We start from the raw sequence: 56,649 nt of genomic DNA, 5'->3' as shown, positions 1-56,649 counted from the left end.
TCACTGTTGAGCACAATGAGCGGCCGGCCGACCAGCCAGCTCAGCCATGACGCTGTGCCGGCATAGAGGATGGCGGCCCAGACCATGTAGCCCGGTATGGCCAGCGACGTGCCGCCGATGTGGAAGACGAAGCCGGAAGACAGCTCCCACAACACGCCGACGAAAGACACCAGCAGGATGCATGATTGCAGCAGACCGACGCCCAGATCCGTCGACAGATCCGAGAGATGGGCGGCATCCTGCTGCATGCGCTGGTCGGGATTGACGCCGATGGCGCCCGCGTTGGCGAGGCGAAAAGCCCGCGCGGGCCGCATCCACTGGTCGATCAGGTCCAGCGTGAGCGCCTTGCGCAGCGTCAGCCGGATCATCTGGTTTAGCCACGTCTGGCCGATGTTGAGCACCAGGAGTCCGCCGGCGATCACCGCGAACACAAGAAGCTGATGCAGGAAAGCCGCCATGTCGCGACGCGCCAGCGCGTCGTAGAATGGCTGGTTCCATCGGTTGAGCAGAACCTGGCCGATCGACGTCGCGATGATGACGGCCATGATGGCCGCGGACATCCACAGCAATGTGTTGCGAACTGGCGATCCCGCCAGGCCTCGCCTAATCGTCGCCACCTGGTCGCGCAGGCTGCTGGCTTCGACGGCTACGCCGGCGGGCTGACCGCTGCCGTGAGTGTCCGGTTGACCAGCCATGCCCGAAGTCCTTGCGTTCATTGCTGATGAAACCGGAGGGTCCTTGCCGTCATCACGAGGCAATCGCCGGCACGGCCGTTGGGAGAGCATCCGCCCCGGCCTGGCGACCGAGCCGCGCAGCGCCATGTGGCGACAGCACCGGCACGAAGACGCGGCGCGAAGCGCGCTGGGCAGCAGGAACGCCCTGGTAGAGTCGCTTCTGCGCTTCGACGACGATGACCCCCGAGAAGATCGGCCATAGACGCCTGCCCGCGCGTTCGAGCACATTGTGGATCCGCATCATGAACCGCCGACGCGAGGGCGGGAAAAACAGCGCATCGGACCAGGATGCCGGCGTAAAATTCGCCTCGCGCAGCAATTCGGTCAACTGGCCGCGCGAGAAAGGCCGACCATTGCCGAACGGCGTATGCTCGAAACGTGCCCAGACCCCGCGCCGGTTGGGCACCACGATAACGATGCGTCCAGCCGGCGACAGCACCCGCCAAATCTCGTTCAGCGTTTCACGCGGGTTTTCGACATGTTCGAGCGAATGGACAAGCAGCATGCGGTCGATACAGGAATCGACCAGCGGCAGTTCCTCATCGAAAACCAGTGCCGTCGCCGTCGGGCCATTCGCAGGCCAGACAACCGCGCCCTGCGTGGCCGGCATGAAGGCGAAAACGCGCTCGGCGTCCGTGCCGAACCGCTCCAGCCAGGGCAAGGTGTAGCCTAGCCCGACCAGCCGTTCGTTGGGCACTGTCGCCCATATCGAGGACAACGCCATGCTGATCGAACGCTCGGCAAACCGGCCGAGCGCTGTCGAATAGAAGGTGCGAAGATCGACGATGTCGGAATGCATGCCAAGGATGTAGCCGCGATATTGACCGGTTTCAACAAAGGCATCCGTGGGGCCGTCCACCCCTCAATGCGGTCGACATCGCATGGCGCGACATCTGCAATCTCCTGGGATGACATCGGCGCGCGAGCGCACTATGTCTGCCACGACAGTGGAGAGACGCGATGCCGGTCGAAATCGAACAATTCATGTGCCGAAGCGACAATTTCGGCATTTTCGCCCGTGACCCCGCAAGCGGCCAGACCGCGATCATCGACGCCCCCGAGGAAGCGTCCATCCTAGCCGCTATAAAACGCACCGGGTGGACGCCGACAATGATCCTGACCACGCATCACCATGTGGACCATGTCGAGGCCAATCTGACGCTCAAAGAACGTTTCAAACTGCGCATCATCGGCCCGGAAGCGGAAATGGCAAGGATCCCGGGCATCGACGAGACCGTCGCGGAAGGTTCGGTTGTTTATCTCGGGGGTGAGCGCATCGAGGTGATAGCCACGCCCGGCCACACTGCCGGCCATGTCTCCTATCACTTGCCGGCATCCAAGGTCGCGTTCACCGCCGACACGCTGTTCGCGCTCGGCTGCGGGCGGCTGTTCGAATGCAAGCCGCCGGTGATGTATGACTCGTTGAAGAAACTCGCGGCGCTTCCGGCCGACACGGTCGTCTATTGTGGTCACGAGTACACGCTCGCCAACGCCCGTTTCGCGCTAAGCGTCGACCCAACCAACTCGGCGCTCAAAGAGCGTGCCGCCAGGATCGAGGCGTTGCGGGCGGACAACAAGCCGACACTGCCGACCACGATCGGCGAGGAGCTGTCGACCAATCCCTTCCTGCGGTGGCATGACCCGGCGATCCGCAGGCATCTTGGGCTGGAGAAAGCCTTGGACGCCGAGGTTTTCGCCGAAATTCGCAAGCGCAAGGACAATTTCTGATGCGGCTGATCTCGTAGGCCTCATGACAAGTTCCGCAGAAATCATAGCAACGCTCGGACTGAAGCCGCATCCGGAAGGCGGCTGGTACGCGGAGACGTTTCGCGATGAGGCAGGCGGGGTGCGCGGCCATTCGACGGCGATCTATTTCCTCCTGGAAGATCATCAGGTTTCGGCATGGCATCGGGTCAAGGATGCCGCCGAGGTCTGGCATTTCCACGCCGGTGCTCCACTGGCTTTGTCGATGTGGGAAGAAGGGGCGGCGGTGATCGAGCAGGTCCTGGGCATCGAGTTCGCCGCCGGCGAACGGCCGCAGATCGTCGTACCCGCCGGGTGGTGGCAATCGGCGCGCAGCCTGGGCGAATGGACGCTCGTCGGCTGCACGGTTGCGCCGGGGTTTGATTTCGCTGCCTTCGAACTGGCCGAACCGGGCTGGCAGCCTAACTTGGCAACAACCCAAGAGTGATCAGCAGCTGGGCGGCGTAGTACAGCACCCACACGGCAAAGCGCATCCAGCTACGGTGCGGCGAGATCGGCGGTAGGAGAAATTTCTCCGTCGCGAGAAGTCCGTCGGACGCCATGAACAACAGCGCACCCGCAATAACCCAGACATTCTCCGTCGTCAGCGCCGATAAGCCCATCGCCAGGATTGCCACGACGTAGACGGTGATCGGGGCGCGCAGGCCGGGACCGATGCGACGCCACAACGCCGCCAGCATGACGACGGCGAAAACCAGCATCACCAACCCGATGGCCCCATGCCAGGGTTCGGCGACAAACACCTGGATCCCGCCGCCGCCACGCAGGAACAGCGCGACGTAGACGAAATGGGCCACAAGAAAACTGGCCAGCCCCGCGACAAACGCCTTCTCGGCGTCCCGCGACAGGAAAGCATCGCCAACGGCACTGAGCGCAAGCGCGGCGACCAGCAGCGTGGGGCCGCCCTGCATCGCCGCCAGCACGGCAAGCATCGCCACGGCGAGCGTTTTGGCCGCCGTGCGGGCGAGTGTAGGCGAAGCGCCCAGCGTGAAGGCATAGATCACCGCCGCCACCAGCGAAAAGATCAGCGTCGCATTGGCGTTGGCATCAATGCCGCCCGGAAACGGCAACGTCATGCCCCGGCTCTGTGTTCGGATGCCCCGGCTCCGTCTCCGGATGCCCCGGCTCCCGCCGATCCCGGCTTGCGCAGGAACAGCGATTTCGCCGCCAGGGCGGCTCCCCCGGTGATCAGCACGCACGCGGCGAGGATGCGCAGCGACGGCTCGGCGACGCCCGCCGCGATCAGCACAAGCGTCGACAAGAGCGGCGCGGCGTAGCTGGCGGCGCCAAGCACCTGTATGTTGCCCCGCTTGACGCCGATATCCCACGCGTAGAAGGCAGAACCGACGGGCATGAGGCCAAGGCCCAGAACGGCCAGCCATTGGCCTGCGCCGACAGGCAGCACGGTTTCCTCTAGCGCCATATGGCAGGCGAGCGACAGACCTGCGGTCGCCGCGCAGAACCAGGTGACGATGCTGGTCGGCACCGACGGGAACCGCCGCGACAAAAGCGAATAGGCCGACCAAAGCACGGCGCAGGCGGCCGCCATTGCGTAGCCGAAGGCGTAGCGCGCGTCGAACGCCAGTGCGCCGCCCCTGGTGACGATCAGCACGGTGCCGGCAAGCCCCAGCAGCGCGCCAACGACATGGTTCCAGGCTAGTTTCTCACCCGGCATCAACGCCGAACCGAGAACGATCAGCAGCGGCCACAGATAAGCGATCAGGCTCGCGTCCACGGCGGGAGCGTTTCGCAACGCGGTGAAGTAGAAGAAATGGTAGCCGAACAGGCCGGCAATGCCGATAAGCCAGACCTGCGGTGGAATTTTCTCGCGGTCGTCGCGAGTCTGCATGAACAACCGTGCGACCAGACCCACCCCCGTGCCGATCGAGAAGGTGATCGCCGACAAGAGGAATGGCGGCACCTGGCCCGACGCATCGGTGAGCAGCGCCAGCATTGCCCACATGGCAACCGCCGAGAAGCCGATCAGTGTTGCGCGCCCCATTGCCTCTCCACCGGCGCACCTGTTCTGCCTGTAGAGGTGCGCCTATTGCACTGCTTCGAAACGTCCGGCGCTGATGGTCAAAGTGCCGATCTGCGTTCCGACCGTGGCATGGATCGGGGCATATACGCCGGTTTGGCCGAGCGGCGCAAACGTCACCATAATGCGGCTTTTATTCTTGAGATAGTTAAGCGCCTTGCGGCCTTTGCGATAACCCGCCACTGGCTCGAAACCCATACGGCAGGTCACGGTGTCGCCCTTGTAGCCCGGCACAGCGATCGTACCCTTGGAATCGTATGTCAACGTCAGGTTGCCACGCATCTCGCCGTCATAGAACTTCACCGTGCGACCGCAAACCTGGTCGAGACTGTCGGCATGGATGACGGTAGCGGCCATCGGATCGAGCACCGATACAAGGTCGCCGGCGCCGATCGGCACCCAGGACTTGGGGTCGCGCTTCTCCGGTGGCGGGAGGACCTTGGTCGACGTCACGGTGCCGTTGGCAAAGCGGATGTCGATGGCGGAGACCTTCTTGCCGGACGTGTAATCGGCTCGAAACGCTTGGGGCACCATCTTCTTGCCGGAGATCGCGCCCTTGGACGAAATCGTGCCGCGCGTGTCGTCGAACAGCTTGGCGAGGCCCGCCGCTGTGACCGTACCGTTGATCGTGTAGGCGCCGTTTTCATACCGACTCGAGAACGTCGACCTCGCTATGGAGAGACCGAGGAAGGATACCGTGTATTCGCCTTTGAACGACTGCGGCGAGGCAGCCGAAGCGGCGGACGGCAAAGCGATCGCCAGTGCGACGGCAAGGGCTTGAGACAAACGAGGCATGGCGCGGATCGGATCCTTGGTTCGACCGGAGGTGGGGCAACTCCGGACCGGCGTGTCCCTATGGGACCGCTTATACGGCGAATTCCGACCTTAATATGAAACGCCAGGCGTTTCTGTGGCCAAGCCGGAGCTTGACGCCCCGGCGAAATGCAACTATGGAACGCCAACTTTTCCATAAGGCCGCCTGACCAGAACCGCGCGCCACCCGGCGTGGGCACAACGGTTGGCAAGCCCCGAGAACTGAAGGTTAGAACCATGTCCCGCACCTGCGAACTCACTGCCAAGGCAGTCATGTCCGGCAACAATGTGAGCCACGCCAACAACAAGACCAAGCGTCGCTTCCTGCCGAACCTCGTCAACGTCACATTGATTTCCGAAGCGCTGAACCAGAATGTGCGCTTGCGCATTTCAGCCAACGCGCTCCGCTCGGTCGAGCACCGCGGCGGCCTCGACGCGTTCCTGGCCAAGGCCGACGTCAAGGAACTGTCGCAGCGCGCACGCCTGCTGAAGAAGCAGATCGCCAAGAAGCTCGCCGAGCAGGTCGCGGCCTGACAATCGTTTAAGGCGGGGGACGACCGCCTGGCCAACCTCTCGTTGGCCTTTGGGCATCGGATCGAAGCTGCTAAGGCTGGAAGGTCCGATGCCCAACAATAAGCAGGCGTGATCCGGGTCCGGAACGACGCTCGGCTGGTTCCATTACCCAGGATAAAAAAATGAAATCCTTCTCGCGCTACTTGCCCTTCGTGGCCGCCATGGCGCTTGTCGTCGTGGCGTCGAACATTCTCGTACAGTTCCCACTGCAGGGGCAAATCGGCGGGCTTTCATTGGCCGATCTGCTGACCTGGGGTGCGTTCACTTACCCCTTCTCGTTCCTGGTCACCGACCTCGCCAACCGCCGCCATGGGCCGACTGTGGCGCGCAGGATCGTCTTTGTGGGCTTCATGACGGCGGTGATCTGCTCGGTCCTTGTCCCACCCTTCCTGTTCCGCCACGGCCTGATCGAGTTCGAGACCGCGGCCGACCGGCTCGTGCGCATCGCGGCTGCGTCCGGCGCGGCGTTCCTCTGCGCACAATTGCTCGACGTTATGGTTTTCAATCGCCTGCGCCGACAGAGCTGGTGGCGGGCGCCGATCGTCGGCACGCTGGTCGGCTCGGTGTTCGACACCGTCGTCTTTTTCACCGTCGCATTCTCCGCTGCCTTTGCCTTTGCCGGGCCGAGCGATAGTTTCGCGCTTGAGACGGCGCCCCTGATGGGCATTTTCCATATCGATGCGATGCGCTGGGTATCCTGGGCGCTGGGAGATCTCTCGGTCAAGCTGATCATTGCAGTCGTGGCGTTGATCCCCTATCGGCTGCTTGCGGCGCGCTGGAGTCAGCCGGCAGTTGCGGCCTGACCATGATCCCGTGGGTCGAGCTCGATTCCGCAACGACCCCGGACGGCGCGCGGCAGCTTCGCCTCAAGCAGCGCGGGTCCGAATTCTCGATCATGCTCGGTACCAATGAGCTGATGAACAGCCGCCTCAGCGGTTCAGAGGAAGCCCTCGCGAGACTGACCTGCGAAAGGATTGCGAGCAAGCGGCAGGCGCGGATCCTCATCGGCGGGCTGGGCATGGGATTCACGCTGCGCGCTGCCCTCGCCGAATTGGGCGATCAGGCCGGCATCGTTGTGGCCGAATTGGTCCCGGCCGTCGTCGCCTGGGCGCGCGGGCCTATGGGCGACCTGTTCAGCGGTTGTCTCGACGATCCGCGCGTCACCATAAAGGAGACCGACGTCGGCGACTTGATCCGGTCGCGGCCCGCGGCATGGGACGCCATCCTGCTCGATGTCGACAACGGTCCCGAAGGCATAGTCCACAGATCCAACGATCAACTGTACAGCGCGCGGGGGCTGGCGGAAGCGCGCGGCGCGCTGAAACCCGGCGGCGTGCTGTCGGTTTGGTCGCAAGGGCCCGACAGTGGATTCGCGCGGCGGCTGAAGCAGGCGGGTTTTGCCGTCGAGGAAATCAACACACGCGCCAACGGCAAGCGCGGCGCGCGCCATGTCATCTGGATCGCCACCAGAAATTGATCAGATCAATCCTGGTGCAGGATGAATTCCAGATAGAGGTTGCGCTGCAGGATCGAATGATTGTCGTCTGAGAGCAGCGACACCATCAGCGCGCCATCGTCGCGGGTCCAGGCGTCGAGCGCTTCCATATTGTCGATCTGGTAGCCCATATCCGCCTCCAGCAGCACCGGCCCGTCAGCCACGGCGCCCTTCTCGACACTCTCTCCATAGATGCGCCGCAGCCGCATCTTGACGCCACCGATCATCGAGAAACTGCGCTCCAGCAGAAGCAGGTCGCCATCCGGCAGAAAAGCGCCGTCGGTAATGTCGAAATCGCCATTGCGCTTGACGGTGAAGGTGCCCTTGTGCGGCCCCTGGATGATGGCCGCATAGATGTTTCCGGCCTTGTCCAGGCTCTTCTCCGACACCACGACCAGGCCGCCCTGGTGCTGACCATTGGCATTGGCATGAGCGACGGTTTCGAAGCCGCGATTCTGCCGCAACTCCCGCGCCGGGACCAGGAAATCCAGTTGCCGATACGACGCCTTCATATCGGCCGGATCGATCCTGTACTGGGCGACACGGTGGTTTCGCTCGAAACCAACGGTAGCGATGCCATCCTTGACCGCCAGACCTTCGGCGTCGGCTTGTGATTTCTTGTCGATCGGCAGGCCGGCCTTGTCGACCATCTGCTGCATCCGGAAGTTCCGAATGCCCGCCGGCCTGCCGGCTGCATCGCGTGCCAGCGTGCCGAAGAACCAGTATCCCGTGTCCGCAACGCCGATGAAATCGCTGCCCGCCTTCAGAAACCGGAAGGCCGAGAGCGCGCCGAAATCGCGCGACGGCGACGTCGTTTCCAGCCCGCCGACGAATTCGAGCGGACCGAACTGCTTGTCTGAATGCCCGATATGGAATTCGGTGATCGGACGTGCCGAAACCTCGATCGGCTCTACCGGAGTCGATCCAGCGGATACGGCTGGCGCCCAAGCCACGACCGCCAGCAGCGCGATGACGGCGACGGCCGTTCGCCGAAAGCCGCCGCGTGGAAAGCTCATCCGGCCCGACGCATGCCGCCGCGTCGCGTATCCTTGGCGCTTTCCTCGGCGAACAGCGACGCCAGCTGCTCGGTCATTGCGCCGGCCAGTTCCTCGGCATCGACGATGGTGACGGCCCGGCGATAGTAGCGCGTAACGTCATGCCCGATGCCGATGGCCAGCAGCTCGACCGGCGAACGCGTCTCGATCAGCTCGATGACAGCGCGCAGATGGCGTTCCAGATAATTGCCCGGATTGACCGAAAGCGTCGAATCGTCGACCGGCGCCCCGTCCGAGATCATCATCAGGATCTTGCGCTGCTCGGGCCGGGCAATCAGCCGATTATGCGCCCATAGCAGCGCTTCGCCGTCGATGTTTTCCTTGAGCAGACCTTCACGCATCATCAGGCCGAGATTGCGCCTGGCCCGCCGCCACGGATGGTCGGCAGACTTGTAGATGATGTGGCGCAAATCGTTGAGCCGGCCCGGGTTCGGCGGCTTGCCGTCCTTCAGCCACTTTTCGCGCGCTTGGCCGCCCTTCCAGGCCCGCGTTGTGAAGCCGAGGATCTCGACCGAGACGCCGCAGCGCTCCAGCGTGCGCGCCAGTATGTCGGCGCAGGTGGCGGCAACGGTGATCGGCCGGCCCCGCATAGAGCCCGAATTGTCGAGCACCAGCGTCACCACCGTGTCGCGGAATTTGGTGTCGCGCTCCTGCTTGAAGGACAGCGGCTGCATCGGGTCTATGACGACGCGCACCAGCCGCGCCGGATCGAGGTAGCCTTCCTCGAGATCGAAATCCCAGGAGCGGTTCTGCTGCGCCATAAGCCGGCGCTGCAGGCGATTGGCCAGCCGGCCGACGACGCCCGACAGATTGGCGAGCTGCTTGTCGAGGAAGGCGCGCAGCCGGTCGAGTTCTTCTTCCTCGCACAATTCCTCGGCGCCGACCGTCTCGTCGAAAGCGGTGGTGAAGACCTTATAGTCGATTTCCTTCGGCAGGTTGGTGAAGGGATTGTCGCTGCGCCGCGCCTCGCCGGGCGTCTCGGCATCCGAATCATCATCGTCGGACAGGTCGTCGGCGGTTGCGTCGGAAGCTTCCGTCTCGGCCGATTGCTCGTCGTCGGCCGAAGCCTCGGCATCGTCGGACTGCGACTGCTCGGAGCCGGAATCTTCTTCGCCGCCCTCCTCGCTCTGCTCCTCGCCTTGCGGCTGGTTCTCGTCATTGTCCTCGGAATCTTCCGTCTCCTGGTCGTCGCCGAGTTCCTCGGCCATTTCCATGGAGGCGAGCATTTCACGCACGATGCGGGCGAAGGCCTGCTGGTCGTCAAGCTTGGCCGATAGCCCTTCGAGGTCGCCCTTGGCCTTTTCCTCGACCCAGGGCCGCCAGAGTTCCACCAGCCGCTCGCCGCTCTTGGGCACCGGTCGGCCGGTCAGTTGCTCGCGCACCATCAGCGCCAGCGCTTCCTCAATCGGCGCGTCCGCCTTGTCCTTGACGTCGACCAGATTGGCCTTGGCGTATTTATCCTCCAGCATCGAGCCGATATTGTCGGCGACGCCCTGCATGGCGCGGCTGCCGATCGCCTCGACGCGGGCCTGCTCGACCGCGTCATAGATGGCGCGGGCCGCCTTGCCTTCCGGCGCCAGCTTGGCGTGGATGCGGGCGTCGTGGCAGGCGCGTTTGAGCGCCATGGAATCGCCGAGGCCACGGGTGATCGCAATATCGGTCTTGGATGCCTTCTTGGGCAGTTCAGGCAGCCGCGCGCGACTGCCAGCCAACGCCGGCCTATCCTTGGCGAAACCGACTTCGAGTTCCTTGTCGCCGGCAATGGCGCGCATGCAGACGGTGACGGCCCGCTTGAAGCCGTCGGCTTCAGACCCCGTCTTCGACTTGTTGCGCGTGTTGTCGCCCGGACCCGCCATCGAGGCTCTGCTTACCCCAGCACCACGTTGGCGGCACTCTCCGGCAGATCCTCGCCAAAGGCGCGCTGGTAGAACTCGGCAACCACCGAGCGTTCCAGCTCGTCGCATTTGTTGAGAAAGGTCAGCCTGAATGCCATGCCGATATTGCCGAAGATCTCGGCATTCTCGGCCCAGGTGATGACGGTGCGCGGGCTCATCACGGTCGACAGGTCGCCGTTGATGAAGGCCGAGCGCGTCATGTCGGCGACGCGCACCATCTTGTTGACGATGTCCTTGCCCTTGCCGTCGCGATAATGCTTGGCCTTGGCCAGCACGATGGCGACTTCATTGTCATGCGGTAGGTAGTTCAGCGTGGTAACGATCGACCAGCGGTCCATCTGCGCCTGGTTGATCTGCTGCGTGCCGTGATAGAGCCCGGTGGTGTCGCCGAGACCAACCGTGTTGGCGGTCGAGAACAGCCGGAAGGCCGGATGCGGGCGAATGACCCGGCTCTGGTCGAGCAGCGTCAGCCGGCCGGACGATTCCAGCACGCGCTGAATGACGAACATCACGTCCGGACGGCCGGCGTCATACTCGTCGAAGCAAAGCGCGACATTGTGCTGGTAGGCCCAGGGCAGGATGCCGTCGCGGAATTCGGTGATCTGCATCCCGTCCTTGACCACGATCGCGTCCTTGCCCACAAGGTCGATGCGGCTGACATGGCTATCGAGGTTGACGCGCACGCAAGGCCAGTTGAGGCGGGCGGCGACCTGTTCGATATGCGTCGACTTGCCGGTGCCGTGATAGCCCGACACCATGACGCGGCGGTTGTAGGCAAAGCCGGCGAGGATCGCCAGCGTTGTCGCCCTGTCGAACAGATAGTCCGGATCGATGTCGGGAACATGCTCCGATGTCACCGAATAGGCCGGCACCACCATCTTGGATTCGAAGCCGAATTTATCTTTCACCGACACGGTCGTGTCGGGTAGATTGGCGATGTCGCGATCGACCTTGTTCATATCTCTCAACGTCTCCACGGGCGAAACGTCCCGTTTCGCCGGCAATCGATTTTGTCCGGGGGCGGTCTTAGAGCCTTTTCCAACCTTATGAAAGTTGGAAAAACGCCCCGACCGTAAGGTCGCTCAGCACAGGCCCGCCTGTTTGAGCACGCGATAAGCCTGCAGCACATCGCGGAACCGGTCTTCCGAACCTCTGTCGCCACCATTCGCATCCGGATGATGGAGCTTCACCAGTTCCTTATAGCGCGCCTTGATCTCCTTGCCAGTCGCCTTCGTGTCGAGGCCAAGCGTTTCCAGCGCCTTGGCCTCAAGCGGCTTGGCCTTGCGCTCGCGCGTCTCGCGCGGATCCTTCGGCCCCTTGAACAGGTCGAACGGATCGCGCATGCGATTGTAGTAGCCGGCGCGGCCCGACCGCATCTGCGCCATATCGGGCGACGCCATGCCGGGCGAGGAGCGTGTCGAGGCGCCGTTGACGCCCATCTTCCAGGTCGGCCGGTGACCGGTCATGGCTTCCTTCTGGAAGCGGGCCACCTCGGTATCGGGCACGCCCGAGAAATAGTTGAAGCCCTTGTTGTACTCGCGCACATGGTCGAAGCAGAAGCGGAAATACTCGCCCTCCTTCATGCGCCCGACCGGCGCGCGATGGGTGCCGGCCTCCTTGCAGCCATCCCACTGGCAGATCGGCGAATGCGACTTGAGTTCGGCCTCCTTGTCGGGGCGGACGCGAATCTTCTCGAAATATTTGGGGTACGGCTTCATCTGACCCATTTATGGGACGTTCGCAGATGCGAAACAAGAATTGACATTTTCACGAGGATCGCTCTAGCGCTGAATCGCGGCATAAAGCGGCCGAATGGTGGAATTTGTCGGGCGGCGACGGCGCCTTTGACATAGCTTTGGATTTTCAGGCTATCCGTCAACGATATGTGGTGAAGGGAGACGGCGATGTCCATACAGGCCACCATGGAAGACAAGCTCAACAAGGCATTTTCGCCGGACCGGCTGGTCATCATCAACGAGAGCCATCTCCATGCCGGCCATCACCATCATGGGTCCGACCATCACGGCGCCTATGACGGCACCGGCGAGACGCATTTTCGCGTCCGCCTCGTTTCGGCGGCCTTTGCCGGCATGAGCCGCATAGACCGCCACCGCGCCGTCAACGAATTGCTCGCCGATGAACTGAACGCCGGCGTGCATGCGCTGGCCATCGAACCGGCAGCGCCGGGCGAGACCACGCGCTGGTGATGGGCCGATCGCCGCATTGACGAGGCCAGGCTATGCGAGCGGCCTGATCCTGATCCTGGCAATCCGGTTCTTGTCGCGCTTCATGACGATGAAGCGCTTGCCGTGGAAGGTGAAGGCCTGTTTTTCCTCCGGGATCGACTGGGTCTCGTGAATGACGAGGCCGGCGATGGTGGTCGCCTCCTCGTCCGGCAGGTTCCAGTCGAGCGCCCGATTCAAATCGCGGATGGGCACCGTGCCATCGACGACGACGGAGCCATCTGCCTCCTGCTTGACGCCCTGAATGTCCACATCATGCTCGTCGGCGATCTCGCCGACGATCTCCTCGATGATGTCCTCCAGCGTTACCAGCCCTTCGACTTCGCCATACTCGTCGACGACGATGGCGAAGTGCGCCTTGCGCCGCAGGAAGGCGTTGAGCTGTTCCTGCAATGTCGTCGTGTCCGGCACGAACCATGGTCTGGACGCGATCTTCATCACATCGATCCTGGAAAAGTCGTTGCCGACATCGTTGAGCGCGCGCAGCAGATCCTTGGCGTGCAGCACGCCGACAATATTGTCGAGCGAGCCCTTCCACAGCGGCATGCGGGTGTGCGGGCTCTGCAGGATTTCCCGCACCACCGCTTCCGGCGCATTGTCGGCATTGACCGAGCGCATATTGGTGCGGTGGACCATGATATCGGAGACTTCGAGTTCTTCGAGGTCGAACAGGCCGCCGACGCGGTCGCGGTCCTCCCGCACCATCTGGCCGTCGCGGCGGAAATCGTCGACGGCGCCGCGCAATTCGTCCTGGCTGGAGCGCTGCGCCTCGATACGTGAGATCTCATAGCCGAACAGCGCGAGCAGGCGCGTGCGCACCGCTACGAGAAGCGTGATGAGGATGGCAAGAACGGCGACGACGATCCAGCCGGCATCCATCTCAGCCGGCTTTCCCGTTGGCCGGATGATTGTCCCTGAGGAATGACAGCACTTCGGAAGCCGGCACATCCTTGGCGATGAAGGCCTGGCCGACGCCGCGCGTCAGGATGAAGGTCAGCGCGCCGCGCGACACCTTCTTGTCCTGGGCGATGAAGGCGAGCAGGGCGTCGGCATCGGGCAAGTCGCCTGGGACGTCGGCCATGCGCCACGGCAGGCCGACGGCGCGCAGATGAGCTTCGACGCGCGCCGCGTCGTCGGGACTGGCCAGATTGAGCCGTGACGAAAAACGATGCGCCAGCGCCATGCCGATGGCAACGCCCTCGCCGTGCACGAGACGCGCGCCGTCATAGTGCGTGGCGGCTTCCAAAGCGTGGCCGAAAGTATGGCCAAGGTTGAGCAGTGCGCGGTCCCCGGTCTCGAATTCGTCGCGGGCAACCACTTCGGCCTTGGCGCGGCAGGCTTCGGCGATCGCCTCCGCCCGCTCCGGCCCGCCGGCGAACACCCGCGTCCAGTTCTGCTCCAGCCAGGCGAAGAATTCCGGCCGGTCGATGAGCCCATATTTGGCGAGCTCCGCATAGCCGGCGCGGAACTCGCGCATCGGCAGCGTGTCGAGCACGCCCGTGTCGGCCAGCACCAGTTTGGGCTGGTGGAAGACGCCGACCAGGTTCTTGCCGCGCGCGCTGTTGATGCCGGTCTTGCCGCCGACCGAGGAATCGACCTGGGCCAGCAGCGAGGTCGGGATCTGCACGAAATTCATGCCGCGGCGCACGATGCCTGCGGAAAAGCCAGCAAGATCGCCGATGACGCCGCCACCGAAGGCAATGACGACATCGCCGCGTTCCAGCCTGGCGCCCAGCACGCCATCCACCGCCTCTTCGAGATGGGCGAAGCTCTTGGTCTTCTCGCCGGGCGGCAGCACGATGACTGCCGCCTGGATGCCGTCCCGATCCAGACCGGCCTCCAGCGCATCGAGATGCACGGTGGCGACATTGGCGTCGGTGATGATGGCCGCGCGCGTGCCCGGTAGCCGTCGCGAAATCTCCGCACCGGCGCGGGTCAGCAGCCCCGGACCGATCAGGATGTCGTAGGCTCTGTCGCCCAGCCCGACCTCGACGACGACGGTTGCATCGACACTCACGGTTCGACCTCGCCTGCAGGAGCAACCGCATCGATACCGAAGTGCCGGCAAAGCGCCTCCAGGACCTCGGCGGCGATGATTTCCTTGCGGTCGTCGCGGGTCGGCACCGTAACGTCCGATATCGCATAGACCGGATAGCGCTCGCCCATCAGCCGCTCCAGCACGGCGCGAGGATCGGCACTCTTCAGGAGCGGCCGGTTCTGCTTCTTGGACACGCGCTCCATCAATAGGTCGAGTTCGGCCTTCAGCCACACCGATACGCCATGGGCGGCGATGGCCTCGCGGGTTTGCGCATTCATGAAAGCGCCGCCCCCGGTCGACAGAACTTGCGGACCGTTTTCCAGCACGCGCAAGATGACGCGCTGTTCCAGTGCCCTGAACTCGCCCTCGCCGTAGCGTTCGAACAGTTCCGGAACGGTCATGCGCGAGACGCTCTCGATTTCCTGGTCACTGTCGACGAAGGGCAGCGAAAGCATGGTCGCCACCTTGCGGCCGATGGCCGTCTTGCCGGCGCCCATCAGGCCCACAAAGACTATCGACCGGTTGCCCAGTTGGCCAAGCAGCGCGGCGTGGCTGTCGCCGGGGGGATGTGCCGGGTGCGCGATCATCGGAAGTTTCGGTCCCTCTTTGCCGGCGTATCGACATGAAAACCCCGTTTGCGTCAAGCGCGGCTCGGGTTCGGTCGACATGGATTGGCAAGGTTTGAGATTGCAAGATGGCGGCCGGCTCCTTGAATTGGCCGGATTGCCGGTCGATAAGGGCAAAGGGTTTGAAACGCACAACAAGAAGACGGGCAAAATCTGATGCCGACACTGTTTCGCTTTGTGGTGATAACAGCGATCCTTGCCGGCATTGCCTATGGCACGATGTTCGCACTGGTAATGTTCGTCGAGCCTAGGAAGGCGGAGATCAGCGTGCGCATCCCGCCCGAAAAACTGAACCCCAAGAAGAGCTGAATGCAAGGACAAGCGCAATGAACAGCGCCTCCCGCATCGAAACCTTCCTGGAAATGATGAGCGCCGAGCGCGGCGCGGCCGAGAACACGCTCTCCTCTTACCGCAGAGATCTCGAGGACGCTTCAGGCGCGATCGATGGCGGGCTTGCCGCTGCCGGCGCCGCCGATATCCGCGCCTATCTCGACGACATCGCCGCGCGTGGTTTCGCCCCGACATCGCAGTCGCGCAAACTGTCGGCCATTCGCCAGTTCTTCAAGTTCCTCTACGCCGAGGGTCTGCGCGGCGACGACCCGACCGGGACGCTGGACAGCCCGAAGAAAGGCCGCCCGCTGCCCAAGACGATGAGCGAGGCGGACACCGGGCGGCTCATCGACCGAGCCGCGCTCGAAGCCGCCGATGCCGGCCTTGGCCACGCCGACAGAATGGCGGCGCTGCGCCTCCACGCGCTTGTCGAGGTGCTCTACGCAACGGGCCTGCGCGTCTCCGAACTGGTTGGCCTGCCGGTGACGGTGGCGCAACGCGACGACCGTTTCTTCATGGTTCGCGGCAAGGGTGACAAGGAGCGCATGGTGCCGCTTTCGGCCAAGGCCCGCACGGCAATGCGCGCCTGGCTCGCCGCCCGCTCCAGCCATCCCGCCTTCGCCGAAAGCCCGTTCCTGTTTCCGGCCGCTTCGGACAGCGGCTATCTCTCGCGCCAGGTCTTTGCCCGCGACCTGAAAGGGCTGGCGGCACGCGCCGGCATCGCCGCGGCGAAGATATCGCCGCATGTGCTGCGCCATGCTTTCGCCAGCCATCTACTGCAAAACGGCGCAGACCTCAGGGCGGTCCAGCAACTGCTTGGCCACGCCGACATATCGACGACGCAGATCTATACCCATGTCCTCGAGGAGCGGCTGGTGCGGCTGGTCAACGATCATCATCCGCTTGCCGACTAGGCCTCATATCGCTATGTGAAGACGACCTTTCGCCGCCCGGAGCCTTGGATACAACGCTTCCGCCAGTCATCGCCTTCCGACTTACCGGTCCGCTCATCCATGTATAATTACCTCGATTTCGAAAAGCCCGTGCAGGATCTTGAGGGCAAAATCCTCGAGCTTAAGAAGCTTGCCGAGAACGGCGAGGCGGTCGATGTCGGCGACGAGATCAGCCGCCTTGAGAAGCGTTCCCGCGATGCGCTGCGCGACGCCTACAAGGCGCTGACGCCGTGGCAGAAGGTCCAGGTGGCGCGCCATCCCGATCGGCCGCACTGCGTCGACTACATTAAGGGCCTGTTCAACGACTTCACGCCCCTGGCAGGCGACCGTAATTTCGGCGAGGACCAGGCGATCGTCGGCGGGTTCGCGCGCTTCCGGGGAGAACCCGTCGCGATCATCGGCCAGGAAAAGGGCTCCGACACGGCCAGCCGTCTCAAGCATAATTTCGGCTCGGTGCGGCCAGAAGGCTACCGCAAGGCGGTGCGCCTGATGGAGCTCGCCGACCGCTTCAAGATCCCGCTGCTGACGCTGGTCGACACCGCCGGCGCCTATCCCGGCGTCGGCGCCGAGGAACGCGGCCAGGCGGAAGCCATTGCGCGTTCCACCTCGGCCTGTCTCGGCCTCAAAGTGCCGTCGATCTCGGTCGTCATCGGCGAAGGCGGCTCGGGCGGCGCCATCGCCATCGCCACCGCCAACCGCGTCTACATGCTCGAACATGCGATTTATTCCGTGATTTCGCCGGAAGGCGCGGCCTCGATCCTGTGGCGCGACACGACGCGTTCGAAGGATGCGGCGACCAACATGAAGATCACCGCGCAGGACCTCCTGGAACTGAAGATCATCGACGCAATCATCCCCGAGCCTCTTGGCGGCGCGCATCGCGGCGCCGAAACGGTGATTGCCGCGACGGGCGACCTGATCGCCAGGACGATGAAGGAGTTCGCCGGCGCCAACATCGATTTCCGCGAGCAGCGTCGTGAGAAATATCTGGCGATGGGCCGCAGCCTCTAGCATTGTCGGCTGGGCGATGCGCGGTCAAAGCGATCAATGTGGCGCGAAGAACAATTTCGCCACAAAAATGCCGCTGCATTCGGTTCAATGAAATTGCCGCCTGGGGTCGTGCACGCGGTAAGGAATTTATTAGGGTTAACGGGCTTACGGTCCGTCGATGTTCAGCATGCGGATTAAGGGCCTTTTCGGCCTGAGCCGAGAGAAAAGACACAGCCTGTCGATGTTCGCCAAGATTGCCCGTACCGGAATCATCATTGCCTCGATCGTCGTTGCCGGTTGCAACGATTCGTCGATGAAGGATTTCGCGCCCGAAGCCAACAAGCCGCTGCCTGACAAGATCCTGGCCGACATGCGGGCCAAGGGCATGATCCGGACCTCCTCGGTGATGGCCCGCATCTTCAAGGAAGAAGGCAAGCTCGAGATCTGGAAGGCCAAGACCAATGGCCGCTACGACATGGTGGCGAGCTACGACATCTGCAAATGGTCGGGCAAGCTCGGCCCTAAATACACCGAGGGTGACCGCCAGGCGCCGGAAGGCTTCTATACGGTCCGCCCGTCGCAGATGAACCCGAGGTCGAACTACCACCTGTCCTTCAACATCGGCTTCCCCAACGCCTATGACCGCGCCAATGGCCGCACCGGCCAGAACCTGATGGTGCACGGCGCCTGTTCGTCGTCGGGCTGCTATTCGATGACCGACGCGCAGATCGAGCAGATCTATGCCTTCGGGCGCGACGCTTTCCAGGGCGGCCAGACCGAGTTCCAGGTCCAAGCCTTCCCGTTCCGCATGACCGCTGCCAACATGGCGCGCTACCGCAACGACCCGAATTACGAATTCTGGAAGATGCTTAAGGTCGGTTACGACAATTTCGAAGTCACCAAGGTGCCGCCCAAGGTCGATGTCTGCGAGAAACGCTACGTCTTCAACCAGGTCGCCGCCGAAGGTCAGACTTTCAACCCTACGGGCCCCTGCCCGGCGACGACCCAGCCTGATTCGCTGAAAAGCGCCTTCAATTCCTATCAGAGCACCTATGAGGCGGCGTTCAACAGCGCGCTCAAGGCCAGCGTTCCGGCACCCAAGCCGACCATCGCCGGCATCAAGGAAGCCAGCATCGTTTCGGAATGGTCCAAGCGCCGGGCGCGCGGCGAACGCGTGCCGATCGAGCCGCCGTCGCTCAACACCGACGGCACGGTGACCGAAACCGCCCGCATGGGCCGCATCGATTCGCCCGCCGGCCGCAAGATGGCCGCGCTCGAAGCCGAAAAGGCCGCCAAGCAGAAGGCCGAGCAGCAGAGGCTGGCTGCCATCGAGGCCGCCAAGCAGGCCAAGGAAGCCGCCAAGGCGCAGGCCATCGCCGAAAAGGAAGCAGCCAAGGCCCAGGCCGTGGCAGCCAAGGAAGCAGCCAAGCAGGCCAAGGAAGCGCCGGTCGCAACCGCCACCATCGCAGCGCCCGCGGCACCGGAAGCCGAAACGCAGGCGGCCAGCGCCGATGAAGGCCGGGTCGCCAAGCTCAAGAACAAGCTGCTCGGCATGTTCGGCGGCTGAGGTCCGCCTTGGCCGACGACACCGCGATCTATGACCTCAAGGGGCTGAACTGCCCTCTTCCCGTGCTCAAGGCCAAGAAGCGCCTGGCCGGGATGCGCGCGGGCAGCCGGCTATGGCTCGAAACCACCGATCCGCTCGCGGTCATCGATGTTCCCGCATTCTGCTCGGATAGCGGCCACCATCTGATCGAGACGGCTTCCGTCGTCGGCGGCCATCGTTTTCTCGTCGAGCGTGGTGGATAGCGAAGCTGGAAATCAGCCCCCCGCGATCGCCAGCGGATTGTCTTGCAGCGCCGCGCGGTCGGGCGTGTCGATCGATGGCCGGTTGGTGAGGGCCGCGAACAGCCGCCTTATGTAATCCTCTGGCATGTCCAGCGTGATCAGCACCAGGCGCGTCCCGCGCTGGCCATCCGGCCAGGACGGCAGCCGAACCGGCGGATGCAGGATTTTCTGCACGCCATGGACAACCAGTGGCCGCGACGGATCCTCTTGCAATTCTATAACGCCCTTCATGCGCAGCAGGCGTTCGCCATGCGTCGAGCGCAGCAGGTCGAAGAACATTTCGATCGCCGAGAACGGCACCGGGCCGTCATGCACCAGCGAATAGGAGCGCACGCGCTGATCGTGGCGGTGGCCGTGGTCGTGTACGTGATCATGACTGTCATGATGGTGGTGATCATGCGCCGCTTCCTCGCCGAGCCAGCGACGCACATCGGCGGATTTGGTCGCCGGATTGTAAAGGCCGCAATCGAACAACGCCGCCACGCCCGTTCCCGTGTCGGCGGCATCGAGAAGCTCCGCGCCGGGATTGATCTGCCGCAGGCGCGTCCGCAACGCATCGAGATCGTTGTCGTCGGTGACCAGGTCGGCTTTGCTGAGCACGATGCGGTCGCCGACGCCAACCTGTTTGACGGCCTCGACATGCGCATCGAGCGTGGCACCGCCATTGACCGCATCGACCAGGGTGATGACGCCGTCGAGCCGGAAGGCCTGAACCAGCACCGGGTGCGCCATGATCGACTGCAGCACGGGCGCGGGATCGGCAAGCCCAGTGGTCTCGACAATGACCCTGGCGAGACGGGCGATCCGGCCGGTCTGCACCCGGTCAACCAGATCGGCCAGCGTGTCGACCAGTTCCCCGCGCACCGTGCAGCACAGGCAGCCATCGGAAAGCTGGATGATGCCGTCGGAGGCCTGCTCGACCAGCAGATGGTCGATCGCCACCTCGCCGAATTCGTTGATGATCACCGCCGTGTCGGCCAGCGCCGGATCTTTCAGCAGCCGATTGAGCAGCGTCGTCTTGCCGGCGCCGAGAAAACCGGTCAGCACCGAAACGGGAATCGGAAATCCGCTCATTGTCTAGTTGGCGACTTTGGCGGGCTGGTCGCCTTGCGCCGCGGTCCCGGCAACAACCGGCTCGGTGCCGGCGGGCGGAGCCCGGTCAGGCCGCCAGCTGGGGATCGGTACGTCGGCATACTCCTGGCCGGCCTGATCGAGCATCGCCTTCGGTGTCGGACCGGTGGCGCCGCCTAGGCCGACGGCCACCAAGGTCGGCACATGGTCGAGCTTTTCGCGGTAGGGCGAGATGGGAGCATCGGCGGCGGCGGCCGGCGGCGCTTCAGACTGCTCCTGCGGCGTCTTCTTCTTGCAGACCTCGTCATGCATGTCGTTTGGCGAGACAGTGTCGCCATAAGGCGCCAGCGTGGCGACCGTCACTGTGCCGGCGGCAGGGGTGCTGAACCCTTGGTCGAGGAGCCTGGCGGCAGCCTCGGCACGAGAAACCGCGGACTTTTCCCCCAGCACCACCGCGACCAGGGTGCGCCCGTTGCGGGTCGCCGACCCGATCATGTTGAAGCCGGAGGGGCAGACAAAGCCTGTCTTCATGCCATCGGCGCCTGGATAGCGGCCGATGAGCAGATTGTAGTTGGGGATCGCCTTCTTGCCGACAGCGAGCCCCTCGATCGAGAACCACGGCGCGTATTGCGGAAACTCGCGGCGGATAGCCATCACCAGCACCGCGAGGTCGCGCGCCGTCGTGTACTGCTCCGGCGAATAAAGTCCGTTCGGATTGACGAAATGCGTGCCGTTCATGCCGAGCCGGGCCGCTTCCGCGTTCATCCGCCCGGCGAAGGCGGCCTGCGATCCGCCGATATTCTCGCCGATGGCCATGGCGATATCGTTTGCCGATTTGACCAGCATCATCTTCAGCGCGTTGTCGAGGCGCATCACCGATCCCGGCTTGAAGCCCATCTTGCTCGGTGGTTCGGCAGCGGAATGTTTCGTCACTTTGATCGGCGAATCGAGCTTGACCTCGCCGGCGGCGAGCGCCCGGAAGGTCACATACGCCGTCATCAGCTTGCTCAACGAGGCCGGATACCAGCGCTTGAAGGCATCCTGCTGTTGCAGGATCCTGCCGCTGTCGAGGTCGAAGAGGACCACCGGTTTGGCCAGCGCCGGCCCAGCGAAGGCAGACAGCGCGAGAGCGCCCGCGCCCAAGAGTTTGAGGAAATGCCTGTGCCGCATGATCAAATCCGAAATCGCCTCTTGCCGTAGTCGCCCCTGGCTCCGTAAGATTTCGTTACGCGATCGCCAGCACAATGGGCCCGTCCCTCAATACGGACCGCATCGTGCGGTGCTATTTACCCTATGTGACGCCAACATGGCAAAGTGCCTGACGATCACAATTGAATGGCGGCGGGCCTTCCCCGCCTGCTTCAACAGCGAGATGGAATAATCATGCCAATCCTGAACCGTGCCGCCGAAATGCAGGACGAGGTCGCCGGCTGGCGCCAGCATCTTCACCAGACGCCGGAATTGAACTTCGACGTCTACAAGACCGCGGCTTTCGTCACCGAGAAGCTGAAGGTCTTCGGCTGCGACGACGTGGTGACCGGACTTGGCAAGACAGGCGTGGTCGGCATCATCCATGGCCGTCTGGGGGCAGGTCCGACCATCGGCCTGCGCGCCGACATGGATGCGTTGCCGCTCAACGAGATCACCGGCAAACCCTACGCCTCAACCATTCCGGGCAAGATGCATGCCTGCGGCCATGACGGCCACACGGCGATGCTGCTGGGCGCCGCCAAATACCTCGCCGAGACGCGCAACTTCACCGGCTCGGTGGCGGTGATCTTCCAGCCGGCCGAGGAAGGCGGCGGTGGCGGCAACGAGATGGTCAAGGATGGCATGATGGAGCGCTTCGACATCTCGAAAGTCTTCGGCATGCACAACATGCCGGGCCTGCCTGTCGGCCAGTTCGCCATCCGCCCGGGCCCGATTATGGCAGCGACCGCGGAATTCACCATCACGGTGAAGGGCAAGGGCGGCCACGCCGCGATGCCGCATGGCACGATCGACCCGATCGTCATCGCCAGCCAGCTGGTCGGGGCCTTGCAGACCATCGCTTCGCGCAGCACCGACCCGGTCGAGGCCGTGGTAGTCTCGGTGACCAAGTTTCACGCCGGCGATGCCTACAACATCATCCCGGAATCGGCGGAGATCGCCGGCACGGTGCGCACCTTGCGCAAGGAAATCGCGAAAAAATCCGAAGAGCGTATCCGCACCATCTGCGAGGGCCTGGCGACCGCGTTCGGCGCCAGGATCGAGGTCGACTACGACGCCAACTATCCGGTGACCTTCAACCATGCGGAAGAGACCGTGTTCGCCGGCGACGTTGCGGCCGGAGTGGCGGGCGACGCCCATGTCCACCGCGCCATCCAGCCGGTGATGGGCGGTGAGGATTTTTCCTACATGCTGGAAGCCCGCCCCGGCGCCTTCATCTTCATCGGCAATGGCGACACGGCCGGCCTCCACAACCCGGCCTACGACTTCAACGACGAGGCCATCCCGCATGGCATGAGCTACTGGGTGAAACTGGCCGAAACCGCGCTCGCTGCCTGACAGCGCCAGCAGCCGGCAACCCCAACAGGCCGGGCGAATTGCCTTCGTCCGGCCTCTTGGCGAAACGATCCGAAGCGGCTATGTGTCGGGCCGCGTGGTCCCGTAGCTCAGTAGGATAGAGCGGCAGATTCCTAATCTGTAGGTCACAGGTTCGATTCCTGTCGGGATCACCAGCAAAATCAAAGGTTTGGTGGAGAAGCTTGCGGCTGACATGTCGCGTCATGTTGCAACTGGGTTCTCTTGATTTCTAACGGTTTTCAGGGACACTCCGCAGGTCGACGCGACATATGGCGCGACATGGGGGCTGGGCCAGTGGCAGTAAATGTGAAGTTTGTGCTCTCGTTCGAGGGCAATGACGCTGATGACAACGAAATCGATTTTTACGACGCTGCAGACGCATTGACCGGGTTCCAGCGCTCACTAGCGCTGACCACCCATCTGGTCCTGAACGGCGAGATTATAGTGAAGGCGCCTGCTCTTGAAGGCGCGCGCATTTTCATCAAGTCGCCCGAGCCTGGAAGCTGGAAAGTGTTAACCACGGTTGGTCTTTTAGCTACGGGTGCCTATCAACTCGGCACCGCTCCGAGAGACACGATCTTGGGAAATTTGGTCGTGTCGGCTTACGACTACGTCATTAATGAAAGCCTCGGATTTCATGTCGACTTCGATAGCACGCTGGGCCAGCAGTATGACGAAGTCCAGCGGCAAAGACGGCCAATCGCACCTAAGATCAGTGAATCTCAGCTCGATTCGCTGGTAGAAAAGGTCGAGAATTCTGTTCGAGACATGCATCGCCCAATACACGCGTCGCGAACGGCGACGGAGGCTCACCTAACTTCGAGCTATCGGCGTCAACATGCCGACATTGCGACCTTAGATGCTGAAACCTTCGACTACGTTCGTTTGACCAGACAAGTCGAAAGACCTGAGGAATTTACAGGCCGTGTGAGCATGTACAATGTGAATACATTTAGAGGCCGGATCTTTGTCCACTCCGAACGTAGACCGATCCCATTTGAGTTGGCTGAGACGTGCCGAGATATGGTCAGCATTCAGCGCATCACCTCGAGCCTGCAGGTCAATGCGCGGGATCGAGCTTCGTTGGATGCCGAGATTGTCGTGTCCGGGTTCAGGTTTGAAAGCAGCACAGGTCGACTGAAGCGAATTCTCGTCACACGCGTAGGATCTGCAATCCCACGGTAAGCAGGTTCGCTACCTCACGTTTGCTCGCCGGGAGACACGCTGCCAGCCAGCAAATACCGAATCCTCCGCCTTGGCATCAGTGGCCTTGTTGGCGGCCGCCACTGCCGCCTTGCCCGGATAAAGTTGAGCACGGCGTTGCCGCGCGAGGGGGCAGTCTCACACCTGCCCTTGCCGGCCGCTCGACTCCCGCCGTCCATGGTGCTTTGATCGTCTTGCCTGGGGAGGGGAGCACTCATGTTTCGTATTATCGCCGCTCTGGCGATCGCCACGGGGTCGAGCCCCATGCCGGATGCGTGTGCAGATGAGGACTACAATCGAGTCCAAGCACTCCTCTCCGACTGCTCGTCAGAGCGAAATTCGCGACCACGCCTGTATTGTGTCGCCTATGTTGGGGGTGTCGCGGATCTGATGGCTGTCAACGGCTCTATCGCCAAGGAGACCGGCCTGCCGATTCCGCTCAAGATGGCGTCTACCTGTTTTACCACTCCGCCAACTTACGGCGCGTACGTTCGAGCGTTCGTCAATTGGGCTCAAACTCATCCAGAGCACTGGCAGGTCTCCCGAACCTTTGGAGTGATGCAGGCGCTCAGTACGACATGGCCCTGTAGCTAAGCCATGAAGTCGATCGGAGGTCAGCCTATCGCGGTCGGCCTTCTGGCGTTCATCGCCTCAAGGATTGGGCTGTCGCCTTTCGTCGGCGTCACGGTGCGTGGGGTGCTTTGAGAGAAGAATGGACCAAGCCGTCCATCGTCGAAGGTAGACACCGGCGCAAGTCCCCCACCGCCGTCCATGGAGCGGCGACGTCGCCGAGGAACGATGTCCACGCGCACGAGGCAAGGCACTCTGTCGAGAGCAGAGCCCTTCACTGGCGTGTCAAGCATGCGGCCGCGGAGTGAAACTTTGGTTCGCCCACCGGGGCGGGTATGAAGGTCGGGAATTCTGGGGCTGCCGCTGGGTATCCATCCGGTAGCGACATTGTGCATATCAAGTACGTCGCCGCTGGGATGGCGAGCCAGGGGTGGACGACCTGCTAACCCGTCATATCGGCGGCATGACCTCGGAGGGCGCTATCGAAGCCAGCTTGCTGTAGATCAACGCTACCTAGCTACGCGAGGTCGCCGTCAGGTTGTGAAACTCTTCGAAATGGCCGGAAAAGTTTCTGGCCAGATATCGGACGATTTTCGAATTATCCATCAGCCGGTCGAAATAGTGACTTGCTGCAATAAGCTCGAGGGTCGCCCGGCCATGCTGCTCGGCGGCCTTTAAGACCCCGGCGCTCAACCTCTCGAGCTCGAGCGTCATAGCCTCCCGCATCTCCTGGGTCAGGGTTGCAACCGTCGTCGGCCGGAAGCCCTCGACCAGCATTGCTTTTGGCGTAAGAGCGATCAGCATCTTTGCGAATGTGAGCCCTACCCTGTCCAACACGACCATCAGGCGTACGATCTCCAGCTGTCGCACCGGAAGCACCTTTTGAAGCAACCCGAACATCTTTGGTTTCACCGGAATGTCTCGGAGCAGATCGATGGCATCCGGACAGATTCCGCCGACCAATTGGCGGCTTTCGACATCACCGGATGGCGGGTTTTTGGCAGGGGAATGAGCCTGCGGCCCCCGGGTTGCACTATGCAATCGGTGCGCCAACAACGTCGGTATCGTCAAGAAGCCTTCGGATACGAGGAGCTCGCGGAACTGAATATCGCGCGTGACAAGCCGCAGCGCCGCAACGATCTGGCCAAGGCGCCACTCAGACGCCTTAGCTTCAGATATGAATGCGCGCATGCACGTGCTTTCCGCCTCGAAGGTTGCCAAGAGGTCGGGCGCAAAGACCCTTGGCCTGGAGCCGAGATGGCCCGCCGCGATATTCGTCGCGTGCCTGTTGCCGCCATTCGCCAGCGCCAGGTACGCCTCGTCCTTCGCCAGTCGCTTTAAAGCCAAGCCGCACTCTCCACAGCGGAGCGCTCCGAAAGGCCGATGAGCGGACTGAGGTCGGGAAAGATACAGGCGTTCAGCCGCGCCCCGTTACTGGTGTGCAGTTCCGAATGGCCCGCCATCTCGTTGGAGGGAGCAATCAGATAATCGCGAACGGTGAGGTCATCGGGCCTCATCCTGATCAGAACGAAAATGTCAGGTAGCGGCCGACGTTCGCACTTTGATAGCCACCGTGGATACCCGAAGCCGGATACTCTGCAGCGACCCATCACGATCGACACCGTGAACTCGTCGTTGATGCGCAGGAGGTCGGTATCCGGATCATGGGCCGCCCTTCCGCTGCCCCTTTCAATCACGGCTATGAGATCTTGGGTGATCTGACGCCTCATTATTTCCAGACGCGTGTTTACATGGATGTAGCGACAGTTTGTCGACGGCTCGTACCCGATTAGTTCATAAGCTCGGACCATGCTTCCAAATCGCCAAATGTAGCGTGCAGCCGGCGGGCAGTCCGGTGCGTTGTTGACGATACGTGTAGACAGGGCGCCGTGACGAACCAGAAGCGCGCTGAGGGCGGCCAGCATCTCGTCATTCGTCAGGCGGCGATAGATGACCTTGAGAAGGCTCTGCGCTCGGTCGAACATCTTGCGGTCGACGATCGGCTCCAACACGTTTTCCACCCGCATCCACTGTTCGGGGGGATTTCGCACTTGATGCATTTTGAGCCTGGCCGAATGCCGATTCCAGACACTGTTGCCGATGTAATTTTCGTTGGTCAGCAGCGAGTGCACGGACTCCCGCGTCCATGGGCGTCCCAGGTCGCTTAGAATGCCGCGCTTATTAAGTAGCCGCGCCATCTCCAGCTCCGTCTTCTTTGTTCTGACAAAGTGGTCGAAAATCCATCGGACCGTCGCAATCTCCTCAGACGGCCCAAGAACGAGCACTATTCGGTCAGTCTGCAGGCTCTTGTATTCGTAGGGTGCAAGGATGCCCTTGGCGCGGCCATGTCGATCGACCAGCAGGCGGCGCAGTCCGAAGCCTGCTTTTCCCCCTTGCCTGAAGCCCATCCGGATCAATCTTGCCTGGCCGATGAAGACCTTCTGCGAGAGCACTCTGCTTTGCTCGGCAGCCATGCTGCGCTTTATTGCTTTGAGGACGTCGGACCCGACGCTGCCATCATTGGCAAACTGCTCCGCGCAAAATTCGATCCGGACACCGGCCTTCTGGCACCGGTACTCATAGACCGCGCTCTCGTCGATGTTCTGAAATCGTCCCCAGCGGCTGACGTCATACACCACGACCGTTTCGAAATCGGCCTGCCCGCTCTCAACATCCGCCAGCAGCCGCTGAAGACCGGGGCGTCCGGCCAGGTTCAGCCCGCTGCGCCCGGAGTCCTCATACGTGGCGACAATCTCATACCCCATGATCTCGGCATAATCGCCGATTGCGTCGACCTGATTGTCGATGGAGTGGGTCTGATAATCGGTCGACATACGCACATATTGGGCCGCCCGGGTCCTAGCTCGCGGTGCCGAAGGCTTTGGAGTACCGGCGTCGCTGACCATTGATTGTGTCCGAAGAGCCCTGCCACAAACCAAAATTAGCTAGCGTTCGATTGTTTTTCGTTAGTGTTGCCGGAACAGTTTGTGTCGAATGGTGTTCTTTCCAGCTGGCTGTCTTCAATCAACAGCTGAGAAACCATGACTCGGAGCGTGACCAGGCTCGCCCCTGTTCCGCCGCAATATCGCCGCACGGGACTGTGGATGGGACATAAATTTTAGGAGCACGAAATGACCTTTAACAAAGCTATCGCGGCCGTTCTCATGACCTCAGCCCTCGCAGGTTGCGCGCAGACCGAAAGCCAGCAGCGAGCCGGGACAGGCGCGTTGATCGGCGGCGCCGGGGGCGCGCTCGTCGGCCAGGCGGTTGGCGGCAACACCGAAAGCACGCTGATAGGCGCCGGCGCCGGCGCGCTCCTCGGCGCGGTTGTCGGCAGTTCCACCGCCCCGAAACGTCGCGGCGAAGAAATGTGCCGTTACCAGGATCGCCACGGACGCATCTACACCGCACCCTGCGACGATCGCTACTACAACGGCAATTATTGATCTCTTCCAAAAGAGCTCGAGCTGAACCTTAGCCCGGTTGGCCCGGCTTGGACCATCGGGGTCTGAGCCGGCCGCCGCAATTTAGCGCAAACGGCAGCGCACCTCGTGCGGGACGAGGGGGTCGCAGGTTCAAATCCTGCCACTCCGACCAGAAAAAACAGAGGCTTAGATTTCTGTTCCTCCCGACACCCCACAGATTTCCCCACAGATTGACCGCTTGTTGAAGCTGGTCGAGCATTATGTTGACGGGTTACGGGACCGCCTCAAATTCAGCTGGGAAGGCTCCTGGGAAACTCCGCACATCAGGAGCGAATTTTATGCTGAAGCTTATAGTGGTCAGCGGAGTGAAAGGTTCGGGCAAGACGTCCGCAGTCCATGAAGCCGCCAAGCTTCTGGGCTGCGGCCTAACTGCCAACAGTCCAGCTGACATATTCATGATAACTTACCTCAAGCTTGGTGGCGTCAAATACGGCATTGGAATCGCGAGCTCAGGTGATAGCGCCGAGATCATCAAGCAGAATATAGACGGGCTATACCTACTTCACTTAAGCTACGTCATTACGGCATGTAGTACTCCGCGCACAGGTATGCCACTGATCGAAGCTTTCGCAGCACTTGAGGGTGCTGACCTGGTCGTTATCCCTTACCAGCGGCTCGTAACTGCGACGCCCGGACAAATAGCTGCGAAGGTCGCACTGGTTGCGCAGCAGATACGCAGCAACATTCCTTAAGCGCAAGGTTTCGTGACGACGCCACCGTTGCGGCGAGTGCGCCGGCAATCAGGTGGCGGGCTGGATCTAACGCGGGAGATCGGCCCCGCACATCAGCCGCGTATAGGCCCGCTCCACTTCGAATATGGCTCGATCTTTCGCCTCGACCGCTCCCCTCGACGAACTTTGATACCAAAGCCACAGGCCCTTCGACGGCGGGTGAAGCTCCATCCTTATGCGGCCGGCATTGTCGCTCTGAAAAGCGGCAGAGAAGTCGTAGGGCGCCGTGCGACCGCCAATGACGGTTCTTCCCCACTGAAGGCGAACGCGTGCGCCTCGGTCGACCAGGAACTGGAACGCCTCTTCCTTGGCGGGGAATGTCTCCAGGATCGTGCTGCCGTCGACGACCTGCCAGCCGCGCTGATACGCCGACCGCACCGTAAGGCGCTCGTTCATCCCTTGAACCGCTCGGTATGCCAGCGGATCTTGCCGTCGACCTTCGTTGGCTTGTGGATGACCAGCCGCTTCGGCAGATGCTCGGGATGGACCTCGAGGAGCGTGATTTTGACCTGCGGCTTGCAGCGCGTGCAGTCGAACTTCAGCGCGAGCGGATCGACACCGCCGCCATAGACCATCATCAGGTCGGCCGATCGGCAGTAGCGGACATTGCCGCAACTGCACTCGGCCTTGACGAGCATGTTATGCCGGGTCGCCTTGCCCAGCGTGTCGATCGGATCGTGCGCCATGAGAACAGAAGAGGAACATTTTCCTTGTCCGTCAAGCCGGTCTGTGGAATCTTTCTGGGATGAGTGACGAACCGCAACGATTATCCGAGGGCGTTCTCGCGGCGGGCCTGGCGCCGCGCGGCCGCATTGAAAATCATGTCTGTGAGTTCGCAGAATGCGCAAAGCGAGCGCCGTTCGGCTTCGCAAAACCTGGCCGGCCACCACACTGGTTCTGTCTCGAGCACCGCGCCAGCGGCGAGGCCTTCCTGTAGGAGTTTTCGATGTCCGACAACGTTCTGCCCGGCCAAAAGAAGCCCAAGCTGATCGTGGTGGTCGCATTCGACCGCGGCGAGGATGGCGAGCTCTTCCCAGCCTACGGGCCGACCGACCAGCAAAGCGAGGACCGCGCGATTCGAACGGCTAAAGCGCTCGCCGGCAAGCATGTCGGCGTCATCGCCTGGAGCCGGGATGCTGATCCAGCGCTGGGCGACTATGGCCCGCCAACGACCTTGTTCCAGAGTGGCGAAGTGCCGGATATGGAATAGCTGAACCAAGCACGCGTATCGCAGGCACACCGCGCGGTGCCCGCCAGGAGAAGTTTACTCAGACCAATGGCGCGCGCTCGCCGGACCTTAGCCCGATCTCGTCCACGGTGATCATGAGGTAATTTTAGGGTTCGCGAAGGACCCGGCCGGTGTGTGAGTTCAGAAAATTTCGGTGTCACAGCTGCCTAGGCGCCGGCAAAGTTTTTGTCTGTAAGCGACGGATCGTTGCAGCAGGAACCTGCTGTCTGGGTGACGCCGATGGAGCTAAATGCCAAGGGTCAACCGCACCTTGCCCCGACTGCCGCGGCAGCGGGCTTCGCAAGACCCCCTGATCAGGTGTCGAACAGATTGCTGGGACCGCGGCCGATCTCGTCGATGATGTCCGGCGTGTTGTTGCGCGGACTGCCGACCTTGCTGTCGATCGGCCACATCTTCATCAGATCGGATGGATATGGCTTTAGCAAATCGCGGGGATCAGGTTCTGGGCCAAGCCAGCGCATGTGGTCGCCCGGTGCCAGTATCACCGGCATACGATCATGGATCGTCGCCATCAGCTCGTTGGGCTCGCATGTGGCGATCGCGAAGGTCCGTATCAGTTCGCCCGTAACCTTGTCGGAATACTCCTCCCAGATGCCCGCCATGGCAAAGGGCTGATCATCCTTCATCGCAATGGCATATGGCTGCTTTTTCTTGCCAGAGGCGTCGAGCTTCTGCCATTCGAAATAGCCGTCGACAGGCACCAGGCAACGCCTCGATGCATATGCCTTCCGAAACATGCCATTGGTCGCAATGGTCTCGCGCCTGGCATTGACGGGCGGAGGGCGGCCGCCTCCGTCTCGAGCCCAGCCAGGAACAAGACCCCACCTAGCCGAGACGAAGCCCGCCATGCTCGTCGAAAGCTCCTCGCGGATAATAATGGGATAGGAGAGGCTTGGGGCGCCATTCCAGATCGGGAACGCGTTGCCCATACGGGCGACTTCGCCGGGATGCGCGAATTCGAGTCGTCGCACCATGTCGGGGATTGTCGATTTGACGAAGACGCGACCGCACATGGCGTCAACATAGGAAGCAGCAGCGGAAGAATCTACTCCCGCCACCAGTTAGCAAGGCAACGTCGGGGTTAGAAGCTACATCGAATCACGATGCTAGTGGCAGTGATAGCCGCCATGCTTGTGGTCGTAGTGACATCCGTTCTTGTCTGTTCCGCCACTGTGGGCAAACGTAGCATTGGCGCCGACGATGCTAACCAACAGCATGCAAGCCAAAATCCCTGCGTATTTCATCTTAATCCCCCCTTTAACTGTTCTGGCAGTTTTAGATATTAGACACAATACATAAACAAGTGCAAGTTTGCTTGACCCGGGACTCTGGCGATTATCCCTGGCTTCACCCATTGGGTCGCCAGCCTCTTCATGTCCTTTGGCGCCGGGCCTGCAAGCCAATTTCTCGAGCTGCACTGAAACGGTTCCGGAACCTTAATTCGAGCGGCAGGCTCGACACCTATGACAAAGCTATCTGGCCTTGGTCCGCCGATCTCCGGCAAGCGCCATGGAGGCGAGCCAGAGGACGAACGACTCGAGGTGCGAACCGCGGTGAAGCCTCCGGCGCCCAGCATTAAAGCTTAGCCGAGCTTGCTCCTTGCTTACCTTATCTGCAGCAGCTTCAGCGGCGCCGCTCCTCGGCCTTGGCATCTGGAACATTCGGTGAGCACTTACGTTGGGCTCCGACTCGTATCAAAGTTAGGGCATTGCGATCCTCCATGGCTCCCTCGGAAGTCCTCATCCGCAAGCTGCAGAGAATATCCAGCCTCCGGGAGCCCGACCTGGCGGTACTAAGGGGCATCCCGATCCATGAGAAGGAATTCCAGGCCAATCAAGACCTGGTGCTTGAGGGCGACCGCCCTTCGCATTCGTTTGTCCTCGTTGACGGCCTGGTGGGCTCGACCAAATACACGGGCGACGGCAAGCGGCAGATCACATCGTTCTTTGTCACAGGCGATATACCGGACTTGCACGGCCTCCATCTCCCGGTGATGGATTGCACCTTCTCAACGCTGACGCCGTCGCGCGTCGGCTTCATGCGGCACGACTCGCTACGCGCCATCTGCGACCAGCATCCCAGAATCGCCGCGGCCTTCTGGCGCTCGACGCTGATAGACGCGGCGATCTACAGGGAATGGGTAACGAATGTCGGGCGGCGCGATGCCTTCACGCGCATAGCTCACATATTGTGTGAGCTGATCTATAGGTTGCGTGCGGTTGGACGCATCGATGACCATATAGCTGACATTCCGATTACCCAGGCAGCGCTTGGCGACGCTGTTGGCTTGTCGACCGTGCATGTGAACCGAACGCTGCAGGAGCTGCGCCATAAGGGCCTGATCGAAACATCTGGCGCCCAGACGCGAGTCCAGAACTGGCCCAACCTTGTCCGCGCAGGCGATTTTAATCCCACCTACCTGCACAATAGGGACCCGGAAGTGGTGGTGTGACGGAGCTCCGATGGCAAGATATTATTTTGACAGTGGGGACCGCAATGATGCCGTCGAAGACGAGATCGGAATTGAATACGCGGGACTTGAAGAAGCGCGCCGCGCGGGCCTCGAAGGCCTGAAAGACCTCGCCAAGGACTCACTCCAGGACCTCGACGGACAGCAATTGTTCGTCGAGGTGAGAAATGAAAATGGCGATAAAATTTTGAGGCTGAGTCTCAGCCTCAACGTGACGCCAATTTGACGAACTTCGGCTTTGTTCGCTGGGAGGCTGTCCACCTGCAGAGAATACCCACCTTTCAGTGGATGAGCCCGAGGCCGCAGCAGTCGCCGCGATGAACTTAAAGCGGCTGCACGTCTAATTGAAGCGACACCTCGAAGAGCTCACGACCGTCGTCATCGCGAACCTTGAACTGCAGCTTCTTTTCATGGCCGTTCAACTTGATATCGTTAGCCAACCCAATCAGGGCTTGCACAGCCTCATCTTTGGCCGCCTCGACGCTTGGCAACTCCGTCCCGTCCACATCGGGGATCGGTACATCGTCGGTGTCGAAAAAGTCGAAGTAAAAGCGCTGCATGCGCGTCAAACTTCAGAGCAGAATTTTTGTTTCCGTCTGATTCTTACCAAGGGTTGAAACGCAAAAAAGCCCGCCGACCGGAGCCGCGGGCTTTGATGCATGCGAGTGCTTAGTCTTGGTCAGACGGGTTCCCACCCGGTATCTCGATGATAAACGATTGGCTAGTGGTTGCGGTCACTACCGAGAGCCTCTCGCGCTTGATGAGCGCAGGTTTTTGATATGTCTTCTTCATTCGCATTCCCCCTTCGTCAATTTGTAACGGCCACTTGTGTTGGTCGGTTGTTACATCGGAACGAACGACCCTGCGGGGACTGCCGTTACCGCAGACAGCTTATCCCGCTTTGTGAAAGCAGGCTTCGTGTAGTTCTTCTTCATAGATGTCCTCGCTTTTTTCCCTCGGAGCCACACATGCCTCAAAGTTTTTTTTGTTGTCAAGCGTCGTTGCTAACGTCACTCAACTCGCGAGTCTCGCGGGCTTTTTAGCGTTCTCGACTTGTTGATTTGCGCTGACTGGCGACCCCGCGGCCAGCTTTTCAAAGCACCCGACTTCCTGGCGATCGATCTCATGACATCTCCTGAAAATCTCGTCGCTTGATCCTCAGGATTGCGCCGGACGGCGTCAAGTGCGGCCGCGATCGCGCGATTCGCCTAAAGACTAGTCTGGACGGAACCAATGATTGGAGTACCATCAGTCCGCTCGCGCCAATGCGACTTTGCTGTCTACATTTTAATCAAATGGGAGGGTGAAATGACTATTGCGCTTAGTAGCCTTTGGGCTGGCTTGGGAGACGATAACCCATATCCGTTACGGCTACCTTTTGAGAGCGACGATGATCCTAATCCTGGAATTCCAAAGCCGCAGCAGGTTAGCTTGGAACTAGGCCGCGGCGAATATACCTGTACGCAAATTGGGCCGATCGTAACGCTGAACGCCACGGGCATCATGAAGTGCATGAACTCCGAAGCCAGCCTTGTTCTTTCGCCGCTAGCTATCTTCCCGCCCATTTACGGGCTGTACTTCACGGTCCCGACTTTCTGCCTAGATGCGATCCGGCCCTTCACAGTGACGCAGACCTTCCTTTCGAAGAAAGTTATCTCGAAGCTGGATGTCTATGACGCTGGAGGTAGGCATGAGGTGCCTATCAGCCAGTTCGGCAACTGGCCGCTGAAGTAGCTCAGCGATAAGGGGATCGAAGGCTCAGGCTTTCGGTCTCTCTGAGTAAGGCGTTGCTCCGGAGGCCTCTGGTAAAGCGATCTGCAGTGCGTGACGTGGAAATCTTGGACGTGGCCGCCCGACCAGGCGTTTCGATGGTTGGCTAGCTTATCGCTGCCAAATATCCTGAGTTCATTTGCAATTGGGCGTATTCCTGAAGCAGTCCGTCGCCGGTAATTTTCAAAGACAACTTATTGGAGAACTCGTTAAGGCCCCGCTCGAGAGGAACATTTGTGGTGCGACCGCCAGGCCCTGTCTGCCTTTTTTCCATCAAATCAGAAAGACCCTTGCGAGCGGACTTACGGTCGTTGCTCTCCCAATCCAGCGCCACTTCGAGTAATCGGACCCATTGCGCGTTGGGGGCGTACCGCCTCGTTTTCAACACGCCTTTGGCTTCAGCACCACCTGCAACGTCGAAATCACGACTTTTGCCGGTCGCCATCGCCAGGATACGTCTGGTCTGATCAATGTCACCGTCAAGCTTGGCGCTGTAGGCAATCCGAGTGATTGAGTAGATTGCGTCTATCGACAGCTCTAGCCTCTTTGCTTTGTCCTTGATGCGTGCGTTAGCAAGAGTCTCGGTTATCGCGTGAAGCCAATCCGATCTGATCGCCGACCTTTCGTTAAGATGGGCGCCAGCCATCCTCTGGATGAAGTTCGCCTGCAGGATCGTCCATACGCCCATTCCAAATTCAGGAACAAGTTCGTCGTACCGTAGGCCAGCGTCAGACAGCCCAATCTTCTTTAAGAAGCCCAGCACAGGCTGAAAATCTGCAATCCGACAGGACGCTAATTCGCCACCGCTTGCACAATTCAAGACAACAGAGCTCGCATAGTCGACAGCGCGGACAGCGGAACTCAGGTCAATCTCATTGGGAACTATGGCGTCAAACAGAAGGGGAACCTCCTGCTTCGCCTCTTCAGCAAGCCCCAAAAGATTCAGATCAATCATGCGCCGCGAGCGCAGTGCGACGACGACGTCCGGATCATCATTGCATTTCAGAGCAATATTCAGGCGCTCGATGTTGAGCGGCAGCAGGGAAATGCTGAACCTCTTGTGAAAGCTGATGGATTTGCTGAGGGCAATGTCACCCTTACTGATTGCATCGCCCAGATAGCTAACATTATCATAAGAATTTGAATTAACCATCCTCGCAAATGCTGGTGAGACAACCCACTTTGCGGGACCGTAGTCATCGCGTTCCATGTACGTGCTTGAAGCAATCCCGCCTATGGCTCCGCTAAGAGCCGCATTCAGCATAGCGCTCCCTGCTCGGGCACTCTTGAGGCCAAAACCCACAAACGCACTAAAGACGAGTGCGCGCCGGTTAACCTCAGGCGATATCGTTACCCCGGAAGAATTTGCTGCGCGCAAGATGGTGCCATCCGTGCGTTCCGACAGCTTTAATTCACGAAGGCGCTCAACCTCAATTTTGTGTGCGCGTTCAAGCCGCTTCTCAGAGAGCAACCGGACGAAATACTTTTCAACTTCCGACATAGGAATCTTCCGAGTGTGTACGACCACTACCAACATACTATAACGATAAGATATCCTCCGGATAGAGCGAGCGACTAACGTCACCCACAGCCCCTCATCTGTAATTGGCCGTGATCGTCTGGCAGTCGATCGCTGCGGACAAGGCTCTAAGCGTTCACGGCCCGTCAGGCAGGCGCAGTCGAGATCGACGCGCCGATCAGGATGCCGGCGATCCGCGAGCCGAGCGCGACAGCAGCGATCATGGCCCACAGCGCCTGACCCTTTGAGGCGCATACATTCCGCCGAAAGCGGTGCATCCGCTCAGCAGGAAAAGCAAAAGCCCGCCTGAGGCACCGGCGGGCTTCACAGATTGACTAATGTGCGATGAGACTTAGAACAGAACTATTTGAAACGGCTTATTTAGAATTTTGTTAGACGGCACCTTTAAGACCTGGACGAGCCGATCGCCCGCCAGCCTCTTGGTGATCTCGTACACGTTGCGAAATCTTGCTTCATCTTTTTCATCCAGTCTCTCCTCACGAGCTATCCTAAAACTTCCGACGGGAAGAACACTCTTAAGCCCAGACAAATCGTCCGCAGCTATAGTGTAATTCAGCTTCGCTGCGTCGAACGACACACCGAGGCTTTGAGCGTCAGCGAGCCGGCTATCTCTGTAAAAGATAGGAACAGGCCGACCGACATTCGGCGACGCTAGCAATCCAGGAGACGCCCTCTCTGTCGAGAAAGGGTAATATTGGCCAGGTATCGAATCGTAATAGGCCGGGCTTTGTACTGGCGTCTTGTCAGACGTCGCGACTTCAACCTTCTCCTGCAGGTATGTTACTAAAGCATTCAGTTCTATGCCCTTGTCCTGCGCAGCTTTCAATACGTATTGCGTAAAGACACTGTTTCGCGGCGACGTTTCTCTAGACGATTTTTGATAGGAGACCGACGACATCGCCGCTGCATACAGCGCGCCAAGCCTGACGGGCGTTTCAGCGGCAGGAACCAGCGAAAAGCTGGGCCCAACTCTAGAAGAAGGCCCAAGCTCGACGGTTTGCACACGACATGCATCCAGGATCAAGAGCGTTGATCGCACCTTGGTAAGCGAAAGCTTCTTCAAGATTGATGAAAGTGTTAGTCCGTTTAACTGAAATGCTTGCTGGGAGGGAACTCGTCTTTTCCCGACTGGCCCAAATTGTGGCGCCAGCAACCAATTATTTCCCCAAGCTGAAACGCCGTGTCCTGAATAATATACGACGACATCAGTTTGGGGATCACTTATTGCTTTCTGCCGCACATACGAGATGAACTCATCCACCTTCGCCGTCATCGACTGGAGATCTCTCGCCCGAACCTCAGCGAAAACTTTGGTGTAGCCACTTCGACGAAAAAGTTCCGCCATGTCGATAGCGTCGTTTTGTGAACGATCCAGCTGGGCTAAGTATTTATAGTCAACTACCCCAATTACAAGAGCAATTCTATTACTAGCGACGGCCCCATGGCAAAGGAATGCCAACGAGGCAAAAATTGCCATCAAGCGGCAAAGCATAGATTTTACCTCCGCTCAAGGACGACGCCTCTATACTTCACAACACCATCCTTAGGGGCATTATCTATAATCTTGCAGATCTCGTCGGCAACGACAATTACCTTATCGACGCCAGGGGTTACCTTAAGCGCGAGTCGGGCGATAGTCACTGCAGCAGGTTTGTAGTGGCAGGCCGTGCCCAGACGGCGTACAAGGTCATCCATAAATGACCCTTTGGACTGCGGCACTGTCGCGCCCGGACCATTTCTGTCGTCAGTTGAACAAGCTGCCATGCCTAACAGGCATACAAGAACTAGAATTCGATTTTTCATTTTATTTCCCCCATGGATTTATTGCCCTGATGAAGGAGCATACATGTATGCGACTTTGTCAACCGGAATTAATGCGCAAGTCGCTCGGTTCCGTGTTTGTTCATGCCCGCACGCTGCCGCGAGAGGCGTCAACCCGTTTCTCGGCCTATCGGCGGAGGCGGCAACGGGAACGGCACCAGGCCTTCGTTCGGCGTGATGGTGAACCGGATCGGCGGCGATGCGACCGTGATTGGCCAGCCCAACCGATGGATGATGTTGCAGGTATAGGCCAGTTCCACTTGGTAGGACGCCTGACCAAGCGCGGCGGCGTCCGGGATAGTGATTGATCGTCGATAGGTGTCGAGGCCGGCCAGCGGGCGCGGACCGACCGTGAAGCTGGGGATTGAATGCTTGGCGCCGGCGGAGTCGATCAGCCAGCGCTTGACGGCAGCATCACAGATGCGCAGCCGGAAGACGGTGAACTCGACCTCGATCGAGCCGCCTTGCGGCACATGGTCTTTCACCGCGCCGACGTGGTCGTAGATGATCGGCGGGTCGCGATCGAGGACGGCTGTGACAAACCACGCCAGCAGGATTGCGAAGGGAGCGGCGATGGCAGCTGACCGCCAATCGAAGCAAGTGATCCTTTGACCAAGCGTCATTTCACGGACCTCAACAAATAGGGCGCGACCCACGCCCAGATCTGGTTCATCGCGACGAGGATAGCGGCCAGCCCAAGCACGAATTTCGGCACCGACTTGACCGCGCTGGCGAAGACGACGGAACGGGTGACGATGCGGAAGCCGGCATCCCACTTGTCGTCAGGAAGGCTTAGAAACTGCCCGAGCCTGTCCATTTGCTTTTGATTGAGATGGCTGATCTGGATGAGCCGTTCCCGCTCCTCCTCATTCCATCGCGCCACCATTTCAATCGTGCGCTTGTCGAGATCCCACCAGCGTCGCGGCAGGTCACTCGGGTCTGTCTCGGCCATCTGCCTCGTCGCTCGTTCAGGAGTTCAATTCGGTGCGGCGCGCGGCGCTGGCTTTGGTGTGCTCGTCGCACTCCGCGCGAGTGTAGAACTTCACCGCGCAGCCGGGCGCCACGGTGCGGTCGATCCGATTCTGATCGGCGACGGTCTTGCCTGGGCGCCGGGAAGGCTGTTACCGAGGGCCAAGCGTAGCGGCGTCACACCGCTGACGCCGGAAGTCGTACACGCCCCCAGCGTCGATGCACTGGTCAAGAGACATGCGAGCATCAATGCCTTTGTGGATCGCATCTGTATTCTCCTTTTCGATCTTGGCGCGGACCTCGTCGGCGCCCTTGTGCTTGATGAGTTCGTAGCCGGTAAGGACGGCCCCCGAGGCCAAGAAGGCGATGACCGCCCATGCGATGACGCCGCTGGCAAGCCGACCCAGCCCCAGCCGGCCGGCGATCATGGTGATGATGGTGCTCATAGGAAAACCCACCAGACGAGGGAGGCGCCGGCCACGAAGCCGAGGGCGCCGGCGCCGATGATGAGGCCGAGAACGAAAGCGACAGGACGCGCGAAGGCGGCGGCAGCGAAGCCCGGAGCGCCGATCATGCCGGCACCGCGCCGCCCAGCGCCACGGCCAGGTGCGCTATCGGCCTTTCGTTTGAGCGTGTCCTCGCCGTTGATGGCCATCTGTTGAGCGGGCCAGTTCTCGATCGAGGGGCGTTGACCCCAGGCGAAATCGGCTGCTTTCTAAGCCACCAAGCATGCTGGCAGCGCATCGTTGACGGCGATGAGCAATTCGGCGCGGTATTCGAGGATGACGTAATTTTCTCTGAGCACCTCGCCACGTTCCTCAATGATGCGAACTGGGTTCCAGCCGACGCCGATCTCGTCAAGCTTGAGACGGTGAAAGCAGCCGTATGGCTAGGCGCCTCTAAGGCGCTGTCAGATGGCTATGAGATCACGCGGATGCACAGCCTTCACTGCGGGTCAGGCGCCTACATTATCTCACAGTCTGCGGCCCGGCAGTTCTTGGTAGCCACCAGGCGTTTTGTCGACGGCGTGGACCACGCTCTGTTCAATCCGGCATGCGGTGCCTGTGTCGGCGTGCGAACCTACCAGGTGTTTCCGGCGCTTTGCATCCAGGCTCAGGTTCTATATCGCAACGCCCACGCTTTGAGGGGGGACTTGGCGCTGACGGCACATAGCGAGCCGCGATATCGTGACAGCCTGGCCCACCTGCCGTGGCTGAAGCGGAAAGCCCGATCCGCCGCCCGTCGTATTGCACATATTGCCCGAGGGCACCGGAGAATTGTGGTGCCGTTCGTGAAATAGGCCGGAAAACAAAGCGGCGACCTCAACGAGGATGATGTGGTGCCGAGTGCGCTGCGTAGGCCGAGCTTGTCCAAAAATGAACTTGTCGCACTGTGCGGACCTCCCGTCCTACACGGGGCCCGGCCAGCCGAAACCTTGGCAGCGAAGCTCAAGCTAAAGAGTAGAATGTCGTCTTCGTCGGTAGCCGGGCCGCCGAGACAGGAAGTCGGCTGCTTTAAAAAGCTGGCCGCGGGGTCGCCAGTCAGTGCAAATCAACAAGTCGAGAACGCTAAAAAAGCCCGCGAGACTCGTCGCTCGCCGCCGGCTTCTCTATTCGCGAAGCTCGCCACAACCGATGAGCATCTTGGTTTCCGCAAGGTGGTACTTGCCATTGCCCCACTGCGAAATTGCTTGAAGCCAGAAACTAGCCGCATCAGCGACTTTGTTATTCCGGACCAGAATCAACGGGGTAGGATAGCCATAGCTATAGCTCTGGGCAAACTCTGTCGCGTCTTGAACGCTGGGAAACTCCGACGCGGCTCGTTGAAACCCGTCATATCCTTCCAGGTTATAGTTGTTCTTTTCTCCCTCGATTTGGGTGAGCTTAAACCGCAACGGGACGGGACCCAAAGGGATGCATGTGTCATCAGCCGTGCATGCCGCCCAGGCGAAGCATGACCAAGGAGGGCCCCCTGGCTGCCTGATTGCCATTGCTGCTGAGACTGAGCAGAGAAGCAACAACAATGCGGCGATCGATCTCATGACATCTCCTGAAAATCTCATCGACTGACACCCCTGCGAGGACCTTAATTGACTGTCAAGGCGTCGTCGCAGATCACTTCCCCTAGCCACTTCCTTAGCCAGGTCAGTGATCTCTCGGCGCAACTCGGCGAACTCGTCGACGCCGCTGCTGATCGCCTCGACCAATCGATAACCGATCTGCCGGTTCTTCTCGGCGTCGGCGCGCTGGGCGACAACCTCGACCGTTGCCGCATGGATCGACGCTGTGAGATGCTCTACGGACGCGCTGTCGACATCGTAGGGGGAAGGTGGTGTTTCCGTTGCTGGGCCTTACCTCATACACTCAGTAGACGCTTTGGCGCGGCCGCGCCGCCGCGCTTTCGCACCTTGTCCGTGGTGCGAACTCTTGCGCAGGCACAGATCGTAGGTCAGCGGGTCGGGTGACACCAACATTTTTTTCCTTCTTGAGCTCCAATGTCCTGGGCAACCAGGTACGAGCCAAATAGTGAAGAAGACCCAAGGGCCGGTTCAGACCGGAGGCGCCCCGCCAACTACTATTAAAGCAAGCCGGTCATCTTGAGTCCGGCCGCAGCCACTGTCGCCCACCCCGCGATCTCGACCAAACGGCACCGCAAGCCTTTCCCCGGATCCACATCGCGATCGACCGTCGGGACGTGCCTCAGATAGAGGTTCGGCTCTGGCGCGATCGCCTCGCCATCCGGGCCCGGATCATTCCCCCTCGCCGCTTTCATGCGCCGGACGAACTCCCGAGCTGCACGTGGTCGGCTATGCCGGCCTGGTACTTCTTCCGCAAGCGGGTCTGCTCGAGCACTGCCTGGAAAATACTTGCACACATCCTGGTTTTTTACAACGGAATCAAAGCATTATTGTCTGAAATCGAAGGATTTTCTTTGTTCAAACTGCTCCCTTCGAAGACGACTAGCTGAAATCGCCGTTTTCTGAGAGACTTTCCCGGCACTTCACACACGATAGGAGGGAATGATGCGGCGGCTTGCACTTGCAGTTGTTTGTCTTTGCTCTTGGTCTTCTTATGCGATGGCGTGGTGGGACGAAGGCCACATGCGGGTTGCGGCGACAGCCTGGGATCTTCTCTCGCCGGCGGCCAAAGCCGAGGCCAGCCGGCTGATCCGCATGAATCCTCAGTACAACGCCTGGGTCGCTGCCGTCCCGCAGCCCTACATTGGCGCGCTTAGGGATATCGATCGCTACACGTTCATCAGGGCGGCCGTCTGGGCCGACGACATCAAGGAGATGCAGGATTACAAAAGTGCCAGCAAAGACGATGCTGCAGCCACGTCGGAGGCGGGTCGGAACATAGGTTACGCCGACAAACTGATCCACGGCTACTGGCACTATAAGGACATCCCCTACACGCGCGACGGCAGCGTCCCACCGGCGCCTGATCCGGTTGACGCTTCCACGCAGATCAAGGCCCTGCGAGCAGCTCTTCCGAAGACGGCCGGCATGTCGGACGATATTCGCTCATACGATCTCGTTTGGCTTCTGCACCTGGTCGGTGACGTGCACCAGCCTCTCCACTCGACCGCGTTGTTCACAAAAGAGCTGAAGGCAAAATGGACGGCCGCCGGCAAGCCGGATCAGGGCGACCGCGGCGGCAACGAGATCCTGGTCACGCCGGCCGACGGCGTGCCAGTCAAGCTGCACGCCTATTTCGACGCTATCTTCGGCGGTTACTCTACGATCTACGGCGCGATCTACGACAACTTCGATCCGTACACCCACAGACCCAATCTGCCCGCTGCTGACCCCGCCGAGGCGGCTGTCACGGACGTCGACACGTGGATCTCGGAAAGCAACAAGCTCGCCGTCCGCGCCGCCTACGCTCCGCCTGTCCTCGATGCCAATGGCAACGTGGTGCAGAAGGCCGAGCTGACACGCGATTACGAGACCAACGCCCGCAAGGCCGCCGAACTGCAGCTGCCGCTTGCTGGCGCACGCCTGGCCAAGCTGCTCAACGATGCGCTGCAATAGCGGTACGTGGCGCAGCGCGCTCGCTCTTGCAGCGCGTGCTCTGCGCTGCTGCTCCTTTGGGAAACTTGCTTAGGGACGTATGGCAGGCACAGCGCGAGCGGAGCGCAGCCCCGCGGATTCGCCGACCTTATCTCGCATAGAGGCCTTCCTCTGCTTTGGCCTCAGAGTCGACAAGCGAAATCGCTCCTGGGTTGGAGACGTGAAAATTCGTTCGCGCTAAAACACGGACGAAACCGGATTTACGCGACGAATCCGGGACACTTTGAATCCGGTAAGGAAGTGGCAATCCTGACGTAAGATCGGGGGATTGACCGGGGCCGGGAACTCGCGGCTTCTCCCCGTCGTTCAAACGTGGACAGAGATTCCCGCAGCGTGGAACAGGTGAAAGACAGGTTCTGCGGCCAACCAAGCAAGCGCCGCGAGCAAAGCGAGCCAGCACCATGTGATAAGGGTAGCCGCGATGATCTGACGCCCTTGGGTTCCCCTCGGCGGTGTGAACAGCGCCCGGAAGCCCCATAAGATCAGCCGATACATGTCGAAGAGAGCTGGCACGGTCTTATGCGCCAAGATGACTGCAAGGAAAAGATTGAAGGTTTGATGCGCCCGCGTGGGCGTGCCGCGTGCAGTGTCGCGGCAAACCAATACGAAAATCATCGCCAAAAGCGATATCGACATAGTCTTGAAAATGAGGCCTTTGAAGAGGCTTAAAAGGCGCTGCCTCCTGTCGCTATGCCATGTTACTTTGTTGGGAAACTTCTGCAGCATCTTCAGTCCCCAGCTTGGCCAGTGTTAGCGGGACACCACCCGATGTGATGGATTGATATTAAAGTCGCTGCCACTTTTCACCAGGATTCCGCGTTGCCCAGTTTCGTGCTGATGCTCGCTAGACTGGAGGTATATCGGCCACCGCGAAAGAAATATTAAATTGATAATAAGGCGCGAGAATCTCGCGAACTTTGCACTTGTAAGGAGATCCTGTGATGCGTGCTTTCGAAATGGCCATGTCCGCACCTTGGGCAATGCTGCCCGAAGCCGTTGAAACCTGCTCACGATCGCCGCTCCCGAGCATGATCAGCAGGCTCTTGAGGCGTACCGCGCGTAGCGTGCGGACCACGGCGGGCGGCTTGGCATCCGTGACAACGTTGCAATCCTAAACATCGCCGGTTCCTTGTTCAAGCGGGCCAATCTCTTCGTCTCCTTCTCCGAGCCACCTCGTACGAAATCGTTCGCCGAGATCTCCAGGCAGCGCTGGACGGCAGCGGCGCTTAACGGCTCGCCTCCGCGGCCGATCGGGTCGTGGTGAGCGACTTGGCAGTCCTCGGCTCCATTGGCGTTGTCCTCGGGATTACAGATCGGAAGAAGGCCGACGAGAGAAATGGAATCAGCCGCCTTGAATTCGTCGTCACAGTCTCCGGGCAAGCGACCAGACTCGAGACCGTTGAGGGCAAAGCGCGGATCCAAGGATGGTGGACGACCTTGCCGACGTCTTCGTGTCTGCCGTTGCCCAATTTAGCGGAGTGTCGAAGGCAAAGGTCATCATGGAAATTCGGCCAAGGCGGCGTTGAGGTTGGAGCGAATGCCGTGAAGCGGAAGATGGCCGACCAGGTTGGCCAGTTCGAAGCCACGCTGAGCGGGTTCTCCGCCCGCGGGAAGACTGCCCGGAGCGCGCGGACCGCTGCGGCCGCCGTAACGCCGCCGGCGAGCACTTACCCGCGCCAGGCGGCCTCCGCTACCCGGCAGCGCCTTCGGCCACGAACGTCAAGCGACGGCTGCTGCAAACGACAGATCGTGCTGGCGGCTCGCGAGCGAATGAAGGCTTTCGCCCCTCTCGACGATCGACGGGTGGCGCCATCGGCAGCATTTGGAATGGCCAACGCTTTCACAGAGGCGCCGGCGGCGCGAGTCCAGTCGCTCGGCTTCCCCGCTATCAACACCGGAATGGCGATTACTAAAATTGCGCGGTCGCGTTGATCGAATCGAAACGGGATCCGTGGCGGCAACCCATTTGGGGCGCGGCATGGCGAAAAGCCAGGCGCCAAGGCAGCGATTAGCGAGTCGGCATGGGAGGGATTCTACAGCGGGAACTAAAGCGTCATCTGGCGGTGCCGAGATCGGGCCACAGGGGAACATGCCGAGTGTTCAGTTGGGGACTTCGATAAGGTTTCGCTCCAAAATACAATAAACGACGGTAGAGCGGCCAGCATCACGGCGCATCTCACATTTGTTACTCGGCCGGGCCCGCAGGGCCCGGATAAAGAATCATACAGATATAACCCCTACGCCGCCATCCAAGACGACTGCATGGCACTCGCAATCGTGCCGACCTGGTTGGGATCGCCAAGGCGGGGATCATTGGGTTGGATGCCGGTTCCCGATGGCGACGTTGCCGGATCGAAGGCTGCCATGGCCGCGACCATCGTGGCTACGTCAGACGAGTGAAGCACCTTGCCGTCGCCGGATTTGATGGTTTCGACGACGTTGCCCGGACCCGCGAACCAGTCGGTCACGGTCACCTTGTCCGTGGTACCCAATACCGAAACAACCAGATTGTTGCCTTGCTGGCTGAACCAGAGCTCGTTCGCGTCGATGCCTGCCCCAAAATCCAGCTCGTCATTGTCGGTGTAAGTACCGGATTCGACGATGGTGTCAGCGCCATCGCCGGCTTTGAAGCGGTACTGGTCGTTGCCGGCACCGCCAACGAGCGTATCGTTGCCGAGACCGCCAACAAGGATATCGTTGCCGGCATTGCCGTTGAGCGTTTCGTTGCCGCCAAGACCGAAGATGAGATCGGCGTCAGTGCTGCCGCTTACCGTCGACCCAGCCGATGCCGCAACCGCAAGGTTGATCGGCCCTGCCCCGTCTAGCTGCAACTTTTCGATCCGCCCAGCGGCAATCGACTGCTGTTTCAGGTTGATCGAATTGCCATTGGCCGGGTTGCCGATGGTCATCAGCAGGTTCTCGCCTGACCAGGAAAAGGCAAGGTCATCGACACCGATCGCCGGTCCCAGCTTGATGGTGTCAACGCCGCCATCCTGAGCCTTCATCAACTTGCTGGTGGAGGTGTTCCAATTGTAACCGCCGACCCAGGTGTTGACGATCCCTGACGCGTTTACGCCCAGCGCATTGGCGGCTGTGATGTCGGCCGAGGCAGTTGTGACCACGGCATCGATATCTTCCACGGAGTCGGCGCCGTCGCCCAAATTGTAGATGTACAGGTCATTCCCGACTGCTCCAGCCAAGTAGTCGTTTCCGACTTGACCAACCAGCGTGTCATTTCCAGCAAAGCCCGAGATTACATCGTTTCCAGCGCCACCGTAGAGGATGTCATTGCCCGTATTACCGTTGAGCGTTTCGTTGCCGGCGAGACCGAAAATGATGCTGGAGCCGGTTCCTGCGGTGGCAGTTGCCCCCGAAGCGCTGGCTACGACCAAGTTCATCGTCCCAACACCGTCCAGGGTCAGGTTTTCGATCTTGGCTGCAGAGGTGGTCTGTTGGTTCAGAACGACCGCGTCACCGGCCGGGCCCCCGCCAATCGTCATGACCAGATTGTCATTGCCAGCACCGGTCCACGCGAATGACAGATCCTCGGCTTTGATTCCGCTCTCCAGGGCGAGCGTATCAACATTACCGTCGGTTGCTTTCTGCAGACCATTTGTCGTCGTATTCCAGTAATACCCGCCGACCCAGGTGTTCACGATACCTGTAGCTGAAACACCTTTGGCTTGGGCAGCGCTAATGTCCGAGCTTTGTGTCGTGGATTGAATGTTGAAGTCAGTAATGTAGTCGGTGCCATCGCCGCGATGGAATACATATCGGTCATTACCGCCGGCGCCGTTCAGGTAATCATTTCCCGTGCCACCATAGAAGGTGTCATTGCCACCCAGACCGAGGAATGTGTTGCTGCCATTGAGCACATCATTGCCAGCACCGCCGTAGAAAATGTCGTCGCCGCCGTTGCCGTTGATCGTCTCGTTACCGCCCAGACCAAAAAGAATCTCAGAGGTCAAGCTGGTGCCGGTCAACGTTCCTCCAGCGGTGCGTACAACAGCGAAAGCCATCGCACCCGTCGAGTCCAGCTCAAGCTTGTCGATCTTGGCAGCAGCAATCGCCTGCTGATCGATTGTGACGCTGTCTCCCGCCGCACCACCTGCAATGTTGATGACCAGATTGTCGTTGCCAACGCCCGTCCACGCAAATGTGAGGTTATCCGCAACGATGCCACCCGTCAGCTTCAGCGTGTCGGTGCCGGCATTGGTCAGCTTCAGCAGCGAATTCGAGCTTGTCTGCCAGTAATATCCACCGACCCAGGTGTTAACCGTGCCTCCTGCTTTGACGCCGAGGGCTTGAGCAGCGCTGATATCCGAAGACGCTGTGGTGGTCGCGGTGACAAAATCCTCGATCGTGTCGCTGCCATCCCCGTGCCGGTAGACATAGGTGTCGTTATCAAGCTGCCCATTCAAATAGTCATTGCCTGCCCCACCGTAGAGGGTGTCGTTGCCAAAGTCGCCGGTCAGGCTGTCATCGCCACCCATCCCATAGAGTGTGTCGTCGCCGCTGAACGCTCTCATGACGTTGTTGCTATCATTGCCGGTGAGCGTGTTTGTGGAGTCATTGCCGTTGCCGTTGATCGCACCGGTTCCGGTCAGAGTCAGGTTTTCGACGTCTCCGTCGGTGATTGTGTAGGTCACCGAACTCAGAACTGTGTCGATTCCCTCATTTGCAGATTCGCCGACAATGTCGCCCACGTTGTCTACGACAAAGGTGTCGTTGCCCGCGTTTCCTTTCAGAGTATCCGCGCCGGTACCGCCGTTCAGTAGATCGTCGCCGGCCCCTGCGTTGATTGTGTCGTTACCAGCACCGCCATTGATAGTGTCGTCGCCGGCGCTCCCGGTGATCGTATCGTTGGTGGTGCCGGGCGAGTAGAATTCGACGCCAAGACCGGTCGATGTTCCGCTACCAGTTGCAGTATTGGCAGTGATCACCGACGTCGACTGACCGTCGGCACTAACGTCTGTGGTAACAGTCTGAGTTACGGCGCCACTTGTGTTGTACTCGGTTACGATTTTTTGAATAGACCCGTCGATCCGCGTAAACGCGACCTCTTTGTGCTCGTAGGTACCGTTGTTGTCGCCGTCTTTCAGAAGCGTGGTTGTGCTTCCGTCGGCGCTCACTGTCATGATGCCTTTTGCCGTGATAGGGCCCGTCGAGGTGTCATGCCCGACTATCTCGGTAACGATGGAGCCATCAATCTGAACATGTGCGACAGCTGTAACTTCATAGGCGGACGTGCTCGGGTTTTCGACCGAAACCGGATTCGTCGCATTAGAGTCATAGTCATACCAGTAGCTCGTTGTTAGCCCGTCCGCGCTTGTCTTAGCGACCACGTTACCCGGGACCACGTTCTTCCAGTATATCGTCCCCGGTATCAGGTGGGCCACATCTTGATTTCTATTGTGGATGCCATGGATTGTTGACCCGTCGGCCTGGGTGATAGTGCTAATCGTGTTGTCAAACCCGCCGCCACTAGCGTCGTAATCGATAGCCGTCCAGCTGCTACGGCCATCGTCACTAGTATATGTCGTTGTTTTGTTATAGAACGTGTCCGACGCGCCAGTGCCGTCCCTTGTCTTGGTGTCGGTAATCCCGTCTCCGAGTTTCGCGACATTGATGCGGCGGGTTTGATCGACAGTACCGTCCGCATCAAAATCCCAATAGGTCGTGGTCAGCAGTCCATCGCCACTCGTCGAAATCTGAGTTGTGCTTGACTTGTGATTGGCGCCGTTGAAATCTGTGATTGTGACTGATGTGGTGCCATCGACCCGCTTGGTGGTGACCTCTGTCTGATCAATCGAGCCATCGCCATCTGCGTCCCGAGTGATCGATATCAGACGACCGTCACCGCTCGTCGTTTTTACGGTGCTGTCAAGCAAGGTTCCGGAGGGCGTCGACCTGTTGACGGTCTCAACCATAGAACCGTCTGCCAGCACTCTAGTAGTGTCACTTATGACGCGGTCGGTTCCAACCACACCATCGGTATCTTCCTGGATTGTGACAGTTCGACCATCGCCCGTTGTCGCCGTCACAAATTTGGACAGCTGTGATCCATCCGCCTTGAAGTATGTGACCGTTCGCGTCTTTGATCCGTCACTGCCTAGATTCGTAATGTCGGTGGAATCCTGACTGAACGGATTCGCTCCAAAAAGATCCAGGCTGGTCGTTACTGACAACCCATTTGCGCTCGTCGTCGTGACGAAGCTGCTGGTCTGGGTCGCGCCTTCAAACTTATTGACCGTCTGAACATGCGAGCCATCCGCATTCCAAACAGTAACGTCTGTCTCCTTTCGGTCATAAGTGCCGTTGCCGTCGAGGTCCCATTCCTTCGTAATTCCGAGGCCATTGCCCGCAGTTGTCGTTCTGGTCTGCTCGGTTAATACCAGAGGAGATTCGTAAGCCTTAATTGTCTGAACGGTCGATCCATCGGCACCGATTGTTGTCTCAGTTGTTCTCTTGCTGGGTAAGTCGGGTAGGTAATCGACCGAGGTCGCGCCGTATTGAGTCGTGCTGCTAAGCCCGTCCGCGCTGATTGTTGTAATCTTGCTCGTGGTGGAAGGGGACGTCGTGTAGGCGCCGGTCCCCGCCGCATTGCCTGTCGTGTCGGGACCGATTGTGGTTGCAGTGGTGCTGCCGTCGGAGGCCTGGACGGTCGTGGTGGTGACGTCAACGGCACCGTCGCCGTTCACATCCTTGGTCACCACCGTGGTCAGCTTATTGGCGCTGACGGTCGTCACCGTTCGGCTCTCCAACGAGCCGTTTGCCTTTTTGTAGTCGACAGTTTCGCTCGTGCTGCCGTCAGCATTGAGGGCGGTGGTATCGACTTTCGAGCGACTGGTGGTGGCACCAACAGCGGCCCAAGTGGTCGTCTTGACCAAGCCATTGGCGCTCGTAACAACTGTGGTCTTGTCTTTCACAATGCCCGCGGCGTCGAGATCGGTGATGGTCTCCGTTTTGCTGCCATCGGCATTGAGGACAATGACGCTGGTAGTCGATTGGTCGATGGAGCTGTTGCCGTCGAGATCGGCGGCGAGCGTGCTGGAGAGGCCGTTGGCGCTTACTGTCTTCGTCGCAGAAGAAGTCAGAACTCCAACCGCGTAGGTGCGAATGACCGTTGTGGTCGAGCCGTTCATGTTGAGAACGGACGAAGTGGTCTCATCGACCATGCCGTCACCATCGAGGTCTCTAGTCGATGTCACCGTGTTGCCGTCGCCACTGGTGATCGTCTCATATCGCGCAATCTGGGCATTGCTGGCATTCTTGACGATGGCGGTCTCGGATTTCGAACCGTCGGCGCCAAGCGTTGTGGTGGATGTGCTGGTCCGGTCGATCGTGCCATTACCGTCGAGGTCCGACTGCACTGTCCTTACTAGGCCATTCGCGCTAGTCGTCTTGATGGTCTTGCCGATGAGGGCTCCCGTTCCCGCCAGTGCCGAGACCGTACGAGTCGTCGAGCCATCAGCGTTCAGCACAGTGACGTCGCTCGACTCGTCCTCGACGATGCCGTCTCCGTCGCTGTCCACCTGAACATCGGTGCTCAAGCCATTCCCTGAGATTGTCGCAATCTTCTTCGACAGGAGCGAGCCGTTATTGGACGTCGTCGAAGTCGTGGTCGTGTGGGCGCCCGAGGCGGCGATCGCAGTCACGCCTTGCGTGATTGTGTCGTAGACCCCGTCGCCATTCATGTCCTGTTTCACGGTCGCGGTGAGGCCGTCAGCCGAGTGCGTCGTTTCCGACTTGCCATGCTGCACGCCGTTAATGTCAGTGTCCGACACCGTGGTTGTGACGCTGCCATCGGCGTTCAGGATGTCGACCTGCGTCCGGTCAGTCTTGTTGTCACCGTTGGCATCTATTTTGGTCGTGACCGTCTTTTGGTCGGCACTCGTCGTCATTTCGGTCTTGGCCAGCACGGCGCCGCTTGTGCTAGTGGTCGTAGAGGTCGACGTCTTGCTGCCATCGGCGGCAAGCGTGGTTGCGGTCACCGTGGTGCGATCGACCGTGCCGTCTGCGTTAATATCGTCCTTCTTAGTTTGCGTTAGACCATTTGCACTGGTGGTTACGACCGAACTGCCGACCAGGGTGCCGTTGGCGCTCCTGTTTGTTACGGTTCGGGTCTTGTTGCCAGAGGCATCGATGGTCGTCACCTCGGCAACGGTGGTGTCATAAGTGCCGTCGCCGTCAATGTCTGCCTTGCTGGTCAGCGACAGTGCGTTGGCTGATATCTGGTCGAAGGTCTTGCCGACAAGCGTGCCATTGGGGGTGTATCTGTTCACGGTCGAAGTGGTTACGCCGGCATTGTCGACGACGATCGTCTTGACTGTGTCGACGTGTCCGTCGCCATCGGCATCCGTCGAATTCGAAGTCGTCTTTTGATCCGCGCTGATGTTGGTGGTCGAACTCGAAAGCAGCGAACCGTCGCGGCTCTTCAGCTGTAGAGTTTCGCTTGTACTACCGTTTGATCCGAGAAGTTTCACATCGGACGAAACGAGCTCGAATAGGCCGTCGCCGTCAACATCGGTCGATGTAGTCACCATATGTCCGTCGGCACTGCTGAACGTGAGTGTCTTGGCAATGAGCACGCCGCTGCCGCTCAATGCTGAGACGGTACGGGTCTTCGAACCGTCCGCGTTGAGAACGGTGACATCGCTCGATTTGCTTTCGAAGACGCTATTGCCGTCGGCATCGGCCTGGATGTTCACGCTCAGGCCATTCGCCGAGACCGCTGCGATGGTCCTAGCGAGCAACGTGCCGTTGCTTGAGGTCGTGGAGGTCGTCGTTGTGCGGGCACCAGAAGCCGCTATGGTGGTCACGGCCTGCGTGGTCGAATCATAGACACCGTCGCCATTCACGTCCTGCTTGACGGTATTGGTCAATCCGTCGCTGGAGATGCTGGTTTCCGTCTTGCCGTGCAACACGCCGTTGATGTCGGTGTCGGAGACAGTGGAGACCTCGCTGCCATCTGCATTGACGACATTCACCACCGTTTGATCGATCTTGGTATCGCCGTTCGCGTCGACTTTGGTGGTAGTCGTCTTGCGGTCGGCACTGGTCTTCAGCTCGGTCTTGGCCAGCAAGACGCCGCTGGTGCTGGTGGTCGTTGAGGTCACGGTACGGCTGCCGTCGCCACCGAGGACCGTCGCCGTCACAATCGTGCGGTCGACTATGCCGTCGCCGTCGATGTCGTCCCTCTCAGTCTGCGTCAGGCTATCGGCAGTGGTGGTAATCGCGGAGCTGCCTATCAGCGTGCTATTGGCGCTCTTGGTCGTAACAGTGCGAGTGCGGTTGCTGGAGGCATCCGTGGTCGTCACGTCAGTGACAACACTATCGTAAATGCCATCGCCATCGATGTCGACCTTGCTTGTGAGCGAGAGGCCGTCAGCCGAAGTCTGGTCGTATGTCCTGCCGACCAGGGAGCCGTCCGCATTGAATTGGCTGACGGTTGAGGTCGTCACGCCGGCGCCATCGACGACGATCGTCTTGGCCATATCGACGTGGCCGTCACCATTGGCGTCAGCTGAGATCGATATTGTCTTGAGGTCGCCACTGGTGCTGGTGATGGTGCTGGACAGCAAGGTGCCGTCGCGGCTCTTGAGTTGCTGCGTTTCCGTCAGACTGCCGCCTGCGCCGACTACTGTCACGTCAGACGAGACAAGATCGGCCTGGCCATCGCCATTGGAATCCGTCGAGACCGTCTTGGAAAGGCCGTCGCTGCTGGTGGTGGCGACCGTCTTGGCAATCAGCACGTTGGTCGAGCTATAGGTCGAAACGGTAGTTACTGTCGAATTGCCGGCACCGCTGGTGATGATGGTGGCGTCGCGAATTTCATACGTGCCGTCACCATCGCGATCATGCAAGACCGTGCGCGTGCGGCCGTCGGCGCTGCTAACGGTCAGTTCGCGATCGATCAGCGTGCCGCCACTCGAGGTGTCCGCAGCCGTCTTTGTACGGGTGCCGTCACCGGCGACAACCGTCGTCTCGGTGCTGGTGAGATCATAGACGCCGGTTCCAGTGGTATCGCGCTGAACGGTCTTCGACAGGCCATCGGCGGACGCAGCCGTGACGACTTTGCGCAGCAAAGTGCCATTAACGCTGTTCTCCGAGACTGTTGTAACCGTCGAGCCGTCGACGTTCCTCACGAAGGCCTGCGTCTGGTCCGGCGCGCCGTCGCCTTCCTGATCGAGCGCTGTCGTTACCGTCTTTTTGTCGGCGCTGGTTGTCGTCGTGGTGCGCTCGGCTAGCGAACCGTCTGTGTTGAAATCGCTCACGGTTCGCTGGCGTACACCTGCCGTGATTGTCGTCACGTCGGTCTGCGAACGCTCATAGGTGCCGTTTCCGTCATCGTCAAACTGCGTCGTCGTCGACAGGCCGTCGGCGCTGACGGTAATGCGGTTCTGGAACGCCAGGGTGCCATCCTTGTTGTAACCGCCAAGCGTTGTGGTCTTCGAGCCATCGCCATTCGTGACGAAAGCGCTCTTGATGATGTAGCCATTTGCGTCGGAGGCGAGAAGCGCATCGCCGACGGCGCCAGTGGTTCCGTCGGTCTTCATATAGGTCGTTGTGCCGGTGATGGCCGAGCTATCGGCAAAGTTCTGGCCGCTGCCCGTCGCGGTCAGGTCGATTGAGGCAATGCCAAGCGAGGCCAGTGACACCAATTGACCATCGACCATTATTTTAAAGTCGGACCAACGGTCATCACCGGCGTCGAGCAAGCCATTGTGATTGGTGTCGAAAACGCTCTTAAGCGCTTCGAGGTCGCTGGTTGCCGACTGGTCCCACTCGGTGAAAACGAACTCACTGGAACGGCTGATTTTCCCGTCGCCATCGGCATCTAGTACCAACACACCGTTCCCGTTTCCCGCCCAGGCAGTGCGGTGCTGGTAGCCATCTCCTTCAAGGTCCAAGAACTGCGAAGACGAACTCAATTCATTGATTGAAAGGCCGTTGCCCGCGAGGTCTAGCAAAACAGGGTGGCCACCCCACCCGTTGCCGGGATTACCCGAGACGCCATTAGGATGACCAGCATGATCACCCACCGCGGAAACGCCATTTACGCTATTGCCCAAGCCACCAGGACTGGAATTACTGGCGTGGTCGGATTTCCCGCCCGTCGCCCCGGTTAGGTTGGCAATCCTCATGTGTAGGTTGGGATCGTCGGGGCTCACATGGCGCTGCTGGGCGACAGTCATCCCTATCGCCGTTGCAGCCGCAGGCGACAGGCCGGCATCCAAAGCGTTCTGCACTGCCGCCCCTACGGCATCGATCGGATCGGGCTTGTTGGTGTAACCGACTCCTGGAACGTAAACCAACGCCGGCACGATTGCAGGTATCGGCGCGACCCGGGCCCGAGGCGGCGTTGGGACAGGGTGGGGGACGACTGCAGCAGGTTTCGTTGTGACATCATAATAAACCTGGGGCCCAATATATACTTGGGCGAGACCGACCGTAACCAATCCGTAGTTCGGGTCGACCGCAGCAATCGCGGGCTGAGGTGTAGTCGGGCTATAGATTTGCGCCGGAGCCGTTAAATCGACAACCTGACTTTGCACATAAGACGGACCTTGGAGTTGTACGCCGCCGAGGAAGTTAGGATCCGGCGAATAATGCGTCGGTTTGGAAACACCGTATGAAGATCCTGTACCATTGTTTTCGGCGCCACTGTAGTCATCGCCGTACCCAGCATTATAGCCAACGTTGTGGCCACTTGGATTGCCGCTTTGCGTAGCGCCGCTTGTGTTGAAGGTGCCGCCATTAGGGGAGGAGTTTTTGTCAGCGGCGCGCGCGTCGGCCGCTCCGCTGGGAGCCGACATTGTCCCGGGGCGCTGCTCCCCAACAGGGCTAAAAGGGCCAAAGCTGTTGTTGTTGCTAGTAAAAGCATTAGGATTTAATCCAGCACTGGGAGCAGAATTTGTCCCAGGTTGCGGCTCACTGACGGGGCTTAAAGGACCTAAGCTGTTGTTCTCGGGCGTGAAAGGGTTTTGACTCTGACTTGGAACGCCTGGATCAGGTCTGTCTATACCCGTCATCATTGGTAAGTTATCTAGATACCGTTGGGCGTTGCCCGTCGGATCCAAATTTGTGTCAGGCAGACTTTCAACCGCGATCGGGCCAAAGACCGTAGTTCCGAAGCCAACGAATGCACCAGCCACGCCAGCCACAGCGAGTCCTATGGGTTCTTCCCCAACTCCTGGGATCGATGCAATCGCGCCGGCCGTATACTCGGCGGCAGCCCAGCCAGCTATGCCGGCCGCTGTTTCCTTGCCTGCTCCAGCGACTGCACCGGTGATGCCATTCTCCTTATAACCTGCCACGCCACCATAGACAGCGCCCGCGGCGATTCCCATTGGGCCGAGAACCTTCCCCGCTTCTATAGCTCCCTTTGCCTGTTCAGCCGTCTTTGCAAAACCTGCGGCCGCCGCAATGCCTGCGTCTTGGCCGGACAAAGAGCCTGCTAAGGCAACAGACCCTTTCTCGGCTCCGTCAAAAAGGCTACCTTTATTCGACTTATTATCCTGTCCCACGGCGTGTTCCTTTCGAGAAACTTCGAACGAGTTAAGCTTTTCGCTTGTATCTAAGTATCATAGACACAACGAACATCAGTATTCCCACTAGTCCGAAAAACGAAGATATGAGAGCGACCTTCTTTGCAGCATAGACCGCGGGAGCGTCGGCCAAGGACGGGCCATAGAATGAATGACTTGTCGATAAGTCAGATATAGATGCTAAAAAGCAAACCATTATTCCGGCCATGAGCACAGCAACGGCCTTTAGCGCCGAAAAATATTCTTGCCTACTCACATTCATGCGGTCATGTCGGTGGATTTCTATCCATATTCTCCATAAAATCCATACAAGCCAAATAAGAGTCGTCACGCTGCACAAATACGAGAGCCAATAGAAGTTTTTTAATCCGGCTTCCGTCTGAAAGAGACCGCTCCGCCGAAACTGGTCAAATGCGTTATTGTTCCATGGCCAGATCTTTAGTAGAGTGGAATCTTCCATTTTATGTTCGAGATCCATGTCATATATCAACGATATCACAAAATTTAATATGACTGACAATATAGCCATCAAAATCGATATAACCAGTCTATAGCTGTCATAAGCTATTAAATATTTGCTTTTTGCGTTTTGTATATCTGCCATTGAAGCATTAAGTGGGAGGTTTTTTCGAGCCAAAAATGAAAATGCGCCCTCGTATTCTTTGATATCAACATCATCAATATCCTTGTATATAATTTCGTCTATTCTCATAATAATTTCCTGTACATGCCATCCACGGCCCGGCGCTCAATGCAAAAGGCAGATCGATTTACCGCTCATGGAAAGCCTCGTCCGTCATCTCCATCAACGGATCGAGCAGAAAGCCCAGCACTCGTCGATTTCCCGTCTTGACCTCCGCCGTCACCGACATGCCCGGAGTCAGCACCACGTCCCTGCCTTCGACGTGGATCGACGTCTCGTTGAGCGCGATGCGTGCCGGGAACACCAGCGGCCCGGCGCTGTCGCGCATAGTCTCTTCCTTGGCCGCTGACCGCAGTTGCGGCGCGCCGACGGGGATGGCGTCGTTGGAAACAGTCAGAACCTCGCCATCAAGCGTGCCATAGCGAGTGAACGGAAAGGCTTCGAGCTTTACGCGCACCTCTTGCCCCTCGTGGACAAAGCCCTTGTCCCGGTTCAGTAGCATCGCCTCGATCTCAAGCTTGGTGCCATCTGGAACAACTACCAT

General features: G+C 59.9%; 55 protein-coding genes, 1 tRNA gene and 1 pseudogene (2 of these 57 only partly in view). 24 read left to right on the top strand and 33 right to left on the bottom strand.

Annotation, left to right across the window (positions count from 1 at the left end; genetic code table 11):
• Together LB513_RS21420 and LB513_RS21415 are read right to left on the bottom strand one after the other, a co-directional pair.
• Positions 1-695: pseudogene (locus LB513_RS21420) on the bottom strand (ABC transporter ATP-binding protein/permease); it reaches 1,128 nt to the left of the window's first position.
• Between the two features lie 52 nt (positions 696-747).
• Complete coding sequence (locus LB513_RS21415) at positions 748-1,533, bottom strand: class I SAM-dependent methyltransferase (protein ID WP_224665599.1); 786 nt, start codon at positions 1,531-1,533, stop codon at positions 748-750.
• Between the two features lie 161 nt (positions 1,534-1,694).
• Here LB513_RS21415 and gloB point away from each other — a divergent pair, with 161 nt between their 5' ends.
• Together gloB and LB513_RS21405 are read left to right on the top strand one after the other, a co-directional pair.
• Positions 1,695-2,462, top strand: coding sequence for a hydroxyacylglutathione hydrolase (gene gloB, locus LB513_RS21410; protein ID WP_224665518.1), 768 nt, complete (start codon positions 1,695-1,697; stop codon positions 2,460-2,462).
• 22 nt (positions 2,463-2,484) lie between these two features.
• Positions 2,485-2,925, top strand: coding sequence for a cupin domain-containing protein (locus tag LB513_RS21405; RefSeq protein ID WP_224665517.1), 441 nt, complete (start codon positions 2,485-2,487; stop codon positions 2,923-2,925).
• On the opposite strand, the gene LB513_RS21400 is transcribed toward LB513_RS21405, so the two are convergent.
• The 3 genes from LB513_RS21400 to LB513_RS21390 are packed head-to-tail and all read right to left on the bottom strand — an operon-like array spanning position 2,900 to position 5,331.
• Complete coding sequence (locus tag LB513_RS21400; protein WP_224665516.1) at positions 2,900-3,574, bottom strand: lysoplasmalogenase; 675 nt, start codon at positions 3,572-3,574, stop codon at positions 2,900-2,902. The genes LB513_RS21405 and LB513_RS21400 overlap by 26 nt on opposite strands.
• The gene (locus LB513_RS21395; protein ID WP_224665515.1) at positions 3,571-4,500 is read right to left on the bottom strand and encodes a DMT family transporter; all 930 of its coding nucleotides are present in this window, start codon (positions 4,498-4,500) and stop codon (positions 3,571-3,573) included. Before LB513_RS21395 ends, LB513_RS21400 begins: the two co-directional genes overlap by 4 nt.
• 42 nt (positions 4,501-4,542) lie before the next feature.
• Entirely contained in the window at positions 4,543-5,331 is a 789-nt protein-coding gene (locus LB513_RS21390; protein WP_224665514.1) for a DUF3108 domain-containing protein, read from the bottom strand.
• A gap of 255 nt (positions 5,332-5,586) precedes the next feature.
• Here LB513_RS21390 and rpmB point away from each other — a divergent pair, with 255 nt between their 5' ends.
• The 3 genes from rpmB to LB513_RS21375 all read left to right on the top strand — a co-directional run bounded on the left by rpmB (position 5,587) and on the right by LB513_RS21375 (position 7,399).
• Complete coding sequence (gene rpmB, locus LB513_RS21385; protein ID WP_224665513.1) at positions 5,587-5,883, top strand: 50S ribosomal protein L28; 297 nt, start codon at positions 5,587-5,589, stop codon at positions 5,881-5,883.
• A gap of 161 nt (positions 5,884-6,044) precedes the next feature.
• A complete protein-coding gene (locus LB513_RS21380; protein ID WP_224665512.1) occupies positions 6,045-6,725 on the top strand; it encodes a queuosine precursor transporter in 681 nt (226 codons plus the stop codon).
• Positions 6,726-6,727: 2 nt separating this feature from the next.
• The gene (locus LB513_RS21375; protein ID WP_224665511.1) at positions 6,728-7,399 is read left to right on the top strand and encodes a spermidine synthase; all 672 of its coding nucleotides are present in this window, start codon (positions 6,728-6,730) and stop codon (positions 7,397-7,399) included.
• Positions 7,400-7,404: 5 nt separating this feature from the next.
• Here the strand turns inward: LB513_RS21375 and LB513_RS21370 are convergent, their stop codons facing one another.
• The 4 genes from LB513_RS21370 to LB513_RS21355 all read right to left on the bottom strand — a co-directional run bounded on the left by LB513_RS21370 (position 7,405) and on the right by LB513_RS21355 (position 12,094).
• Positions 7,405-8,433 (bottom strand): esterase-like activity of phytase family protein, encoded by a 1,029-nt coding sequence (locus LB513_RS21370; protein WP_224665510.1) that lies wholly within the window; start codon positions 8,431-8,433, stop codon positions 7,405-7,407.
• Entirely contained in the window at positions 8,430-10,328 is a 1,899-nt protein-coding gene (gene cobT / locus LB513_RS21365; RefSeq protein WP_224665509.1) for a cobaltochelatase subunit CobT, read from the bottom strand. The genes LB513_RS21370 and cobT overlap by 4 nt, the downstream gene beginning before the upstream one ends.
• Before the next feature lie 11 nt (positions 10,329-10,339).
• Positions 10,340-11,326: a cobaltochelatase subunit CobS gene (gene cobS, locus LB513_RS21360; protein ID WP_224665508.1), complete on the bottom strand. Its 987-nt coding sequence runs from the start codon at positions 11,324-11,326 to the stop codon at positions 10,340-10,342.
• A gap of 123 nt (positions 11,327-11,449) precedes the next feature.
• Entirely contained in the window at positions 11,450-12,094 is a 645-nt protein-coding gene (locus LB513_RS21355) for a J domain-containing protein (RefSeq protein ID WP_224665507.1), read from the bottom strand.
• Positions 12,095-12,271: 177 nt separating this feature from the next.
• On the opposite strand from LB513_RS21355, the gene LB513_RS21350 reads away from it, so the two are divergent.
• Complete coding sequence (locus tag LB513_RS21350) at positions 12,272-12,574, top strand: BolA family protein (protein ID WP_224665506.1); 303 nt, start codon at positions 12,272-12,274, stop codon at positions 12,572-12,574.
• Between the two features lie 30 nt (positions 12,575-12,604).
• Here LB513_RS21350 and LB513_RS21345 read toward each other — a convergent pair whose 3' ends face one another.
• Genes LB513_RS21345 through LB513_RS21335 form a run of 3 tightly spaced genes read right to left on the bottom strand, consistent with a single transcriptional unit; the run spans position 12,605 to position 15,235 of the window.
• Entirely contained in the window at positions 12,605-13,489 is an 885-nt protein-coding gene (locus tag LB513_RS21345; RefSeq protein ID WP_224665505.1) for an HlyC/CorC family transporter, read from the bottom strand.
• A 1-nt stretch (position 13,490) separates the two neighbouring features.
• A complete protein-coding gene (gene aroB / locus LB513_RS21340) occupies positions 13,491-14,627 on the bottom strand; it encodes a 3-dehydroquinate synthase (RefSeq protein WP_224665504.1) in 1,137 nt (378 codons plus the stop codon).
• A complete protein-coding gene (locus tag LB513_RS21335; protein ID WP_224665503.1) occupies positions 14,624-15,235 on the bottom strand; it encodes a shikimate kinase in 612 nt (203 codons plus the stop codon). The genes aroB and LB513_RS21335 overlap by 4 nt, the downstream gene beginning before the upstream one ends.
• A gap of 195 nt (positions 15,236-15,430) precedes the next feature.
• On the opposite strand from LB513_RS21335, the gene LB513_RS21330 reads away from it, so the two are divergent.
• From LB513_RS21330 to LB513_RS21310, 5 genes are all read left to right on the top strand, one after another.
• Complete coding sequence (locus LB513_RS21330; RefSeq protein ID WP_224665502.1) at positions 15,431-15,583, top strand: histidine kinase; 153 nt, start codon at positions 15,431-15,433, stop codon at positions 15,581-15,583.
• Positions 15,584-15,600: 17 nt separating this feature from the next.
• Positions 15,601-16,518 carry a site-specific tyrosine recombinase XerD gene (locus LB513_RS21325; RefSeq protein WP_224665501.1) on the top strand — a complete coding sequence of 306 codons (918 nt, stop codon included), beginning with the start codon at positions 15,601-15,603 and terminating at the stop codon, positions 16,516-16,518.
• Between the two features lie 99 nt (positions 16,519-16,617).
• The gene (locus LB513_RS21320; RefSeq protein WP_224665500.1) at positions 16,618-17,568 is read left to right on the top strand and encodes an acetyl-CoA carboxylase carboxyltransferase subunit alpha; all 951 of its coding nucleotides are present in this window, start codon (positions 16,618-16,620) and stop codon (positions 17,566-17,568) included.
• A 220-nt stretch (positions 17,569-17,788) separates the two neighbouring features.
• Positions 17,789-19,114, top strand: a complete 1,326-nt coding sequence (locus LB513_RS21315; protein WP_224665598.1) for a murein L,D-transpeptidase family protein — start codon at positions 17,789-17,791, stop codon at positions 19,112-19,114.
• Positions 19,115-19,122: 8 nt separating this feature from the next.
• A complete protein-coding gene (locus LB513_RS21310; protein ID WP_224665499.1) occupies positions 19,123-19,356 on the top strand; it encodes a sulfurtransferase TusA family protein in 234 nt (77 codons plus the stop codon).
• A 12-nt stretch (positions 19,357-19,368) separates the two neighbouring features.
• On the opposite strand, the gene LB513_RS21305 is transcribed toward LB513_RS21310, so the two are convergent.
• Together LB513_RS21305 and LB513_RS21300 are read right to left on the bottom strand one after the other, a co-directional pair.
• Positions 19,369-20,469 (bottom strand): CobW family GTP-binding protein, encoded by a 1,101-nt coding sequence (locus LB513_RS21305; protein ID WP_224665498.1) that lies wholly within the window; start codon positions 20,467-20,469, stop codon positions 19,369-19,371.
• Positions 20,470-20,472: 3 nt separating this feature from the next.
• Complete coding sequence (locus LB513_RS21300; protein WP_224665497.1) at positions 20,473-21,636, bottom strand: D-alanyl-D-alanine carboxypeptidase family protein; 1,164 nt, start codon at positions 21,634-21,636, stop codon at positions 20,473-20,475.
• Positions 21,637-21,849: 213 nt separating this feature from the next.
• On the opposite strand from LB513_RS21300, the gene LB513_RS21295 reads away from it, so the two are divergent.
• From LB513_RS21295 to LB513_RS25330, 4 genes are all read left to right on the top strand, one after another.
• Positions 21,850-23,013 (top strand): M20 aminoacylase family protein, encoded by a 1,164-nt coding sequence (locus LB513_RS21295; protein ID WP_224665496.1) that lies wholly within the window; start codon positions 21,850-21,852, stop codon positions 23,011-23,013.
• A 96-nt stretch (positions 23,014-23,109) separates the two neighbouring features.
• Positions 23,110-23,186: transfer RNA gene (locus tag LB513_RS21290), tRNA-Arg, on the top strand.
• 151 nt (positions 23,187-23,337) lie between these two features.
• Complete coding sequence (locus LB513_RS21285) at positions 23,338-24,216, top strand: hypothetical protein (RefSeq protein ID WP_224665495.1); 879 nt, start codon at positions 23,338-23,340, stop codon at positions 24,214-24,216.
• Positions 24,217-24,450: 234 nt separating this feature from the next.
• Complete coding sequence (locus LB513_RS25330) at positions 24,451-24,828, top strand: Rap1a/Tai family immunity protein (protein ID WP_411962734.1); 378 nt, start codon at positions 24,451-24,453, stop codon at positions 24,826-24,828.
• A gap of 489 nt (positions 24,829-25,317) precedes the next feature.
• Here the strand turns inward: LB513_RS25330 and LB513_RS21275 are convergent, their stop codons facing one another.
• Positions 25,318-26,151 carry a plasmid partitioning protein RepB C-terminal domain-containing protein gene (locus LB513_RS21275; RefSeq protein WP_224665494.1) on the bottom strand — a complete coding sequence of 278 codons (834 nt, stop codon included), beginning with the start codon at positions 26,149-26,151 and terminating at the stop codon, positions 25,318-25,320.
• Positions 26,142-27,710 carry a recombinase family protein gene (locus LB513_RS21270; protein WP_224665493.1) on the bottom strand — a complete coding sequence of 523 codons (1,569 nt, stop codon included), beginning with the start codon at positions 27,708-27,710 and terminating at the stop codon, positions 26,142-26,144. The genes LB513_RS21275 and LB513_RS21270 overlap by 10 nt, the downstream gene beginning before the upstream one ends.
• Positions 27,711-27,935: 225 nt before the next feature.
• Between LB513_RS21270 and LB513_RS21265 the strand changes: the two genes are divergently transcribed.
• Together LB513_RS21265 and LB513_RS21260 are read left to right on the top strand one after the other, a co-directional pair.
• The gene (locus tag LB513_RS21265; RefSeq protein ID WP_224665492.1) at positions 27,936-28,250 is read left to right on the top strand and encodes a YMGG-like glycine zipper-containing protein; all 315 of its coding nucleotides are present in this window, start codon (positions 27,936-27,938) and stop codon (positions 28,248-28,250) included.
• 317 nt (positions 28,251-28,567) lie between these two features.
• A complete protein-coding gene (locus LB513_RS21260) occupies positions 28,568-28,981 on the top strand; it encodes a hypothetical protein (protein ID WP_224665491.1) in 414 nt (137 codons plus the stop codon).
• A 66-nt stretch (positions 28,982-29,047) separates the two neighbouring features.
• On the opposite strand, the gene LB513_RS21255 is transcribed toward LB513_RS21260, so the two are convergent.
• Together LB513_RS21255 and LB513_RS21250 are read right to left on the bottom strand one after the other, a co-directional pair.
• Positions 29,048-29,416, bottom strand: coding sequence for a hypothetical protein (locus tag LB513_RS21255; RefSeq protein ID WP_224665490.1), 369 nt, complete (start codon positions 29,414-29,416; stop codon positions 29,048-29,050).
• Complete coding sequence (locus tag LB513_RS21250; protein ID WP_224665489.1) at positions 29,413-29,706, bottom strand: hypothetical protein; 294 nt, start codon at positions 29,704-29,706, stop codon at positions 29,413-29,415. Before LB513_RS21250 ends, LB513_RS21255 begins: the two co-directional genes overlap by 4 nt.
• A gap of 260 nt (positions 29,707-29,966) precedes the next feature.
• On the opposite strand from LB513_RS21250, the gene LB513_RS21245 reads away from it, so the two are divergent.
• Positions 29,967-30,230 (top strand): hypothetical protein, encoded by a 264-nt coding sequence (locus tag LB513_RS21245; RefSeq protein WP_224665488.1) that lies wholly within the window; start codon positions 29,967-29,969, stop codon positions 30,228-30,230.
• A 332-nt stretch (positions 30,231-30,562) separates the two neighbouring features.
• On the opposite strand, the gene LB513_RS21240 is transcribed toward LB513_RS21245, so the two are convergent.
• Both LB513_RS21240 and LB513_RS25260 read right to left on the bottom strand, forming a co-directional pair.
• Entirely contained in the window at positions 30,563-31,282 is a 720-nt protein-coding gene (locus tag LB513_RS21240; protein WP_224665487.1) for an SOS response-associated peptidase, read from the bottom strand.
• A 93-nt stretch (positions 31,283-31,375) separates the two neighbouring features.
• Positions 31,376-31,486 carry a YHYH domain-containing protein gene (locus LB513_RS25260; protein ID WP_224665486.1) on the bottom strand — a complete coding sequence of 37 codons (111 nt, stop codon included), beginning with the start codon at positions 31,484-31,486 and terminating at the stop codon, positions 31,376-31,378.
• Positions 31,487-31,989: 503 nt separating this feature from the next.
• Here LB513_RS25260 and LB513_RS21230 point away from each other — a divergent pair.
• Positions 31,990-32,721 carry a Crp/Fnr family transcriptional regulator gene (locus LB513_RS21230; protein ID WP_224665485.1) on the top strand — a complete coding sequence of 244 codons (732 nt, stop codon included), beginning with the start codon at positions 31,990-31,992 and terminating at the stop codon, positions 32,719-32,721.
• A gap of 10 nt (positions 32,722-32,731) precedes the next feature.
• Positions 32,732-32,965, top strand: coding sequence for a DUF6894 family protein (locus LB513_RS21225; protein ID WP_224665484.1), 234 nt, complete (start codon positions 32,732-32,734; stop codon positions 32,963-32,965).
• A gap of 97 nt (positions 32,966-33,062) precedes the next feature.
• On the opposite strand, the gene LB513_RS21220 is transcribed toward LB513_RS21225, so the two are convergent.
• Complete coding sequence (locus LB513_RS21220; protein ID WP_224665483.1) at positions 33,063-33,299, bottom strand: DUF6894 family protein; 237 nt, start codon at positions 33,297-33,299, stop codon at positions 33,063-33,065.
• A 748-nt stretch (positions 33,300-34,047) separates the two neighbouring features.
• On the opposite strand from LB513_RS21220, the gene LB513_RS21215 reads away from it, so the two are divergent.
• On the top strand, positions 34,048-34,473 hold the full coding sequence (locus LB513_RS21215; RefSeq protein ID WP_224665482.1) for a hypothetical protein: 426 nt from the start codon (positions 34,048-34,050) through the stop codon (positions 34,471-34,473).
• Positions 34,474-34,615: 142 nt separating this feature from the next.
• Here LB513_RS21215 and LB513_RS21210 read toward each other — a convergent pair whose 3' ends face one another.
• The 6 genes from LB513_RS21210 to LB513_RS21185 form a co-directional block, all read right to left on the bottom strand.
• Entirely contained in the window at positions 34,616-36,010 is a 1,395-nt protein-coding gene (locus LB513_RS21210) for a hypothetical protein (RefSeq protein WP_224665481.1), read from the bottom strand.
• A gap of 370 nt (positions 36,011-36,380) precedes the next feature.
• A complete protein-coding gene (locus LB513_RS21205) occupies positions 36,381-37,541 on the bottom strand; it encodes a caspase domain-containing protein (protein ID WP_224665480.1) in 1,161 nt (386 codons plus the stop codon).
• A gap of 439 nt (positions 37,542-37,980) precedes the next feature.
• Positions 37,981-38,493, bottom strand: a complete 513-nt coding sequence (locus LB513_RS21200; RefSeq protein ID WP_224665479.1) for a hypothetical protein — start codon at positions 38,491-38,493, stop codon at positions 37,981-37,983.
• Positions 38,490-38,822: a hypothetical protein gene (locus LB513_RS21195; protein ID WP_224665478.1), complete on the bottom strand. Its 333-nt coding sequence runs from the start codon at positions 38,820-38,822 to the stop codon at positions 38,490-38,492. The genes LB513_RS21200 and LB513_RS21195 overlap by 4 nt, the downstream gene beginning before the upstream one ends.
• Positions 38,823-38,991: 169 nt before the next feature.
• A complete protein-coding gene (locus tag LB513_RS21190; RefSeq protein ID WP_224665477.1) occupies positions 38,992-39,285 on the bottom strand; it encodes a hypothetical protein in 294 nt (97 codons plus the stop codon).
• Entirely contained in the window at positions 39,282-39,494 is a 213-nt protein-coding gene (locus LB513_RS21185) for a hypothetical protein (protein ID WP_224665476.1), read from the bottom strand. Before LB513_RS21185 ends, LB513_RS21190 begins: the two co-directional genes overlap by 4 nt.
• Before the next feature lie 33 nt (positions 39,495-39,527).
• On the opposite strand from LB513_RS21185, the gene LB513_RS21180 reads away from it, so the two are divergent.
• Positions 39,528-40,139, top strand: coding sequence for a glycosyltransferase family 25 protein (locus LB513_RS21180; protein ID WP_263482201.1), 612 nt, complete (start codon positions 39,528-39,530; stop codon positions 40,137-40,139).
• Between the two features lie 309 nt (positions 40,140-40,448).
• On the opposite strand, the gene LB513_RS21175 is transcribed toward LB513_RS21180, so the two are convergent.
• Positions 40,449-40,880, bottom strand: coding sequence for a hypothetical protein (locus LB513_RS21175; RefSeq protein WP_224665474.1), 432 nt, complete (start codon positions 40,878-40,880; stop codon positions 40,449-40,451).
• 48 nt (positions 40,881-40,928) lie between these two features.
• Between LB513_RS21175 and LB513_RS21170 the strand changes: the two genes are divergently transcribed.
• Together LB513_RS21170 and LB513_RS21165 are read left to right on the top strand one after the other, a co-directional pair.
• On the top strand, positions 40,929-41,303 hold the full coding sequence (locus LB513_RS21170) for a hypothetical protein (protein ID WP_224665473.1): 375 nt from the start codon (positions 40,929-40,931) through the stop codon (positions 41,301-41,303).
• A 558-nt stretch (positions 41,304-41,861) separates the two neighbouring features.
• Positions 41,862-42,872 carry a S1/P1 nuclease gene (locus tag LB513_RS21165; RefSeq protein WP_224665472.1) on the top strand — a complete coding sequence of 337 codons (1,011 nt, stop codon included), beginning with the start codon at positions 41,862-41,864 and terminating at the stop codon, positions 42,870-42,872.
• Between the two features lie 345 nt (positions 42,873-43,217).
• On the opposite strand, the gene LB513_RS21160 is transcribed toward LB513_RS21165, so the two are convergent.
• The 5 genes from LB513_RS21160 to LB513_RS21140 form a co-directional block, all read right to left on the bottom strand.
• Positions 43,218-43,637 (bottom strand): hypothetical protein, encoded by a 420-nt coding sequence (locus LB513_RS21160; protein ID WP_224665471.1) that lies wholly within the window; start codon positions 43,635-43,637, stop codon positions 43,218-43,220.
• A 118-nt stretch (positions 43,638-43,755) separates the two neighbouring features.
• Entirely contained in the window at positions 43,756-43,986 is a 231-nt protein-coding gene (locus tag LB513_RS21155) for a hypothetical protein (RefSeq protein WP_224665470.1), read from the bottom strand.
• A 1,162-nt stretch (positions 43,987-45,148) separates the two neighbouring features.
• Positions 45,149-55,441: a calcium-binding protein gene (locus tag LB513_RS21150; protein WP_224665469.1), complete on the bottom strand. Its 10,293-nt coding sequence runs from the start codon at positions 55,439-55,441 to the stop codon at positions 45,149-45,151.
• A gap of 31 nt (positions 55,442-55,472) precedes the next feature.
• Complete coding sequence (locus LB513_RS21145; protein WP_224665468.1) at positions 55,473-56,174, bottom strand: hypothetical protein; 702 nt, start codon at positions 56,172-56,174, stop codon at positions 55,473-55,475.
• Between the two features lie 58 nt (positions 56,175-56,232).
• Positions 56,233-56,649, bottom strand: partial view of an HlyD family type I secretion periplasmic adaptor subunit gene (locus tag LB513_RS21140; RefSeq protein ID WP_224665467.1) — the 3' end only. It continues 1,029 nt past the right edge of the window; the window shows 417 of its 1,446 coding nt (coding positions 1,030-1,446); the start codon falls outside the window, past its right edge — the gene reads right to left on this strand; the stop codon is at positions 56,233-56,235.

It is taken from the genome of Mesorhizobium sp. ES1-1 (genome assembly GCF_020164785.1).
Classification (GTDB): domain Bacteria; phylum Pseudomonadota; class Alphaproteobacteria; order Rhizobiales; family Rhizobiaceae; genus Mesorhizobium.
Note: the sequence above shows the minus strand (reverse complement) of the source record. Positions and strands in the feature narration are given on the sequence as shown.

Bases quoted from the DNA above. Each gene is read 5' to 3' on its own strand.
- LB513_RS25260 (WP_224665486.1), bottom strand. From the start codon at position 31,486: ATGCTGTTGGTTAGCATCGTCGGCGCCAATGCTACGTTTGCCCACAGT.
- LB513_RS21215 (WP_224665482.1), top strand. From the start codon at position 34,048: ATGACTATTGCGCTTAGTAGCCTTTGGGCTGGCTTGGGAGACGATAAC.
- LB513_RS25330 (WP_411962734.1), top strand. From the start codon at position 24,451: ATGTTTCGTATTATCGCCGCTCTGGCGATCGCCACGGGGTCGAGCCCC.
- LB513_RS21195 (WP_224665478.1), bottom strand. From the start codon at position 38,822: ATGGCCGAGACAGACCCGAGTGACCTGCCGCGACGCTGGTGGGATCTC.
- LB513_RS21175 (WP_224665474.1), bottom strand. From the start codon at position 40,880: ATGAGATCGATCGCCGCATTGTTGTTGCTTCTCTGCTCAGTCTCAGCA.
- LB513_RS21225 (WP_224665484.1), top strand. From the start codon at position 32,732: ATGGCAAGATATTATTTTGACAGTGGGGACCGCAATGATGCCGTCGAA.
- LB513_RS21260 (WP_224665491.1), top strand. From the start codon at position 28,568: ATGCTGAAGCTTATAGTGGTCAGCGGAGTGAAAGGTTCGGGCAAGACG.
- LB513_RS21350 (WP_224665506.1), top strand. From the start codon at position 12,272: ATGTCCATACAGGCCACCATGGAAGACAAGCTCAACAAGGCATTTTCG.
- cobS (WP_224665508.1), bottom strand. From the start codon at position 11,326: ATGAACAAGGTCGATCGCGACATCGCCAATCTACCCGACACGACCGTG.
- LB513_RS21300 (WP_224665497.1), bottom strand. From the start codon at position 21,636: ATGCGGCACAGGCATTTCCTCAAACTCTTGGGCGCGGGCGCTCTCGCG.
- cobT (WP_224665509.1), bottom strand. From the start codon at position 10,328: ATGGCGGGTCCGGGCGACAACACGCGCAACAAGTCGAAGACGGGGTCT.
- LB513_RS21270 (WP_224665493.1), bottom strand. From the start codon at position 27,710: ATGGTCAGCGACGCCGGTACTCCAAAGCCTTCGGCACCGCGAGCTAGG.
- LB513_RS21160 (WP_224665471.1), bottom strand. From the start codon at position 43,637: ATGCTGCAGAAGTTTCCCAACAAAGTAACATGGCATAGCGACAGGAGG.
- LB513_RS21205 (WP_224665480.1), bottom strand. From the start codon at position 37,541: ATGCTTTGCCGCTTGATGGCAATTTTTGCCTCGTTGGCATTCCTTTGC.
- LB513_RS21355 (WP_224665507.1), bottom strand. From the start codon at position 12,094: ATGGGTCAGATGAAGCCGTACCCCAAATATTTCGAGAAGATTCGCGTC.
- rpmB (WP_224665513.1), top strand. From the start codon at position 5,587: ATGTCCCGCACCTGCGAACTCACTGCCAAGGCAGTCATGTCCGGCAAC.
- LB513_RS21400 (WP_224665516.1), bottom strand. From the start codon at position 3,574: ATGACGTTGCCGTTTCCGGGCGGCATTGATGCCAACGCCAATGCGACG.
- LB513_RS21245 (WP_224665488.1), top strand. From the start codon at position 29,967: ATGTCCGACAACGTTCTGCCCGGCCAAAAGAAGCCCAAGCTGATCGTG.
- LB513_RS21190 (WP_224665477.1), bottom strand. From the start codon at position 39,285: ATGAGCACCATCATCACCATGATCGCCGGCCGGCTGGGGCTGGGTCGG.
- LB513_RS21380 (WP_224665512.1), top strand. From the start codon at position 6,045: ATGAAATCCTTCTCGCGCTACTTGCCCTTCGTGGCCGCCATGGCGCTT.
- LB513_RS21330 (WP_224665502.1), top strand. From the start codon at position 15,431: ATGCCGACACTGTTTCGCTTTGTGGTGATAACAGCGATCCTTGCCGGC.
- LB513_RS21390 (WP_224665514.1), bottom strand. From the start codon at position 5,331: ATGCCTCGTTTGTCTCAAGCCCTTGCCGTCGCACTGGCGATCGCTTTG.
- LB513_RS21185 (WP_224665476.1), bottom strand. From the start codon at position 39,494: ATGGCCATCAACGGCGAGGACACGCTCAAACGAAAGGCCGATAGCGCA.
- LB513_RS21230 (WP_224665485.1), top strand. From the start codon at position 31,990: ATGGCTCCCTCGGAAGTCCTCATCCGCAAGCTGCAGAGAATATCCAGC.
- LB513_RS21295 (WP_224665496.1), top strand. From the start codon at position 21,850: ATGCCAATCCTGAACCGTGCCGCCGAAATGCAGGACGAGGTCGCCGGC.
- LB513_RS21165 (WP_224665472.1), top strand. From the start codon at position 41,862: ATGCGGCGGCTTGCACTTGCAGTTGTTTGTCTTTGCTCTTGGTCTTCT.
- LB513_RS21405 (WP_224665517.1), top strand. From the start codon at position 2,485: ATGACAAGTTCCGCAGAAATCATAGCAACGCTCGGACTGAAGCCGCAT.
- gloB (WP_224665518.1), top strand. From the start codon at position 1,695: ATGCCGGTCGAAATCGAACAATTCATGTGCCGAAGCGACAATTTCGGC.
- LB513_RS21220 (WP_224665483.1), bottom strand. From the start codon at position 33,299: ATGCAGCGCTTTTACTTCGACTTTTTCGACACCGACGATGTACCGATC.
- LB513_RS21210 (WP_224665481.1), bottom strand. From the start codon at position 36,010: ATGTCGGAAGTTGAAAAGTATTTCGTCCGGTTGCTCTCTGAGAAGCGG.
- LB513_RS21255 (WP_224665490.1), bottom strand. From the start codon at position 29,416: ATGAACGAGCGCCTTACGGTGCGGTCGGCGTATCAGCGCGGCTGGCAG.
- LB513_RS21200 (WP_224665479.1), bottom strand. From the start codon at position 38,493: ATGACGCTTGGTCAAAGGATCACTTGCTTCGATTGGCGGTCAGCTGCC.
- LB513_RS21320 (WP_224665500.1), top strand. From the start codon at position 16,618: ATGTATAATTACCTCGATTTCGAAAAGCCCGTGCAGGATCTTGAGGGC.
- LB513_RS21315 (WP_224665598.1), top strand. From the start codon at position 17,789: ATGTTCGCCAAGATTGCCCGTACCGGAATCATCATTGCCTCGATCGTC.
- LB513_RS21240 (WP_224665487.1), bottom strand. From the start codon at position 31,282: ATGTGCGGTCGCGTCTTCGTCAAATCGACAATCCCCGACATGGTGCGA.
- LB513_RS21335 (WP_224665503.1), bottom strand. From the start codon at position 15,235: ATGATCGCGCACCCGGCACATCCCCCCGGCGACAGCCACGCCGCGCTG.
- LB513_RS21145 (WP_224665468.1), bottom strand. From the start codon at position 56,174: ATGAGAATAGACGAAATTATATACAAGGATATTGATGATGTTGATATC.
- LB513_RS21345 (WP_224665505.1), bottom strand. From the start codon at position 13,489: ATGGATGCCGGCTGGATCGTCGTCGCCGTTCTTGCCATCCTCATCACG.
- LB513_RS21415 (WP_224665599.1), bottom strand. From the start codon at position 1,533: ATGCATTCCGACATCGTCGATCTTCGCACCTTCTATTCGACAGCGCTC.
- LB513_RS21265 (WP_224665492.1), top strand. From the start codon at position 27,936: ATGACCTTTAACAAAGCTATCGCGGCCGTTCTCATGACCTCAGCCCTC.
- LB513_RS21370 (WP_224665510.1), bottom strand. From the start codon at position 8,433: ATGAGCTTTCCACGCGGCGGCTTTCGGCGAACGGCCGTCGCCGTCATC.
- LB513_RS21250 (WP_224665489.1), bottom strand. From the start codon at position 29,706: ATGGCGCACGATCCGATCGACACGCTGGGCAAGGCGACCCGGCATAAC.
- LB513_RS21305 (WP_224665498.1), bottom strand. From the start codon at position 20,469: ATGAGCGGATTTCCGATTCCCGTTTCGGTGCTGACCGGTTTTCTCGGC.
- LB513_RS21395 (WP_224665515.1), bottom strand. From the start codon at position 4,500: ATGGGGCGCGCAACACTGATCGGCTTCTCGGCGGTTGCCATGTGGGCA.
- LB513_RS21325 (WP_224665501.1), top strand. From the start codon at position 15,601: ATGAACAGCGCCTCCCGCATCGAAACCTTCCTGGAAATGATGAGCGCC.
- LB513_RS21375 (WP_224665511.1), top strand. From the start codon at position 6,728: ATGATCCCGTGGGTCGAGCTCGATTCCGCAACGACCCCGGACGGCGCG.